This is a genomic window from Streptomyces sp. NPDC052299 (assembly GCF_040679335.1).
GTDB lineage: Bacteria > Actinomycetota > Actinomycetes > Streptomycetales > Streptomycetaceae > Streptomyces.
In genome coordinates this window covers 1-41,927 of the sequence record NZ_JBFAUP010000033.1, presented here as the reverse complement: position 1 = coordinate 41,927, position 41,927 = coordinate 1, and the positions used below count along the sequence as shown (strand labels likewise).

Annotated in this window: 20 protein-coding genes, 7 pseudogenes and 1 CRISPR repeat array; of the genes and pseudogenes, 16 read left to right on the top strand and 11 right to left on the bottom strand. The window is 65.7% G+C overall.

Annotated elements, in window-relative coordinates:
• The first annotated feature begins 170 nt into the window (after window positions 1–170).
• A pseudogene (locus tag AB0L33_RS33625) lies at window positions 171–982 on the top strand (IS5 family transposase).
• Between the two features lie 131 nt (window positions 983–1,113).
• On the top strand, window positions 1,114–1,572 hold the full coding sequence (locus AB0L33_RS33620) for an SMI1/KNR4 family protein (RefSeq protein ID WP_365687388.1): 459 nt from the start codon (window positions 1,114–1,116) through the stop codon (window positions 1,570–1,572).
• 665 nt (window positions 1,573–2,237) lie between these two features.
• A CRISPR array of direct repeats spans window positions 2,238–3,546; the repeat unit is 28 nt; unit sequence GTGCTCTCCGCGCGAGCGGAGGTGAGCC.
• A gap of 241 nt (window positions 3,547–3,787) precedes the next feature.
• Here the strand turns inward: AB0L33_RS33620 and AB0L33_RS33615 are convergent.
• The 5 genes and pseudogenes from AB0L33_RS33615 to AB0L33_RS33595 form a co-directional block, all read right to left on the bottom strand.
• Window positions 3,788–4,560 (bottom strand): annotated as a pseudogene (locus tag AB0L33_RS33615) (HNH endonuclease family protein).
• Between the two features lie 759 nt (window positions 4,561–5,319).
• Window positions 5,320–5,853: a TerD family protein gene (locus tag AB0L33_RS33610; RefSeq protein ID WP_365687386.1), complete on the bottom strand. Its 534-nt coding sequence runs from the start codon at window positions 5,851–5,853 to the stop codon at window positions 5,320–5,322.
• Between the two features lie 205 nt (window positions 5,854–6,058).
• Window positions 6,059–6,199 (bottom strand): annotated as a pseudogene (locus AB0L33_RS33605) (twin-arginine translocase TatA/TatE family subunit); the annotation flags it as partial.
• A 1-nt stretch (window position 6,200) separates the two neighbouring features.
• Window positions 6,201–6,710, bottom strand: a pseudogene (locus AB0L33_RS33600) (sporulation protein); the annotation flags it as partial.
• A gap of 445 nt (window positions 6,711–7,155) precedes the next feature.
• Window positions 7,156–7,911 carry a hypothetical protein gene (locus AB0L33_RS33595; protein WP_365687384.1) on the bottom strand — a complete coding sequence of 252 codons (756 nt, stop codon included), beginning with the start codon at window positions 7,909–7,911 and terminating at the stop codon, window positions 7,156–7,158.
• 1,443 nt (window positions 7,912–9,354) lie between these two features.
• Between AB0L33_RS33595 and AB0L33_RS33590 the strand changes: the two genes are divergently transcribed.
• Complete coding sequence (locus AB0L33_RS33590) at window positions 9,355–9,543, top strand: hypothetical protein (RefSeq protein WP_365687382.1); 189 nt, start codon at window positions 9,355–9,357, stop codon at window positions 9,541–9,543.
• 514 nt (window positions 9,544–10,057) lie between these two features.
• Here AB0L33_RS33590 and AB0L33_RS33585 read toward each other — a convergent pair.
• Both AB0L33_RS33585 and AB0L33_RS33580 read right to left on the bottom strand, forming a co-directional pair.
• Window positions 10,058–10,471: pseudogene (locus tag AB0L33_RS33585) on the bottom strand (ATP-binding protein); the annotation flags it as partial.
• Window positions 10,353–11,081, bottom strand: coding sequence for a Scr1 family TA system antitoxin-like transcriptional regulator (locus AB0L33_RS33580; protein ID WP_365687381.1), 729 nt, complete (start codon window positions 11,079–11,081; stop codon window positions 10,353–10,355). The gene AB0L33_RS33580 and the pseudogene AB0L33_RS33585, both read right to left, overlap by 119 nt.
• A 301-nt stretch (window positions 11,082–11,382) precedes the next feature.
• Between AB0L33_RS33580 and AB0L33_RS33575 the strand changes: the two are divergent.
• Window positions 11,383–12,189: pseudogene (locus tag AB0L33_RS33575) on the top strand (IS5 family transposase); the annotation flags it as partial.
• A 39-nt stretch (window positions 12,190–12,228) separates the two neighbouring features.
• Here the strand turns inward: AB0L33_RS33575 and AB0L33_RS33570 are convergent.
• Together AB0L33_RS33570 and AB0L33_RS33565 are read right to left on the bottom strand one after the other, a co-directional pair.
• Window positions 12,229–14,154: a non-ribosomal peptide synthetase gene (locus AB0L33_RS33570; protein WP_365687379.1), complete on the bottom strand. Its 1,926-nt coding sequence runs from the start codon at window positions 14,152–14,154 to the stop codon at window positions 12,229–12,231.
• Between the two features lie 93 nt (window positions 14,155–14,247).
• Complete coding sequence (locus tag AB0L33_RS33565) at window positions 14,248–15,921, bottom strand: carbamoyltransferase N-terminal domain-containing protein (RefSeq protein WP_365687377.1); 1,674 nt, start codon at window positions 15,919–15,921, stop codon at window positions 14,248–14,250.
• 875 nt (window positions 15,922–16,796) lie between these two features.
• On the opposite strand from AB0L33_RS33565, the gene AB0L33_RS33560 reads away from it, so the two are divergent.
• From AB0L33_RS33560 to AB0L33_RS33510, 11 genes are all read left to right on the top strand, one after another.
• Complete coding sequence (locus tag AB0L33_RS33560; protein ID WP_365687375.1) at window positions 16,797–17,744, top strand: TauD/TfdA family dioxygenase; 948 nt, start codon at window positions 16,797–16,799, stop codon at window positions 17,742–17,744.
• 80 nt (window positions 17,745–17,824) lie between these two features.
• Window positions 17,825–18,940 (top strand): glycine amidinotransferase, encoded by a 1,116-nt coding sequence (locus AB0L33_RS33555; RefSeq protein WP_365687373.1) that lies wholly within the window; start codon window positions 17,825–17,827, stop codon window positions 18,938–18,940.
• Between the two features lie 44 nt (window positions 18,941–18,984).
• Window positions 18,985–28,893 carry an amino acid adenylation domain-containing protein gene (locus AB0L33_RS33550; RefSeq protein ID WP_365687372.1) on the top strand — a complete coding sequence of 3,303 codons (9,909 nt, stop codon included), beginning with the start codon at window positions 18,985–18,987 and terminating at the stop codon, window positions 28,891–28,893.
• Between the two features lie 87 nt (window positions 28,894–28,980).
• A complete protein-coding gene (locus tag AB0L33_RS33545; RefSeq protein ID WP_365687370.1) occupies window positions 28,981–30,057 on the top strand; it encodes a branched-chain amino acid aminotransferase in 1,077 nt (358 codons plus the stop codon).
• A gap of 235 nt (window positions 30,058–30,292) precedes the next feature.
• Window positions 30,293–31,936 (top strand): ABC transporter ATP-binding protein, encoded by a 1,644-nt coding sequence (locus AB0L33_RS33540; RefSeq protein WP_365687368.1) that lies wholly within the window; start codon window positions 30,293–30,295, stop codon window positions 31,934–31,936.
• Window positions 31,933–33,696 carry an ABC transporter ATP-binding protein gene (locus tag AB0L33_RS33535; protein WP_365687366.1) on the top strand — a complete coding sequence of 588 codons (1,764 nt, stop codon included), beginning with the start codon at window positions 31,933–31,935 and terminating at the stop codon, window positions 33,694–33,696. The genes AB0L33_RS33540 and AB0L33_RS33535 overlap by 4 nt, the downstream gene beginning before the upstream one ends.
• 154 nt (window positions 33,697–33,850) lie before the next feature.
• A complete protein-coding gene (locus AB0L33_RS33530; protein ID WP_365687365.1) occupies window positions 33,851–34,606 on the top strand; it encodes an SDR family oxidoreductase in 756 nt (251 codons plus the stop codon).
• Between the two features lie 41 nt (window positions 34,607–34,647).
• Complete coding sequence (locus AB0L33_RS33525; RefSeq protein WP_365687364.1) at window positions 34,648–36,045, top strand: condensation domain-containing protein; 1,398 nt, start codon at window positions 34,648–34,650, stop codon at window positions 36,043–36,045.
• A 63-nt stretch (window positions 36,046–36,108) separates the two neighbouring features.
• Window positions 36,109–36,411, top strand: a complete 303-nt coding sequence (locus AB0L33_RS33520) for a Dabb family protein (protein ID WP_365687363.1) — start codon at window positions 36,109–36,111, stop codon at window positions 36,409–36,411.
• 115 nt (window positions 36,412–36,526) lie between these two features.
• Complete coding sequence (locus tag AB0L33_RS33515; protein WP_365687362.1) at window positions 36,527–37,153, top strand: prephenate dehydratase domain-containing protein; 627 nt, start codon at window positions 36,527–36,529, stop codon at window positions 37,151–37,153.
• 85 nt (window positions 37,154–37,238) lie between these two features.
• A complete protein-coding gene (locus AB0L33_RS33510; protein ID WP_365687361.1) occupies window positions 37,239–38,306 on the top strand; it encodes a protein kinase family protein in 1,068 nt (355 codons plus the stop codon).
• Window positions 38,307–38,312: 6 nt separating this feature from the next.
• Here AB0L33_RS33510 and AB0L33_RS33505 read toward each other — a convergent pair whose 3' ends face one another.
• The gene (locus tag AB0L33_RS33505) at window positions 38,313–39,629 is read right to left on the bottom strand and encodes a hypothetical protein (protein WP_365687360.1); all 1,317 of its coding nucleotides are present in this window, start codon (window positions 39,627–39,629) and stop codon (window positions 38,313–38,315) included.
• A 50-nt stretch (window positions 39,630–39,679) separates the two neighbouring features.
• On the bottom strand, window positions 39,680–39,919 hold the full coding sequence (locus AB0L33_RS33500; protein ID WP_365687359.1) for a phosphopantetheine-binding protein: 240 nt from the start codon (window positions 39,917–39,919) through the stop codon (window positions 39,680–39,682).
• Window positions 39,920–40,399: 480 nt separating this feature from the next.
• On the opposite strand from AB0L33_RS33500, the pseudogene AB0L33_RS33495 reads away from it, so the two are divergent.
• Window positions 40,400–40,876: pseudogene (locus AB0L33_RS33495) on the top strand (ATP-binding protein); the annotation flags it as partial.
• Window positions 40,877–41,927: the final 1,051 nt, after the last annotated feature.

Genomic DNA, 41,927 nt, shown 5'->3' with positions numbered 1-41,927 from the left:
CGACCGCCCGCTTCCGCACACCGACTGACATCGCGAGGTTCCTCGACCTCGACAACAACAAGATCAAACCGACGTGTTGATTCCCGGCAAGCCCTTACAACGGCTATCACAATGACGTGGATCGGTCCTGTTGACCGTGTCCGCGTCAGGAGTTCAGCGTTGTGCCGGGTATGGGGGCTTCGCCGTGGATCGTGTCGGATGACCTGTGGGAGCGGATCGAGCCGCTGCTGCCACGCAAGGAACGCCGGTTCAGACACCCTGGCCGCAGGCCGTTACCGGACCGGCAGGTGCTGTGCGGCATCCTCTTTGTCCTGCACACCGGCATCCAGTGGGAGTACCTGCCCAAGGAGCTGGGCTTCGGCTCGGGCATGACCTGCTGGCGGCGACTGCGAGACTGGAACGAGGCTGGCGTCTGGCAGCAGCTGCACGAAGTGCTGCTGGCCGAGCTCAACGCGGCGGCCCGCCTCGACTGGTCGCGTGCGGTGGTCGACTCCAGCCACGTGCGAGCCATAAAAGGGGGGACCGGACGGGACCGAGTCCGGTCGATCGTGGCCGAGCCGGATCGAAACACCACCTAATCACCGATGGACACGGCACCCCACTCGCCGTGATCCTGACCGGCGGCAACCGCAATGACGTCACCCAACTCATGCCGCTGATCGACGCCATCCCACCCATCAGAGGCCGGGTCGGGCACCCACGGCGCAAGCCGGACTCACTCTTCGCCGACCGCGGGTACGACCACGACATCTACCGCGACCAGGTACGACAACGCCGCATCGTGCCGGCCATCGCCCGCCGCGGCACCCTCCACGGCACAGGGCTGGGCACCTACCGCTGGGTCGTCGAACGCAGCTTCGCCTGGCTCCACGGCTTCAAACGCCTCCGCATCCGCTGGGAGCGACGAGCAGACATCCACGACGCCTTCCTCAAACTCGCCTGCTGCCTCATCACCCACCGACAGCTCAGGGTTCTGCGCTGACCCCGAACAGCGGGTTGGTAAACCATGGATGTCTGCGGCGCATGTCATGCTCCGCTCTCATGAGTGACCGTTCACTTTCACACGCCTGGCTGGCTTCGTGGATGAGCAGGGTCTCCGAGACCCTCAAGGCAATGACCGACGACTTCGAGCAACGGCACGGCTACCCTCCGGGCGCCAATGAGATCCGGCCGACCGACCACGACGATCAGGCCGCGGTTCGTCGGCTTACCCAAGTGAGTCTCGCTAATGACGACCTGGTCACGTTCTACGACAGCATCGGTGAGGTCACGTGGGCGGACGTCGGTAACGGCTACTTCATCGCCGCGGCAGAGGATGTCCTTCTGCAGCTTGGGGAGTACGGCCCGGTCGATATGGGCGCAGATCAGAAGGCACGCGGCCTGGTCATCGGCTCGAACGGAGGAGGCCAGTCCTACGTCGTCGGCCCTGGCGGTGCGGTCTACCGGACGCGAACAGCATCGCAGGACGAGCCTGAGCTCGACTGCGTAGTCGATGGCCTGCGGCAGTTTCTGGAGCAGCTGGAGCAGGTCCTAACCCGGTTCGTCGAGACCGGCGAACCGGGACACCTCTAGGGACGGACCTCAGCGCGTCATTGTGTTAGCCGTTGTTAGAGAGAGCCAAGTGCGGTCCGGTTCGGGGGAATCGGAGGGATGACTCAGCACCGCGGAACTAGTGCTCGTGCGGCCGGTGCAGCGCCAGCCTCTATTCGATCGACTGGCAGGAAGTCGCCGCTGAGGGCCCTGATTGGTACGACTCCAGCGGGCCGCGAGCCGACTGGAAGCAGCACACGACGGACGTTGAGTGGGATGGGAATCATCGGCTCGTACTGGACCGAGGTCCGCCTGTTGGTCTCCGGTTGGTGGAGCACGCAGTGTTGGGGCGGCGCCCAGGCCGACACGTCTGCACCACACCCCAAGGCAGTTGATGGTGCTGACGTTCACGAGCGCTGCGTCCTCAGCGGCCGTGCGACGGACGGCACCCGGACTGCTGTGCTACTACACACGGTCTTCGTGGCTATCCTTCGCCCGCTCATCATCGAGGACAGCTGAAGGCCGGCGGCCGCTTTTCTCCTGCGAGAGGGGTAGTCTCCTCGCCAGCTTCGCCTACCGACGAGCCTGGGGCAGGCCCATGCGGCTGCCCTGCCCGAGCATGAGTATGTCGACGAGGGAGAGCATGATGCGCCGTCACCCCTGGCAAAGGAACGGCAAAGGGCTTCTGTAGGTGCAGGTGGCGAAGGGTGCTCTCCGCGCGAGCGGAGGTGAGCCGCTGCCCTCCGACTCCCAGTTCTCGACCGGGTCGTGCTCTCCGCGCGAGCGGAGGTGAGCCGGCGAGGGTGGTGCGCAGGGTGGGCAGCCGGCCGTGCTCTCCGCGCGAGCGGAGGTGAGCCGTTGCGGTCGATCTCGTCGGTGCCGTCGAGCTTGTGCTCTCCGCGCGAGCGGAGGTGAGCCCCAGGCGATCTGCCGGATCGGCGTGTGCTCCCAGTGCTCTCCGCGCGAGCGGAGGTGAGCCGCTCACCAACGCCTACCCCCGCACCGGGCCCGAGTGCTCTCCGCGCGAGCGGAGGTGAGCCGTCCGGAGGCCCGTCGGCCTTGGCGTCGGCGGCGTGCTCTCCGCGCGAGCGGAGGTGAGCCGTCGGAGGAGTCCTGGAAGGGCACGTACGTCTCGTGCTCTCCGCGCGAGCGGAGGTGAGCCGAGTTCTGACGCCCGCCACAGAACGCCCGCCCCGTGCTCTCCGCGCGAGCGGAGGTGAGCCGCAGGGCAGCATCTGGGTCGCGCTCGCGGCCGTGTGCTCTCCGCGCGAGCGGAGGTGAGCCGGTCTCGGGCAGTGGTTCGCCGAGCCGGTGGGCGTGCTCTCCGCGCGAGCGGAGGTGAGTCGGCGACGGGGGCGCTGCTCAAGGGCAAGCCGAAGTGCTCTCCGCGCGAGCGGAGGTGAGCCGGCAGCGCGAACAACGCGGCTACGGCCTGCGCAGTGCTCTCCGCGCGAGCGGAGGTGAGCCGACGCCCGACGTCGCGCCGCTGGAGCCCCCGGCGTGCTCTCCGCGCGAGCGGAGGTGAGCCGTACACGTGGGATCTCGGCTCCACCAACTGACAGTGCTCTCCGCGCGAGCGGAGGTGAGCCGCGGATTCGGTCATGGGATGACCGTCCGCCGATGTGCTCTCCGCGCGAGCGGAGGTGAGCCGCTGTCCTGGCGCACGATCGCCAAGGCCGTCCAGTGCTCTCCGCGCGAGCGGAGGTGAGCCGAGGAGCGGCCGGCCACGGCCCTGACGGGCGGTGTGCTCTCCGCGCGAGCGGAGGTGAGCCGTCGATCACGAAGAAGCCGATCGAGTTCGTGATGTGCTCTCCGCGCGAGCGGAGGTGAGCCGTGGCGGGATGAGATTGCCCCCGAACGGGTGACGTGCTCTCCGCGCGAGCGGAGGTGAGCCACGATCATGACCGGTCAGCGTGGGGGACGTGCCGTGCTCTCCGCGCGAGCGGAGGTGAGCCGGCGCAGTAACTGGGTGGGCGGTGGCGGCCCGGGTGCTCTCCGCGCAGCGGAGGTGGGCCGCAGGGAACGGCCAAGCCGTGCGAGAGGCGCATGCTCGCCCCGCATAGCGCAGGCGTTTTGGCATAAGGACGTCGGTTACTCCAGCTCCTCACACGGCACACGGCTATCTCAGCCCGGCCTCGTCGAGGGTGCGAACTGCCGCCAAGGTGAGGACGATCCTGCATGTCGACCACGCCCGCCGTACGGGCCGGGCATCGCCGTCCTGTACCTGGCACTCGGATCGTGGCCGGAACACCAATGTCTACGGGGCGACTTCGTACGTCACGACGGTGTCTGGGTATGCCTTGGCGAGTTCGGTGAGGGCGGCCTTCTCCTTGCTGTCCGCGGTGAGCTTCCAGCGGAGCTTCGTCGAGGTCCAGTCGGCGGCGTAGGTGCACTTCGCGGATTCGGCGGGGGTAGCCACTGCGCGGGGTCCTTGTCGGCCTTTGACCTGTTCGTCTTCGCGGTGACGGCGACGAGCGAGGGTTCGGCACCCAGGTCGTTGGCGTACTGTTCGCGGCGCTTCGCATCCCAGGCGGATGCCCCTGAGTCCCAGGCTTCGGCGAGCGGCACCATGTGGTCAATGTCGAGCTTGCGCGCCTCGGTGACCGTTTCCTCGTCGTAGTACGAGCGCCACTCACCGCCGTCCAGCGCGCACCGGGCGCCCTGCCCGGGCTTGTTCGTCGCCTCATCCAGCAGGACCTCGTTGCGGGTGGAGCAGCCGTCCTGGTCCTCATCGATCCAGTGGTGGAAGCTGTCGCGCTCGTATCCTTCGCGTGCTTCGGTGCCGGTCGGGATCTTGGCAATGGCTTCGGTCAGGGAAAGGCCGTCGCTGCCGCCGGCACGGGTGCCCGGCGCGGGGGAGGCTGGCGTGTTCGCGGAGTCTGAAAAGGAGGGCTTGGCATCGCCCTGCGAGGTCGTGCTGCTTGTACACGCGCTGAGCACGGTCGCCAGGAGCGCGGTCGCGATCAGGGCGGGGTGGCGTGATGTCACAGCACTACTCCAGCTGGATGGTGCGAACTGATGCCTCCTCATTGTTCCAGAGCGCAATCGTCGGTTACAGGCAGTCAAGTGTTCTGGCCGTCACCCTCACACCCCGGACCTCGGCGTGTTACGACTTGTCCCGGAAGAGACCAGCGAGCGCCGTGACCTGCTGTGATGGGCATGCGGTGGGCCGCTGACCTGCATGAATGGGCTTTCGGCTCTCTTATGCTCGTGCCGGTTTAGGGGGCTGGAAGTCCCAGAAAAGTCCCAGGGGACTCCCACACGGCTGACGGGCGCCCTTCGTGGCAGCCTCGGCCTTCGCGTCTGTTGCGCGGTATGGCGGTTCCCGGCTCCCGCCCGTTTGGTCAGCGCCAGGTGTACGTCTGGTCGGTGATCGGGGGAGTAGTACGTCGCTGGGCGGGTCGGTGGGCTCGGTCAGCTCAGTGAGCGCGGTGCCGATGGCGGGGTAGAGGTGGTGGCGGGTGGCCTGAGCGAGGGGAACCCAGACCACGCTGGTGACGTCTCGGCGTCTTGCTCGGTTGTGGGGAGGGCGGCCTGGACGTGGTGGGGGATGGCCAGAAGATGGATGAGGTGGAGCCGGCGGAACGTGCCGGTTCTGCCGGGGCGTGTTGTGATGTGGTTCTGAGCCCAGCGCAAGCGGGGCGGTCGGCGAGCACTGCATGACTCCGGCGCTGGGTAGGCAGGAGCCGGCCAGGGAACCTCACCGTTCGAAGCGAAGGTTCGTGGAATGGGCCAGTTCCTAGCCGAGAGCGCGTGGCGCACGGTGGTGACCGGCGCTGTGGCTGGGCTTCAGGCGTCTGTGTTCTTGCCCATCTCGTACGGGAAGGACGTGGGATCGCTGTCGAAGCCCTGGACTCGCTCGTGCAGTTGCCACTGCCCGTCACGGTCGCGGACGAACTCGGCGACGGTCGCGGCTGTCGCGTCAGCGACCTGCGCGAAGTCGTCGGCCAGCAACTCGGTGTATCCGTCGACAATCACCACGCCCGCGTGGGTGATGTCACCGAAGATCCGCCGGCCTGCGGCCTGGTGGATCACAACGCCGACCACGATCCGGCCGTATGACGGATGCATCCGGTCCAGATCGAGTTGCATGATCTCGACGAAGCCGAGGCCGAGCCCCGTCTCGCTGTGCCGCAGCATGGTGATGGTGCCGTCCGGGGAACGGCTTTCGGTGTGCACGACGTTGGCCGGCGTGTCATGCGGCGTGTCCTGCGTGTAGGTCGCGGCGACGATGTCGAGGTGCCTGGCGGGCTCCGTCCAGGAGCTTGGGTCCCACTTCAGCTTCACCTCAGGCTTGCGCAGCCCCGTCCCGATGCCCGTCACCAGATGCCTCCTCACATCACGAGGCGAGGACCCGGAGACGGGCCCTCGCCTCTTTCAGTATTGCCGCTGGCCAGCGGCTTGATGCCTCCTTAACCGGCTTTCTGCTCATCGGCGTTGGGGTGCCCGGGTTCCCGACCGGAAGCGGGCTGGGGTGTGGATGACGTGACCGTCTCGCCGGGGACGACCCTGTGGGGGCGTCGTCCTACTGCTCCTTCATGGCCTTGGCCTCGGCCTTGAGGATGCGGGCCGATTTAGCCATGCTGCGGGTCAGATTGGGCAGTCTTTTCACCGCGAGCACGAGCGCGATCACGATGAGGACGACACCTATCTCGCTGATCCCGAACATGTCAGTCCTCGCCGCCTTCGTCCTCGTCGCCCTCGAAGAAGTCCCCGACCTCGTAAACGACTTCGGCGGCGACCATGCCTCCGACTACGCCGACGGCGAGCCCGGCGGCGCCGGCCGCGACGACGGTGCCGATGCCGGGGCCGGAGCGGTGGGGGCCGTCGTCGTGGTGTTGGCCGTAGCCGCCGTGCCCGTAGGCATCATGCCCGTACGCGTCGTGCGCGCCGTAAGAAGAGCGGCGCTCGAGCAGTTGGCGTACCCAGCCGTCGACGAGCGTGTCCCAGTCCTGGTGGTGCACGCCGTCGTGGCCGACCATGAAGCGGGTGACCGCGTCGTGGCCGCCGGAGAAGAGGCCGACGCGCTTGTCGGCCTCCAAGACGACCTCCATGCCGCCGGGAGTGGCGAGGAAGGTCACCTCGATTTCGTTGACGGCGTGCGCGTACTGCGGGGCCGGGGCCAGCTCGATCTCCTGGTAGAGGGGGAGCTGTTGGCCGGTGCGGCCGATCCGCCCGTGCCGCCAAAGCCGCCGCCGGCCGATCCCGCACCAGCCCCACAGTTCGGACCAGTCGCCTTCGTCGCCTTCGACACCGTTAGCGGGGCGTTGAAAACCATGGTCCACGACAGCCCCGCTGGTCGGTGACTTCCTGAAGTGGGCATCCGCCTTCGGTGCAGGAGCTGGAGGTCCTGGGTGTGCCTGTTTGTGGGAGGTGGTCAGCGGACGTTGTGTGATGATCAGTCCGGTGAGGACGGTGCAGCTGGCGGTGGCGGTGTCGTTCGCCGGGTTCGGGCCGGTGGGGAGAAAACGCAGTCTTCCAGGCGCTCGTCCCACGATCTCGTGGGACGTATGTGGGACCTGGCGACCCCTGGGGGCCGTGTGACATGGCTGCCTCTCGGGGGCCCGGGCCTAGCTTTTCGCTGCTCCCGGTCGTGCACCCTTCTCAGACCTGCGCCGTAGGAGTTCAGCCGACGGGCTGGTACGTGTCGCCCGTCACGGTCACCTTCCGGCCCGCACTCGTATCGGTCGACGTGCTGCTCAGACAACTGCCGGAGGCGGGGTCAGTGACGCTGGGCAGATCTCCGTTGTAGGAAGTTCCCCCCTCCCTTCCTATGGGCTGGCCGTAAGTGACGGTGACCTGTTGTGCGCAGCCTGCGGGTAGATACGGTTCGACGAAGCCCTGGTCCGAGGGCTTGAATCGGCCTGAGGTAACCGGTAGCCGGAAGCTGCCGATGTGGGCCAAGTGCGTGCCTGTCGCAGTGTCTACGACGTCGCCGTTCATCAGCTGGGTGGTGCCGTCGTCACTCACTCGATCCAGGACGATGCTGTACATCTTGCCTTTGGTGTACGGGAACTGGACGGCACAGCTGACCCCCGCGCCGCCGTCGGCGCCGTACCTGCAGTTGCTGTCGGCGGTGGTGGCCTTGGCGTTGAAGGAACTGAAGATGGCGAGCAGCATGGACTTTCCGTCTACGGCGGGCTTGGGCTGGAAGCCTGCGTAGGGGCGGGTGCCGCTCTCAAGGGTGGTGTAGTAGGCGAAGTAGATGCCGGACGCGTCAGGGGCAGCGTCGACCGACATCGGCAGTGTCAGTCCGGTGACCGGCCCGGGCGCGCCCGTTGTCCAGCGAACCGTTGGCGTCGAGGCCCAGCTCTGGCCAGCGCTACCCCATGTAAGCAGGGCGGCGGCGCCGAGGGCTGTGGCAATGCGTCGCAGTTTCATCGTGTCTCCTCGGTTTGTGCTGCAGGGGATTCCTCTTCGTCCTGCTGGACGTGTCGGCGTGCGTGTATCTGCGCGGGCGGGGCTGTTCATACCGTGACGATGCGGTGTTCCTTCCTGGTCACCGTTTCGTCGGCCGCTTCACGGCCCTTGTGTTGCAGGGGGGTAGGAGCACGTAGGTGGTGACCGTCCGCCGGGGCGACGGCTGCGGGCCGGATCCCGTCCTCGTGCTACCGGAGCAGGAGGAAGCTGGGGCGTCTGCCCGTGGGCCCGCCGATCGTGCATGGAGGGCAGAGATGCACGGCGCGCAGTCCGGTCTGGGCACCTCGAAGGCTTGCGCGGCGGTGGTGTGGGGCAGGGTTCGTGCTTGCCTTGCACGTGCAGGTCGCGGTGCGCGCGAGGGCCCCGTCGGGCAGGCAAGGTATGAAGTGACATCGGCGGGTGAGACCCCGCGGTCGTACAAGAGCGGCGGTTGTGTCGCGTGGTGCAGCCACCGCTGGTGGTGGGGCCGATCGCGAGATCGTTGGGCAGGCGTCAGGCCCTCGGCTCACACAAGGGCGTCCAGTGTGAACAGACTTCCTGTCGCCCGCAGTAGAGGTGGGCTCCACCCGCGATCCCGTCGAGCTCCGGCCGGAACGACGCCTCGCTGGTGCGGCGAAGTCCGAACGAGGGCATGCGGCCGTAGCGGAGTTGAAGGTGATGGCGAAGTTCAGGTCCGGGCGGCCGCCGTGGGTCTCGGTGACTGTGTTGATTCCCGGGTGCGGCGGGAGCGCGGGCGGCTCCTGCGAGATGGCATCGACGGTGTGCTTCGGAAGGGGGCGTCGGCGAGACGCAGGGCCTGTGGGTAGAGCGCATCGGTAACTCCTTTGGTCACGGCACCGAAGTGGTGGGTGAGCTGTTACGTCAGCATGTAAGCGATTGCTGTCGGATCACAAGAGGTCGTCGAAAGTTACTATCATTTACTATGGTCTCAGCTATTTGAAGATAGGTAAGCGCTCACACTCGGAGCGTGACAGAGCCCGGTGGGCGGCGCTTGCGTCGCCGCGTGGGAACCGGCCTTGGGCGTGGTGGAGGCGCCCGTTCGAGGACATGATCAGAGCCCCACGCTTTCCCAGATCCAGTAGCGCCTTGAACTCGTCCCGCAGTTGATGGGTCTCAGAACCGGGGAAAAGCTGCGGGAGCCGGAAGGCCTCCTCGTCTCCCCGAGCGGGGAACTCGACGTGCGGGGACAGGTCAACCAAGCCAGCTCACATCGCGTACCTCGATTCCGTATCGGCAGGCGGCGAAGGATGCCCACACCCGTGCACAGCGATGAGGCCCACGCCCTCGTCCAGGCCGCACACGACACCCTGGAGTGAATTTCTGCAAGTTTCTGCAACTTCCTTGAGGGCCTGCCTCGTTGCTGCGTAGCGTCGGACGCACCACCAGATGGAGAGGCGGCGCCGCATGCGCGGATCCACGGGCACCACTGTCCCGGCTCCCAAGGTGCGCGGCCTCCAGGCGCCTGCCTATGGCGCCCCCTCCCCGGATCTGCTCGCTCGCGCGGAACGCGGGCTCGCGCGGTTCCTCGCCCGGTATATCGAGGACCGGGCCGGTCGTGGCCGCGCCGACAGTGGCGAGGACTCCCTGCGTTGACCGCCGACGTGAGCGGTGCTGCAGCGAGAGGCGGGGGTCGCACAAGGCTTGGCGTAAGGAACCGCTGGCTGGTCCCCGCGACCGCCGTTCGGAAGAGGTGCATCGTCGGACGCGTTTCGATGCCTCCACCGCTACAACATCCGACGCCGACACTCACGCCTCGGCCAACAATCACCAATCGCCTTCGAGAACGCCCTCCAGCACACACCAACTACGCTGGTACAAGCCGCATAACCCGTGTCCAAGATTCGGGGCAAGGCCCGGCCTCCGTCCTCGGCATGCCGGTCAGCCGGATTACCCCGGCCTCAGCCATCACGCCAGGCAGGAGGCCCCGGCCACGACCGCATCGCTCTCCTGCTCCTCCGCCCAACCCGGACCGACGGCTGACCTGCGAGTCCACACCCCCGGTCATCCGTGGCCTCGGCGCCGCAGTCGGACTGCCCCGTGCATGGATACCGCCCCGCGCGGGTCGTTTGTGTCCCACGTTAGGCAGACAAGGCCGGCGGGTCAGTCGTCAGACAGCTCTATTCGGCCCCCGGTCTGAAGCGCTCTCATCGAGGGTGAGTTTCTGTTGGGTCCACAAGACCTTGCCGTCACGTCCGTGCCGGGTGCCCCAATGGGTCGCGAGCTGGGAGACGATGAACAGACCGCGGCCTCCCTCGTCGCTCGCACGAGCGTGACGCAAGTGGGGGGAAGCGGGGCTTGAGTCGTGGACCTCGCACGTAAGGGTCCGGTCGCGTAGGAGGCGGAGTTTGAGCGGAGGGGTGCCGTAGCGAACGGCGTTCGTGACCAGTTCGCTCGCGATCAGCTCAGTGCCCTCGATTGTCTCCTCGCTCGCCCCCCAGGCTCTGAGCTGTGTGCGGACCAGATCGCGAGCCGCGGCCGGTGTTGCCTGGTCTTGCGGGAGATCCCACGTCGCGACGTGATCGGGAGGGATGGTAGTCGGCGAACTGTATGAGCCGGGCGAGCTGGTCGCGCATCACGGCCGGCTCGGCGTAGCGGGTGTAGAGGACGTCTTCTTCCAGCACGATGCGGAAGGTCGCCCTCTTGAAGTACTTCTGCTTCGCGGCCCGGGTCAGCACGGCCTGGGCGAGGTCGTCGCCGCTGAGGCCGCGCCGGGTGCGGATCCCTTCGAGGACGGCTCGGGTGTAGTCCTCGGTCTGCAGGGGGCCGGGGATGTAGTCGATGGCGTACGCCTTGAACCGTTCGGTTTCGTCCCAGAGCGGGATCACGTGCTCCTGGGCCTTGGCCAGGCCCGCGCGCTCCATCTCGCGCCATTCGAGGTACATGTGCTGGATGCCCTCGGCGATCGCGATCAGTTCCGGTGCCGCCTCCGGCTGGCCGCACGCGGCGGTCCAAGCTCTGATTCCGGTTGCGGTGATGCCGCTGAATCCGGTCTCGATTCGGCTGATCTTGGAGGAGCTCCAGCCGCAGGCGGCACCTGGGGTCTCGCCGGTGACGCCCTGGCTGGTACGCAGCGCACGGAGCCTGGCGCCGAGGTCACGGCGTGCGCGCTGCACACTGTCGGAAGGTGGCATGTGCCACAGTGTGCCGTGCTACACCGCGCACCAACTAACCGTGCTCAGAGGGCGTTCACGTAGGGTTCGTCCGGTATGCGAGTCTTGGCCGTGCCCCGCTTTGGGCGCCTTCACCCGGTTAGCAGTCTTACGTTCTCCGTCATCCCGTGCACCCGGCTGTCCATCTCATGCGCTTCCATACTCGGAAACCCGTCTGATTTGAAAATGCCCTGGAACCGCCCGACTTCGAGCGGAACCGAGCCCTCCGCCATGCTCATGATCACGCTGTGCCGTGAGCGAGCGCAAGCCGTAGCCCAGTGACCTGTCCGACGCCCGATGGGCCCTGATCGAGCCGACGTTGACGGCCTGGCGAAACGCCCGACTCGCACGTCGGCCAACAGGAAAGCCGGCCAAAGTCGACTTGCGTGACGTGTTCGATGCACTCCTCTATCTGAACCGCACCGGAATCCCCTGGAAGTATCTCCCGCACGACTTCCCAGGCCACGGCACCGTCTACTTCTACTACGCCGCCTGGCGCGACGAAGGAATCCTCACCCAGCTCAACTACGATCTCGCCGGACTCGCCCGCGCAAAGGAAGGCCGCAAGCCCGAGCCGACCGCCTCCGTCATCGACACCCAGAGCGTCAAGACCTCCACCGACATACCCCTGACCGGCCAGGGTACCGATGCTGCGAAGAAGATCGTCGGCCGGAAGCGAGGCATCCTGACCGACACAATCGGCCTCATCCTCGCCGTGACCGTCGCCAGCGCCGCCCTCTCCGAGAACGCCATGGGAATACGCCTCCTCGACCAGGCAAAGGCGAAGTACCCAACCATCACCAAGAGCTGGGTCGACACCGGCTTCAAGAACGCCGTCGTCGAGCACGGCGCCCGTCTGGGAATCGACGTCGAAGTCGTCAACAGAAACCCGGAGAAGCGCGGATCTCACGTGGTGAAAAGGCGCTGGGTAGTAGAGCGGAGTATCGGGTGGATCATGATGCACCGCCGACTCGCCCGCGACTACGAGACCCTCACCAGCAGCTCCGAAGCCATGATCCACATCGCCTCGATCGACAACCTCACCAAGCGCATAACGGACGAGACCACGCCAACCTGGCGAGGAACCTACTGGGGCATACAGGGCAATACGCCTAGATCAAGTGCCCTCTCAGCTATCGGAAGAATCGAGACTCGCTACGAGCTCCTTGATCGTCGGGTAGGTGAACAGCGATGCGATGCTGACTTCGATCTGCAGATCATGTTCGAGTCGAGCGATCAGCTTCATGACCAGAATGCTGTTGAGGCCGAGGCGGAACAGGTCGTCCTCCATCCCGATGGTGTCCGGCTCGGCCTCAATGATCTCCGCAACGAGGGTCTGCAGCTGCTTCTCAAGCTCCGTCCGCGGGGCAAGGGCGGTGCCGCGTGAATCGGGCTGGAGATCGCGCAGCGCCTGGATGTCAAGCTTTCCGTTCACCGTCATGGGGAGCTCGCTGATCTGCACCAGCGCCTGGGGCACCATGTAGGAAGGCAGCCTGAGTCCCACATGCAGTGTCAACCCCGTGACATCCAGGGGGGATTCGGCGACGTAGTAGCCGATGAGGCTGTCGACGCTGCCGCCCTCTGCCTGACGATCACCGGAGGCACCGGGCAGTACCACGCTGTCCAGCACGCCCGGATACGAGCGAATGACTTCCTCGATCTCGGCCATCTCGACGCGGAAGCCTCTGACCTTTATTTGGGAGTCGTTGCGGCCGACGTAGTCCAGGACTCCGTCCGAGCGCCAACGCGCGAGGTCTCCGGTCCGGTAGAGGCGGTGATTTCGCCCATGGGGGCCATGGGCCGGATCGGCGATCTCCGCATCGGTCTGGAACGGGTTCGCGACGAACTTATCCGAGGTCAGCGCCGGCTGATTGAGATAGCCACGTGCCAGGCCCGGACCGGCGAGGCAGACCTCTCCGATGGCACCGACAGGGACCGGTCGCAACGCTTCGTCCAGCACCAGTACATGTGCGTTGTCATGGGGGCGGCCGATCGCCAGATCGAGTTCGCGCACGCGCTGCGAGACGGTTGAGATGGTGGCTTCCGTCGGCCCGTACTCATTGAAGACAGGCACCTTGTTCGCCCGTGTCATCTCGTGGAAGCACGCAACATCCAGTGCCTCGGCTCCGACCACCAGACGCTTCAGGCTGGGTACTTCGCCGAGGCCGACGTGTTTGAAGAGGGTCGGAGTGGCGTTGATGTGCGTGACCCCGTGCGTCCCGAGGTACTCGGTGAACCGTTCGCTCCGTGTCCACAACTCGCTGGGTGCCAGCAGCAACGTGTTTCCCGTGAGCAAGGCGAGGATCATGGGGTACACGCCGCCGTCGAACGCGTAGTTGAGGAGTTGCAGCACCACTTCGCTGCCCTGGCTCGTCATTCCGTAGCGGGTGCTGCTGACACACACCTGATTCACCACGGAACGCTGCTCGACCACGACACCCTTGGGGGTGCCGGTCGTCCCAGAGGTATAGATGACGTAAGCGGAATCAGCAGCACTGAGATCAGCGCACTGCGGAACCGGACGACCGCTGTCCTGCTGATGGCCATCCCGCGGATGATGGCGATCCCACGGACCATCGAGTGCTCTCACCGCCGTACTGCCTGATGGCGATACCAACCGCTCCATCCGTCCGCGGTGGTCCTCGCCGCACAGGACCACGGACGAGGCGCTGTCCTCAAGTATGTATCGCGCACGTTCGTCCGGTGTCTCCGGATCGATGGGGACGTATGCGCCGCCGGCCTTCCACACCGCGATGATGGCGACAGTCATCTCCATACTCGGGCTGAAGCACAGAGCGACGAGGCGTTCCGGTCCTACCCCGTGGCCCTCCATCAGTCCATGAGCCACCCTGTCCGACCATTCGTTCAGTTCCTGGTAGGTCAGCCGGTCCTCACCGAACACCACCGCCGGGACACCGGGAGAGGCCGCTGCCTGTTCCCGGAACACATCGGGGATCGTCTTCTCGAACGGAACCTCGTGTTCAGCACCCCTGCCCAGGGCAACGACCCGGTTCTGCTCTTCGCTCGACAAGAACTTCAGTTCGGAAATCTTCAAGGCAACCTCACAAATACTTCAGGGCGGAATGAGCATTTCTCGCACGCATAAAAAGTGCGAAGCGAACCAGTCGCTCTCCTGTGGCGAAGATTCCTACTCGCCGGTGCCGTGGCCGGTGTACAGGACACCGTCAGACCAGATGTATCGAGTTCCGCCCCATCGTGCCGCCGATTCGACGTCGGGGAAGAACCCCCGCCCTTCCAGATTTGCACTGGTGTTGCAGAGCACCGGCACCCCGCTTATCTCTGCGTATGCGGCGAGAATACGGGCGGTGGCCGAGTCCAGTGTCGGCGAGATGGTCTGAAGCCGGGCCGTACCGTCCAGATGTATGACAGCCGGAACGCGTTCGGCCCATTCTGGACGGAGACGGTGCTCGAACAGCATATAAGGATCGGGTGTGCCGGGCTCGAAGACCTCGGGAGCGCGGTCCTCCAGGCAAATGGGCGCGACGGGCCTATAGTCGGCCCGGTTCTTTATGGCATTGAGCCGGTTCTTCATCCGGGGGTCGGTCGCGGTCGCCAAGATGCTCCGATTGCCGAGCGCGCGCGGGCCCAGCTCCGCACGCCCGGAAAGAACCACCACAGGCTCACCTTCCGCGTGCAGAATGCCGGCCAGCTGCCGCTCATCGCACGGTTCGGCCCGCCACCCGGCAGGGAGTTCGCCCACGGCGATCGCCGGCCCGCTGAAGACCTCCCAATCCAGGTCGATGCGTCCGCGCCGGAACATTTCACAGGCAGCCGTACCGATAGCTGCTCCCGCATCGTTGGGGAAGGGCGGTATAAATACTTCCTGGAATACTCCGCTGCTACGAACAGCGGTGTTCCACTTGATATTGAGTGCGCAGCCACCGCTCAGTACAAGATTCCGGCCACCGCCAGGGAAGCGTCGTTCCACCACACTGATGAGTCGCTGGATAAGATTGCGACCCAGGTACGCCTGATACGTTGCGATGATATCCGCGTCGGACAGGCCGGGAATCAGCTCGTCGCGATTCGAGGAGAGTTTAGAACCCAGCACATCGGCGTTTTCGGTGGTAATGTCAGGGAACCTTACGATTATATCGTCGATGACCGCGAAGGCGGAAGTCTCGACATCCCCCAGGGCGGCGTATGCCATCGCCTTTCCGGCGATGGAGAGATGATGACGTATCTGCTGTTCCGGCGACATTCCACTGGTGTCACGGCGGAACGGGCCGAAGTGTGCGCTGAAATCCGCAAAGCTGTTTCCCGTGACGGGCATCAGTGCCGACACCAGGGAAACCTCGCGGGTGGCCGCCTGCACCCGGTACAGACGAGGCACGATCCTTCCGTCCCAGACCAGGACGAACGCGTCCTCCCTCCGTGCGGCAAACGGGCTTGAGCAGTAGGCCCCCAGGAGGTGGTGGGCCACATGGGTATAACTGGCATAGCCTCGCGCACCGCCGAAGGCTTCGTTGGTAAAGGTGTGGCGCTGCAGAACACCGGCATCGCCCGGTCCTTCGACGTACGGGGCGACTCGCAGCCGCACCTCACGATCGCCATCGCCGAGTTCTACTGCCGGAACGCCCTCGTCGCTCTGCGAATACCACCCGTCCACGACGAACTGATCCACATCGGCCAGCGAAAGTCCTTCGGTGGCCAGTACTTCGGCCACCCGGCCGACGTCCCCGAGGGAACTGTAGCGTTCTCCATTGTTCAGCTTTTCGGTTTCGACGCTGAAAAGGAGGCGACCGTCTTCGATGACTGCAACCCCGCCATCATGCGATGCTTTTACTCCACAAATAAGCATTGATCAGTCGCACCCTTCTGATCGCGTAGCGACCTGGTTTCCGGATGGAATGGTCTCGGACCCCCGCCGCGGTGAGCGTGTGAATGTCCCCGAATGAACGGTAGGCGTCCAGCATTGCTCCGGCCGCGACATCGGCAGCTGCCTTTTCCGGAGCCCGGTCCCCCTGGGAACAATCTTCCGGCCGCTCCTTGCGTTCCTTCGGCAGCCATCCCGCTTCGTCGGGATGCCCAGCCGAGGAACTTCATTAGAAGTCAAGCAATTCGGTCTTCCGGTTCGCCACTCTGTGCTCTTCGACCCGAAGCGACTTTGAGATTGGGAATCCGGGAACGCTTTGTGCGAGGCACCGCGTCCGCCGGCATGCGCTGTTCCATCAGGATTTACCGGACCCTTGGCGGTGATAGCGGCACCGAATCCACCAAGGCATACATGAGGCGAATGGCAGCAAGGTAAGCGGTTACCGACAGCACTGTCAATGACTCGGGTTCAGCTCCGGCTCACGGGAAAATTTGTCATGATACGAGCCGTTTACCTCTTTTGTCTATTTCATGAGCAAAGCTGATCTCTCATGCGGCTATAGCGCAAATTGAGCCCAGAATTCAGACTCGATCGCAGCCGCTATCCGGGCGTCGAAGCTCTCAAATCGGATAATTGATCAATGTGGTGGCGGAGCCGTTGACTCGGTCGATGGCAACCGCTTACCGTCGGCGGGTCCGCTTCACCGCTCCACGAAGGGCACACCGGATGTCTTCGCAGACACTTCGAAACGGCGAAGCCCGATTCCGATCCGGAGTACCGGCGGAGCTCGCCGTGCTCTTCGCCCGCGATATTCGACATCGATGTCTTCGCTGTGCTGACTGTGGATTTGGGGATTGAAGATGAAGCCCTCAGAGGATCTGAATCCCTCAGGGGATCGCGGTCCTGTACTGCTGCGGCCGCCCAGGGCGGGCGTGGACCCGTTCGAATGGCTTGAGGAAAACCGATCTGCAATCGACGATCTCGTCGTCACCTGCGGAGGTGTGATCCTGCGTGACCTCGGGTTGAACGCGGTTTCTGAATTCAACCGGGCAGTCCGGATATTTACTCCAGACCTTCTTGAATACGTCCATCGCTCCACTCCCAGGACCAAGGTGGGCGGGAAGCTCTACACCGCAACGGAATATCCGGCGGACAAGTCGATACCTCTGCACAACGAGAACTCCTACACGGACTCGTGGCCCAGCCGGATATATTTCTACTGCGCGGTGGCCGCCGGCCAGGGGGGAGAGACCCCTACCGCGGACAGTCGCCGCGTATACCAGCAGATCGACCCGGCGGTGCGGGAGAAGTTCGAACGCACGGGTGTCCGCTATGTCAGAAACTTCACCGACGGCATCGACCTGAGCTGGCAAGAAGTATTCCAGACTGCTGACCGGGCAGAAGTGGAAGCCTACTGCGAGGCGCACGGAATCGAATTCCAATGGCGGTCCGACGGCCCTGCCCTGAGCACTCGTCAGCACTGCCAGGCGTCCATGCGGCACCCCCGAACCGGAGACATGGTCTGGTTCAACCAGGCGCATCTCTTCCATATCTCCGCCCTGGCGGAGAGCGAGCGGGGATCGCTCGTCAGTGAGCTGGGGATCGAGAACGTACCTCGAAACGCGTTCTACGGGAATGGCGATCCGATTGAATCCGAGGTGCTGGCACATATTCGCGACGTGTACGAAAAGGAAAAGACGGTTGTCCCTTGGCGTCGGGGAGACATCATGATCCTGGACAACCTCCTGCTCGCGCACGGCCGCAACCCGTATCAAGGAGATCGTAAGACCGTCGTTGCCATGAGCTGATGCACCGGTGCCGGCCGGTGACTCGACCGAGAGTTCAGCTCTTTTTCAGTGTCCAGCGCACATCAACGAAGGGATCCAATATGTCTGCTGACAGCGTCGAAGGTTCCGCGCAGCCGGTGGTCAATTCGTACAACGGATGGGACCCGCTCGAAGAAGTGATCGTCGGAAGCGTCGCGAATTCGGCGAGCATGGGGTTCGAACCCGCTCTGCGCCCGTATTTCCCGAACCCGGCACAGCAGGAGTTCAAGGCGGCCCGACGCAGCGATGCGGAGATCGAGGCGGCAACCGCTCAACTCGACAATCTCGCCAAGGTGCTGGAGAGCGAGAACGTCATTGTGCGCCGGCCCACTCCGACGGATTTCATGACCGAGGTGAAGACGCCCTCGTTCCAGGTGAGCAGTCAGAACACGAGTGCGTGCCCGCGGGACGTTCTGCTTGTTGTCGGTGACGAGATCATCGAGGCGCCCATGGCCATGCGGAGCCGATTCTTCGAGTACCTGCCCTACCGGAAACTGGTCCGGGAATACTTCAGGCAGGGTGCCAGGTGGACGGCGGCCCCCAAGCCGAGCATGGCTGACGAGATGTACGTTCAGGACTTCTCGATCGCTGATGGCCCGTTCGACGCGGACGAACACCCGTCTCTGACCGGTCTGGAGCCCTCCTTCGACGCCGCAAGTTTCATCCGGATGGGGAAGGACATCTTCTACCAGCCGGACATCGTGACCAATGATTTTGGTGCACAGTGGCTCGCCAGGCATCTCGGTCCGGAATATCGCCTCCACCGGGTCCGTTTCCGTGACCCGCACCCTCAGCACATCGACGCGACGATGGTGCCGTTGCGTCCCGGTCTGATCATGTTCAACCCGGAACGCCCTCCGGTCGGCGAAACGATCGCGTTCTTCGAGGAGAACGGCTGGCGGGTGGTCGCCGCGGAGCCTTCGGTGCGGGGCAGCTTCTACCGAACCCCGGAGATCAGCAACTGGATCTCCATGAACGTCTTCAACGTGAACGAGGAGACGATCATCTGTGAGGAGCGGGAGAAGCCAATGATCGAGCTCTTCAAGTCGCTCGGGTTCCGCGTGATCGCCATTCCTTTCGCCAACGTCTATCACTTCGGTGGCAGCTTCCACTGCTGCACGGTCGATATTCGACGAGCGGGCGATCGCAAGTCGTATTTCCCAGCGCTCGATTCCTGACTCGTCCGCAGACCGTTGCCTCCCACCGTTGAGGAAATCTGTACATGCGCCCTTCGTACGATGAATCCGCCCGGACCGCAGGGACCACGGTGCACCACCTCTTCGAGGAGCAGGTGAGGGAACAGCCTGCGGCCGTCGCCATGACCTACGGCGATGTGGAACTGACCTATCAGGAGGTCGACGACCGGGCGAACGCACTGGCCCGCGTCCTGAGGCATGCACATGCGGTGGGTCCTGAGTCCTTGGTGATGCTGTGCCTGGACCGCAGCTCGTACGTCCTCGTCAGCATGCTCGCGGTCCTGAAGGCGGGCGGCGCCTACGTCCCGGTCTCCCCGGACAGCCCGAACGACCGGATCGCGCTCCTCATGACGGAGACCGCCTGCCCGGTGGTGCTGACGGACGGCATCCACCAGGCACGCCTGGCGGACGTCGTCCGGACCGCCGTCCCGGGCGATGTCCAGGTCCTCACCGTCGACGAGGAGATCCTCACCCGGCCGCCGCTTCCGTCGGACGGGCCGGCGCAGTGGGCCCCCGCCACGGCGGACCAACTCGCGTACGTCATCTTCACCTCGGGCACGAGCGGCCGGCCCAAGGGCGTGATGGTCGAGCATCGATCCGTCGTCAACTACGTCAGGAACGTCGGCGCACACCTGGGTCTGACCGCCGCCGACACCTGCGACTACTCGACCCCCATCAGCTTCGACCTGACGGTGACAACGACCCTTGCCTGTCTCGCGCTGGGCGGCCGGGTCGCCGTCCACGACAAGCCGGTCCAGGACATCGACGCCTACAAGGAGTTCCTGGTCGGCAACGACGTCACGTTCGTCAAACTCACACCCGGCTACTTCGCTCTGATCGCGGATGGGCTGCACAGGACCCGGGTCCGAACCGTCATCCTGGGCGGGGAGAAGCTGCAACCGGCGGTACTGGAGAGGATCCGCACCCGGCCGGGGCAGGACCTGACGGTGTACGACGAGTACGGCCCGACCGAGGCGACCGTGGGGACATGCGCGGGAGTGGTCCATCCCTTGCCGGCCGGCGAGGTTCCGAACATCGGCCGTCCTTACGACAACTGCCAGGGCCACGTGCTACGGCCCGACGGCCGGCCGGCGCGAGTCGGCGAGCTGGGGGAGCTGTTCATCGGTGGGGCCGGCGTGGCCCGGGGCTATCTGCACCAACCGGAACTCACCGCCGACCGGTTCCATGAGAACCCGCTCCCGGCACAGGACGATCACGACGTCCCCGCTGCCACCGGCCGCGGTGACCGGCTGTACCGGACGGGCGACCTCGTACGCCGACTTCCCGGCGGTGACTTCGAGTACGTCGGCCGCAATGACGACCAGGTCAAGATCCGGGGATTCCGTATAGAGCTCGGTGAGATCGAGCATGCGATCCAGGCCCACGGTGACGTGGAGCAGGCGGTCGTCGTCGCCTGCGCCGTCGGGGACGAACAGAGGTCGCGTGCGCTGGTCGCCTACGTGGTGGCCGGTGAGTTCGGATGTTCGGAGCAGGAACTGGCGCAGTACCTCAAGGGCATACTGCCGCCCTACATGGTGCCTGCCGCGTATGTGCTTCTCGACGCCCTTCCGCTGACTTCGCACGGCAAGGTGGACCGCAACGCCCTGCCCGAACCGGAGCAGTTCAGTCGGGAGACATGGGTGAGCCCGCGTACCGACCTCGAACGTGAGGTCTGCGGGATCTGGTCCGAGCTGCTCGGCCGCGACGGAGCACCGGTCGGGATCACCGACGACTTCTTCAAACTGGGCGGTGACAGCATCGTCGCCATCCAGCTGCTCAGCAGGCTGCGCCGAAGGTTCGGTGTCCACCTCCGGGTCAACGACGTACTCGGTCACACCACCGTCGAGTCCTTCTGCACACTCCTGGCACGCGAGTTGGGCGAGGGTGCCCGGACCGACGGCGAAGTGGTGAGCGAGCCGGCGGCGCCGGCGGGCGAGATACCGCTCCTGCCGATCCAGAAGTGGTTCTTCGACCGGGAGTTCGCGCGTCCGGACCACTGGAACCAGGCGTTCCTCGTGGCGACCCCGCGTCTGGCACCCGACCGGCTCCGACAGGCCGTGCACGAGCTCGGAAACCGGCATGGTGCCTTCCGCCTCAGATACCGGTACGGACCCGACGGCGAGCCCACGCAGCACCACACGGACAGCTTCCGGCCCACCGACCTGGTCCTGGCATCGGCCGCCGGGAACGAGGACCTCCAGGAGCTCCTCACCGCGTGGCAGAGCGACTTCGACCTGCGCAGCGGCCCGGTCTACCGCGTCGGCTACATCGACGGGTTCCCGGACGGCAGCGCCCGGGTGTTCGTCGCCTGCCATCATCTGATCGTCGACGCCGTGGGCTGGCGCGTCCTCGCCGACGAGCTGGAGGCGCTCTACCACGGCCGTGCTCTGCTTCCGCTCGGCAGCGGCTACGGGCAGTGGAGCGCGGCCGTCCAGCAGTACGCGGACGGGCAGGCAGCCGAACGGGAGTACTGGCAGCAGGCTGTCGAGGGGATCGGCCGGAAGGGCGACGAGGTCCTGCGCGGCCTTGTGATCAGCGAGGACACGCGGACGGTGTCCGAGCTGACGCTGGACCAGGACACCAGCCGTCGGCTGCTGCGAGAGAGCCACCACACCTTCCGCACCCAGATCAACGACCTTCTTCTCACCGCGTTCTCGCACGCCCTTCGCGATCTCACCGGCGAGGCGACCCACCACATTCTCCTGGAGGGGCACGGCCGCGAGGAGATCGGCCCACAGCTGGACGTGTCGCGCACGCTCGGCTGGTTCACCACGATGTTCCCCGTGCGGCTTTGCGCGGGGCCGGACCTCCTCGCCGACCTGCGCGACATCAAGGAGACGCTGCGCGCGATCCCGGCGAAGGGCATCGGATACGGCGCCCTGTACGGGTACGACGACAGCCGGCTGCCGCGTATCAACTTCAATTATCTCGGGCAGCTCGACAACGACGAGGCGACGAGCCCGGAGACTCGCTGGCGGATCACCCGCGAGCACGTGGGCGCCGCCGTGCACCCGGCCAACCACGACGGCAACATCATGACGATCAACGGCTGGGTCGTTGACGGCCGGCTCACCTTCTCCATCGTCAACAAGCTCGGGCAGGAGATGGGCGACCACTTCGCCGACCGGTTCGAGCAGTCACTGGTCGGGCTCGTCGAGGCGCTGTCGGGCGCGGGGCGGACGTACCTCACACCGTCCGACGTGAACCACGTCATCTCTTCGGAGTACCTCGACGCACTCCAGGCCGATCGCGAGATCGACGGAGTCTTCCTGGCCAACAGCCTGCAACAGGGCTTCATCTACCACGCCGTCACGCAGCACGGGACCGACGACGCCTACAACGTCCAGATGGTGTGGAGCTACGACACCGAGATCGATCCGCGGCTCCTGCACGAGGCGTGGCTGGGCGCACAGCGTAAGTACCCGAGCCTGCGGTTGCGCTTCGGATGGCAGGACGAACTGGTCCAGGTCATCGACGCGAAGGGTGCTGTGGACTGGCGCTACTACGACCTGAGCCGCGAGCCCCCCGACGGCCGGGCCGAGTCACTGCGTGGGATACGGGACGCGGACCGGGCCGAGCCCTACGCCCTCGACGGCGGCTCGCTGTTCCGGATCCACCTAGTGCGGCTCGGGGACGGGCGCTACAGCTGCCTGTTCAGCCATCACCACTCGATCCTGGACGGCTGGAGCATCACCGTCCTGCTGGGCTTCGTGCACGACAGCTACCAGGCGCTGCTCGCCGGAACCCCGGTGAACGCCACCCCCGATCGTGGCTACGGGGCGGCACAGCGGTACCTCCAGGAGCACCACCGGGACCACGTCGGGTACTGGCGTGAGTACCTCTCCGGCTACGAGGACCGGATGAATCTGTGGGGACTGCTGAACTCCGCGGCGCGGGCAGCCGGTGTGCGGACCGACGAAGTCCGGCGGGTCGAGGACAGGCGCGAGACCTCTCTCACCGTGTCCGGAGAACTGCTCGGCGAAGTACGCAGGCTGGCACAGGACGCGGGGATCACGTCGAACGCGCTCTTCCTCACTCTGTGGCACAAGGTGCTGGCCTGCTACGGAGGATCGCGGCAGACGATCACCGGCGTCGTCGTCTCCGGCCGGAACATCCCGGCCAACGACATCGACCGTACGGTTGGACTGCTGATCAACACCCTGCCGCTGGTGGTGACGGCCGGTGCTCCGGATGAGCTGATCGTCGACACCCTCCACGACGTGCAGAGCCGGATCAATGAGCTGAACGCCCGGAGCACGGTGAACCTGGCCGCGTTGCATGAGGGTTCCAACCGGCTGTTCGACTCGCTCTTCATCTACGAGAACTGGCCCAGGATCAGCCCCGACGGCTGGCAGAAGACGCTCCGGGTGCGCAAGGAGGGCGAGTACGAGAAATTCGACTACCCGCTCTCCGTGGTCGTCTCCGACACGCCCGACAGCATCGGGATCCGTCTGGTGTACGCCGCCGAGCTGTTCGACGCGGAAACCGGGGAGGGGATGCTGCGGATACTGGGCAACCTGCTGGACGGAGTGGTCGCGGACGCCCGCCGGCCCTGGCGGGAGATCCAGCTGCTGACCGGGGAAGAGCGCGCGGCGGTCACCAGCCTCCTCGACCCGCCGGCCGCGCAGCCCGCCGTCGCGGGTACCTTCCTCGACCGCTTCGAGACACAGGCCGCACTACGGGCCCGGCACACCGCCGTGAACTGCGAGGGCGAGAGTCTCACCTACCAGTGCCTCAACGAACGTGTCAACCGGCTCGCGCACCTGCTGGTCCGGACACACGGCCTGGAGCCGCAGGAGCCGGTCGTCGTCTGCATGAACAAGGGCATCGACCTCCTGGTCTCGATGCTCGCCGTGCTCAAGGCGCGTGGTGCGTACGTGCTGCTCGACCCGAGCTATCTGGACGAGCGGATCGCCTATGTCCTGAATGACACCAGGGCGAGGGTGGTCCTCACCACGCACCGCGACACGGCCCGCCTGGCCGGCCTCGGCGACCCGCACCGGACCCGGTCGGTTCTCGCGCTGGACACCCCCGGGACGGCCGCCGCGCTCGCGGCTTCGGAGCCCGCCGACCCCGTGGCGCGCGCCGCCGCCGACGACCTGATGTACATCCTCTACACCTCCGGCACCACAGGTGACCCCAAGGGAGTCATGGTCGAACACGGGTCGTTCGACCTGCTCGTCTCCCAGACGGGCGCGCAGTACTTCGCGGACAGAGAAACGGTCAGCACCTGCAGCCTCACCAATCACGTGTTCGACATCTTCGGTCTTGAATACGGTCTGCCGCTGAGCACCGGCGGCACCGTCGATCTCGCGGCCGGGATCCCGGACACCCTGAACTGCGCGCCCTACGACTTCGTACAGGTGACGCCCACGGTGTCCGATGTGCTGCTGGACCGCCTGACGCACACCGACGGCACGCTGCTGCTCGTGGGCGGCGAGAAGATGGACCCGGAACTCCTCGACCGGGTGATGGCGGCCTCGCTGGACCTCGTCCACGTCTACGGTCCGACGGAGACGACGATCTGGTCCACGTCCCGGTTCTACGGGCACGCGCAGCCGCGCGGCGGGCTGCCGGTCGACCTCGGCAGGCCGTTCGGCGGTGAGACCGTCCATGTCCTGGACGAATTCCGGCGGACGCTGCCCGTGGGTGCGATCGGTGAACTCCACATCGGCGGTGGCGGACTGGCCCGTGGCTACCTACGCAAGGACGACCTCACCGCCGAACGGTTCGTGACCGCGCCGTCGGCCACCGAGGGCGCGGGCGCCCCCTCAAGGCTCTACCGCACGGGAGACCTCGTGCGGCTCCTCCCGGACGGAGTGCTGGAGTTCGTCGGGCGCAACGACGCCCAGGTCAAGATCTACGGACACCGGATCGAGCTCGGCGAGATCGAGGCGGCCCTGCTCCGTCTTCCCGGGATCCGGCAGGCCGTTGTCGTCGTCAGGGACATCGGCCGCACGGTACTCGTCGGCTACTACGTCGCCGATCGTGCCCCGGACGCCGACGAGCTGACCGGCCACCTCCGGCGGACGCTGCCCGCGCACATGGTGCCGGCCGCGTGCATACGCATCGACGCCCTGCCGCGCACCATCAGCGGCAAGGTGGACCGCGCGGCCCTGCCCGAGCCGGATTTCGTCCCTCGGCGGGAGCCCGCACCGCCCCGCTCGCGGCTCGAAGCCGATCTGTGCCAGGCCATCGCCCGACTGCTCGGGCTGCACGCGGACGAGGTCGGCATCGACGACGACTTCTTCGAACTCGGCGGCAACAGCATCCTGTCCATCCAGCTCGTCTCGGCGCTGCGCCGCGAACTCGGCCTCCAGGTGTCCGTCGCGCACCTCCTGAAGAACCGTACGGTCAGGAGATTCGTCGCCGGTCTTGAGATCCGGCGCTCCCAGCCGGCCGAGGTCACGCCCACGGTGTTCGACCGGCCGGAGGACCAGCTGCTGTCCTTCGCGCAGGAGCGTCTCTGGTTCATCGAGAAGTTCGAGCGCGGCACCCATGCCTACAACGTGCCACTCGTCCTGGGCGTGGCCGACGACGTGGACCGCGACACCCTGCTGTCCGCCGTGCGCGCGGCGGTCGAACGCCACGAGACCCTGAGGACTCTCATCAAGGAGACCCCGGACGGCGTCGGGTACCAGCTCGTGCGGGACATGGACGATGTGCCGCCGGTCTCCGTCGTGCGTGTCCCCGACCACGAAGCCTTCCGCGAGAAGCTGAGGGAAGACGTACACCGGGTCTTCGACCTGGCGGACGAGGGTCCGCTGTACGTGCGGCTCTACGAGGTGGAGCGGCCCGCGGCCCGCTGTCTGACGTTCGTGATCCATCACATCGCGTTCGACGGCTGGTCGACCGATGTGCTCCTGGAGGACCTGACGTCGACGTACGCCCTGCTGGAACAGGTTCCGCCGGGGGCCGCTCCCACGGGCCCGCCGCCTGCCCCGGAGCTGAGCTACAAGGAATTCGCCGCCTGGCAGCGGCAGTACCTCACCGACGAACGGGTCGATGAACTCATCCGGTTCTGGGAGGGAAAGCTCCTCGACAGCACCGGCCTCGATCTTGTTCCGGACCACCCGCGACCGGACAGCATCGACTACCGAGGCGACGACATCTACTTCACCGTCGACGCGGACGTGTCGCGCGGGCTGCGAAAGCTGGCGCAGGAGCTGCACGTCAGCCTCTTCAGCCTGCTGATGGGCGCCCACCACCTGGCCCTTCGCTGCTTCAGCAACCAGAACGACATCGTCGTCGGTGTGCCGGTCGCGAACCGGGACCACCCCGAGCTGGAGAATCTCGTCGGCTTCTTCGTCAACACCTTGCCCCTGCGGGTGCGCATCGACCCGACAGCGACGGTCGTCGATCACATCGGGGCGACCTCGCGCGAAGTCATGGACCTGCTCCTGCACCAGGAACTGCCCTTCGAGCGACTTCTGACGGCGCTGGACATCCCGAGGGACACGAGCCGCCACCCGATCTTCCAAGTACTGTTCAGCGTGCAGAGTTTCGGACATCCCGGGCACGGGCGGGGCGTACGGCAGAGCCGGATCCTGCGGACGACGGCGGAGAGCCGAGACGTGTACAAGGTCGCGAAGTTCGATCTCAGTACCTACGTCGACGACTCGCGCGAAGAGCTTGAGGTCGATGTCAACTACGCCACGAGCCTGTTCGACCGGGTGACGGCCGAGAGTTTCGGCAAGACCTACGTGCACCTTCTGCGGCAGATCGCGGACCTCGCCGGGGACGAACCGGCGCGGCACCGGCTCTCGATCGCGAACCTGACGTATCTGGACCGGGCCGGGCGACGCGACGTGATGGAGAACTGGAGCTTTTCCGAGCCGCGGTACGACGACACCGCCGTCCGGCACGAGGCGTTCGGGAAACCTGTACGCCGGAACCCGGACGGGCCGGCCACGCAGCCGACGGCCGCCCCCGCGACCGGCGTCACGGCCGCCGGCCCGGCCTACGTGCTGGACAGCGAACTCCGGCTGCTCCCCGTCGGGGCCGTAGGCGAGCTGTACATCGGTGGTGCGGGTCCGACGTCCGGGTACCTGGACCAGCCGGGTCCGACCGAGGCACGGTTCATCGACCATCCCTTCCTCCCGGACGCCGACCCCGGCGACGCCCACCCGGACCGCTCCGGGAACAAGCGTCTCCACAAGACCGGCGAACTGGTGCGATGGAACCCGGACGGCAGCCTCCGGTACCTGGGCCCCGACGACCTCCGGGCCCGTGCGCGCGGGCAACGAGGTGAACTCGGCGAGATCGAAGACGCTCTGTCCGGCCATCCAGCGGTCTCCGAGCGCTGCGGGGACGGCAGGTTCATCGCTCCCCGCAACGACGCGGAGGCGGAGGCCCGGACCATCATGGCCGACGTCCTGGCCATGGCGCCCGACAGGATCAGCGTGCACGACGACTTCTTCGGACTGGGCGGAAACAGCCTGTTGTCGATCAAGCTGGCCGGCCGCCTGACCTCCGCATGGGACATCGACATCAGCATCGCCTCGGTCTTCCGGCACCGCTCGGTCGCCGGTCTGGTGGAGAGCCTCGCCACCACGGCCGCCAAGCCCGTGCCGATCGAGTCGATCCCGCGCTCGGACGAGTCGCGGCAGCCGCTCTCGTTCGCACAGGAACGGCTGTGGTTCATCGACCAGTACGAGCGGGGGACGGACGCGTACAACGTCCATCTTCGCTACGAGGTCCTGCCGGGCGTGGACGTGGAGCTGCTGGAACGCGGCTTCCGCGCCATCTACGAACGGCATGAGGTGCTCAGGACGGTCATCCGCAAGACCTCGGGGGCCGAGCCCCACCAGGTCGTACTGGACCACCACCAGGTTCCGCTCGTCATCCGGAACGTCGCCGTCACCGACGAGGACGAGCTGGCCGCCGGTTTCAGGGCGGAGGCCACCCACCATTTCGACCTCGGTGAGGAAGCGCCCTTCCGGATCACCTTCTACCGGCAGGGCGAGGGCAGCGCAGCACGGGTGTTCGTGAGCGTCCTGGTCCATCACATCGCTTTCGACGGCTGGTCGGCCGATCTCCTGCTCCAGGAACTGGCGGCGTTCCACCACTGCTACAGCCGGTTGGAAGCGGGCACGCAGGCCTCGCCTGACGTGCCGGAACTGACGGTTCAGTACCGTGATTTCGCGATCTGGGAGCGCCGCCGGCTCAGGGGCGACCGCCTCGAAGAACTGCTGGCCTACTGGCGGAGCCACCTGGCGGGAAGGGCGCCGCTGGAGCTGCCGACCGACCGGCCGCGGCCCGAGAAATGGGACTACCGCGGCGGGCAGGTCGTCATCGAGCTGGACGAGGAGACCACGCAGGCGCTGCGGCGGCTGGCGCGGGAGATGGGCGTGGGCCTGTTCAGCGTGCTGCTCGCCGCCTACTACCTGTTGCTCCAGGCGTTCGCGAACCGTGACGACCTCGTCGTCGGCATTCCGGCGTTCAACCGGAACCACTGGCAGACGCGCGACCTCATAGGCTACTTCGTCAATTCGCTCGCGCTCGACCTGGACATCGATCGCGAGGACGAGGTGGAGACGCTGATCAGGAAGGTCTCGGCTCGCCTGCTCGAAGCGCAGGAACACCAGGAACTGCCGATCGAGCAGTTGGTCGGTCATCTGAACCTGCCACCCGATCCCGGCCGCCACCCGCTGTTCCAGGTCTGGTTCGACGTGAACGCCTTCGGCGAGGTGGCCGCGGACCGGCCGCCGAACCGGGTTCTCCGGCGCACGGACGATCACCACGGACCCGAACTCGGCGCGGAGGCGGACCCGGCTTCCAAATTCGACCTCGGCCTGGTGGTCAATGACGGCGGGCAGAAGCTCGTCTGCACCTTCGGTTACGCCACGAGCATGTTCGAGCGGACCACCGTGAGCAGGCTCGCTGCCACGTACCGCTCCATCCTCGACCAATTCGCAGTCACAGAGAGGAACTGACGTGCCGCACCCGGCATGGCCCGAGACCACCACCATGGCCGGGCAGAGCGATCCGTCCAGCAGTACGTCCCCCGCGGGAGGAAGGCCATGAGCGCCGGATTCGCACTGTCCCGGACCGATCGTCCGGTGCCGGAGTCCGAGCGCGCCAGGATTCTCGCGGAACCCGTGTTCGGCTCGCACTTCACCGACCACATGGCATCGGCCGCATGGACCGCGCAGGACGGGTGGCACGACCACAGGATCCGCCCGCTCGAACCCTTCAGCCTTCACCCCGCGACCGCTGTCCTGCACTACGCGCAGGAGATCTTCGAAGGCCTGAAGGCGTACCGCCATGCCGACGGCAGCGTCTGGCTGTTCCGGCCGGAGGCCAACGCCCGCCGCTTCGCCCGCTCCGCCCGCCGCCTGGCACTGCCTGAGCTGCCGGCAGCGGACTTCCTCGCCGGTGTGGAGGGGCTGATCAGGGCGGACGAGTCCTGGGTTCCCTCGTCCGACGGCGAGCGGAGCCTGTATCTGCGCCCCTTCATGTTCGCCGCCGACCCGTTCCTCGGTCTCCGGCCCGCCACGCAGGTGGTGTACGCGGTGATCGCGACCCCGTCGGGCTCCTACTACTCCCATGGCATCACTCTGTGGGTGAGCGATCAGTACGCCCGAGCGGCCAGGGGCGGGACCGGTGCGGCCAAGTGCGGTGCCAACTACGCGGCGGGGCTGGCCGCGGAGATCGATGCCCGGGAGCACGGCTGCGACCAGGTCCTGTACCTGGACAGCGCGGGGGAGGGGACGCTGGAGGAATCAGGCACGATGAACCTGTGCCTGGTCACCTCCGACGGAGAGCTGATCACACCCGCGTCGGGCACGATCCTCGACGGAGTGACCCGCGACAGTGTTCTCACCCTAGCCGCCGGCTTCGGCCTGGCCCCGGTGGAACGGACGGTCACGCTGGACGAGCTGCGCCGCGGAGCCGCGGCTGGCACCATCACCGAGGTGTTCGCCGTCGGGACGGCCGTGGTGGTCACACCGGTCGTCGCCTTCAAGGCAGACGGCTACGAGTTTGTCATCGGCGACGGCACCCCCGGGAAACAGACGATGGCCATGCGAAAGCACCTGCTGGACATCCAGCACGGCCGGGCGGAGGACGGCTTCGGCTGGATGAGACGAGTGCTGTGAGGAGGGTCGTGTCCGGGCGCCGCGCGGGCGCAGAAGCGGTGAGTCCGACGCGTGAGCCGACGGGAGCAATATGAACAGCCCTGCATCAGAGGCATCCATCACTGATGTCCAGGCCGACGCACGGCCCGAACGCCGTGCGAAGGCGACGACTCGTCCTGCGCCGGAGCGGACGGAACCGGTCCCCGGTTCCGCTTCGCGGCTGCTGCTCCGGGGGATCCGTCGCAACGGATCCGGCGTGGCACGTTCCTTCGTCCTGCTGGCCGCTTGGCAGCTGTCCGAGGCGATGGTGTCCGTGGTGGTGGGCCTGAGCATCGACCACGCGGTGGCGGGCGGTGGCGTCGTCGACCTTGCCGGGGCGGCCGGTGCGCTGGCCCTCGTCTTCGCCTCGCTGATGTTCACGTACCGCTACGGTGCCGCCGAGGCGTTCCGGATCGACCAGGGGGAGAGCCACCGGCTCCGGGGCGAGATCGCACACCACGTCCTTCGGCCCCTCGGCGCACGGACCGGCACCCTGCCCGGCGCCACCCTCTCCCTGGCCACCGCCGACGCGACGAGCGTCGGAGGGTTCACCCGGTCCGTGGGCTATACGTTCGCCTCGGCGGTCGCGGTGCTGGTGAGCGCGGTCATTCTGCTGCGCATCGACATCGCGATCGGGCTCGTCGTACTGCTCGGTGTGCCGATCGTGCTGGCCGTCATCCAGTTCGTCACGCCCGTACTGTCCCGTCGCAACCTCGACCAGAAGACCGAGATCGCCAAGACCAGCGGCGCGGCGGCGGACCTGGTGCGCGGCCTGCGCGTCATCAAGGGCATCAGCGCGGAGGACGAGGCCGCCGCACGCTACCGGGTACGAAGCCAGACCGCCAAGGCCGCGGGCATCCGGCTCGCCGGCTCCTCCGGGGTCCTGGAGGGCATGTCCACCGGGCTCAGCGGAGTCTTCCTGGCCGGTGTCACCCTGCTCGCGGGCCACCGGGCACTGGACGGAGCCATCACGGTCGGGCAACTGGTCGCCATCGTCGGCCTCGCCCAGTTCCTCGCGGTGCCCGTCCAGGCGCTCGGCCGGGTCGGCGCGCAGGTGGCGTCCGCGTACGCCTCCGCCTCCCGCATCGTCGAGTTCCTGCACAAGCCACCGCTGCTGGCCGATGGCGTCGCGGAACCGCCGGGCGGCTCGGCACCGGTGATCTCACTCAAGGACGTGACCACCGGCGCGCTGAACGGATTCACCCTCACCTCCCGGCCCGGCGAACTCCTCTGCCTCGTCGTGGACGATCCGGCCGTCGTCGCCACTCTGACGGGCGTGCTGGCCGGAGAGACACGTGGCGAGGAAATGACCGGCGAAGTCCTCCTCGACGGGGTCGCGTCAAGCGACCTCAGCATCCGAGCCCGCGCCGAGCGCCGCCTGGTGAACCCCCATCACACCGAAATTCTGGAAGGCACGTTGCGCAGCAATCTCGATCCGGACGGCCGGTACGGCGACACCGGTCTGGCGGACATCATCGGCGCGGCGGCGGCACAGGACATCGTCGCCCTCGACGAGCTGGGCCTGGACCAGCCGGTGACCCCCTCCGGTGCGACCTACTCCGGTGGCCAGCGGCAGCGCATCGCGTTGGCCCGTGCCCTGGCGGCCGACCCCCCGATCCTGCTTCTCGACAACCCGACGACCGCGGTGGACGTGGTCACCGAACAGGACATCGCGCTCGGCATCCGGGCCCTGAGACACGGCGCCATGAGCACCCGCACCACCTGGATCATCACCACGAGTCCCGCCCTGCTGGCCCAGGCCGAGCGCGTGGTGCTCGTGGAAGGCGGTCGGGTCGTGGCGGAGGCCACGCATCGGGAACTGCTCGGCCGGCCCGGGTACCGGGAGCTGGTGCTGCGATGAGCCAGGACCTGCTGCCGATCGCGACCCACCGGGAGACCTTCGCTTTCCTGGGCCGCATGGCCCGGGCGAACCGCTGGGCGACTGCGGCCGCGGCCCTCACCATCGTTCTGGCGAGCGCCGCCGGCGTCGTGTCGCCCTGGGTGCTGGGCAGCGTGGTCAATGACATCCGTGCAGGGCGCGACACCATCCTCTCCTCGGCGCTGATCATCGCTCTCGCGACAGTGGCGGCCGCGGTGCTGGGAGGCCTGTCGGCGGTTGCGCTGGCGCGGGCGGGCGAGCCGGCCCTGGCCGAACTGCGCGAGCGCGTACTCGTCCGGGCGTTGCGGCTTCCTGCGGACCGGATCGAGCGGGCCTCCACCGGAGACCTGCTCTCGCGGCTCTCCGACGACGTGCGGACCGTGTCGGAAGGGCTGAAGGGCGTCATTCCCATCGTCCTGGGCTCGGCCGTCACGGTGGTGTTCACCTCCGCGGGCGTGCTGGCCCTGGACTGGCGACTGGGCCTGGCCATGCTCGCGTCGGCGCCGCTCTATGTGCTCGGGCTGAGGTGGTTCCTGCCACGCTCCGGGCGCTTGTACCGCGAGCAGCGGATCGTGCAGGGAGAGCGCGCCGAGGCACTCCTCGTGGGAGTCGACGCCGCTCCGACGGCGCGGGCCTTCGGGACGGGTGACGCACTGCGCCGGCGGATCGAGGTCACCTCCGGCCGGGCCGCGGACGTCTCCGTCTCCGTGTACCGGCTCACGCTCCGTTTCCTGAACCGGAACAACCTGGCGGAGTTTCTCGGGCTGGCGGCGGTCCTCGGTCTCGGGTTCGTCCTGGTGCGGCACGGCCTCACCAGCGTCGGCGCGGTGACCGCGGCGGCGCTCTATTTCCTCCGTCTCTTCACCCCCATAGGAGGACTGCTCTTCACTTTCGACCAGTTCCAGGCGGTCGGCTCGGCGCTGGCCAGGCTGGTGGGCATCGCCACGATGCCGGCGGAGTCGGATCCCGCCCCGGCGGTCGGCCCGGGAGAGGTCGTTCTCTCGGGGATCACCCATCAGTACGCGCCGGGCAGACCGGTCCTGCGCGATGTCGACCTGCGGATCGCGGCCGGTGAGCGGATTGCCCTGGTCGGCGCCACCGGAGCCGGCAAGACGACGCTGGGCGCGATCGCCGCCGGCGTGCTCCGGCCGACCCATGGCACGGTGACGGCGGGCGGGCTTCCGTACGGCCCCGAGCGGGCCGGTTCCGGCTCAGGTGTCTTCCTGGTGACCCAGGACATCCATGTCTTCGCCGGCAGCGTACGGGAATCGCTCACGCTGGTGCGGCCGACGGCCTCGGACGAAGAGATCCGCGACGCACTGGCGATGACGTCGGCGGACCGGTGGGTCGCGGCGCTCCCCGACGGCCTGGAGACGGTCATCGGCGATCACGGGCATCAACTGACGCCGGATCAGGTACAGCAACTCGCCCTGACCCGCATTGTGTTGAGGAATCCCTGGTTCGTCGTCCTGGACGAGGCGACCGCGGAGGCCGGTTCGGCGGGCGCACACCTGTTGGACAGAGCCGCCGAGGCGGCGATGGAGGGCCGGACCGCATTGGTCGTGGCGCACCGGCTCTCCCAGGTGCGATCGGCCGACCGCATTCTCGTGATGCACAAGGGCGTCATCACCGAACAGGGAACTCACGACGACCTGCTCGCGATCGACGGTCGTTACGCGACGCTCTGGCGGGCCTGGTCCGATCACCGTTCGCCGGCCGATCGGCCAGGTGGGCACGGCTGACACGCCTGACACGCCTGACACGGCTCGGGAGCGTCCTGGTGCCGGTGTACCGCAGGCAGGGGACGGCGTATCCCCGACCGTCCCACATATTCGTACTCGGAGAAGGGGCAGAACGCCGGGGCCCGGCCCACCGGGGCCACGGCGGAGTATCGCCATGAATCTTGAACTGAAGGACAAGGCGTTCGTGGTCACCGGAGGGTCGCGGGGCCTGGGGCTGGCCGCGGCCGGAGAGCTGGTCGCCGAAGGCGCGCGAGTCGTCATCGCGGGGCGCGACGGCGAGCGGGCCGCGGAATCGGCTGCCCGGCTCGGCAGCAGTGCCGTCGGAGTCGCCGCGGACACCGCCGATCCCGCCACGCCCGAGCGGCTGATAGCAACGGCACGTTCCCATTTCGGGCGCTTCGACGGGATGTTGATCAGTACCGGAGGGCCACTGCCGGGAGCTGCTGCCGTCATCACCGAAGCCCAATGGCGGGAGGCGATCGATTCGGTCTTCCTCGGCTCGGTACGGCTTGCCCGGGCGGCGGTGGACCAGCTCCCCGAGGGGGGTGTGATCGCCCTCGTTCTCTCCAGTTCGGTGTACGAGCCGATTCCGGGCCTCGCCATATCGAATGCTCTCCGCCCCGGCCTGGCGGGTTTCGCCAAGTCCCTGGCGAACGAGGTCGGCCCACATGGGATCCGGGTCGTGGGCCTTCTTCCGTACCGTATCTACACCGAAAGGGCCCGCGAAATAGATACGTTGACCGGAGATGCCCCGGAAATCCGCGAGCGCAACTCCGCAGAGATTCCGCTGCGTCGATACGGCACTCCGGATGAGTTCGGCAAGGTGGCGGCGTTCCTGATGTCTCCCGCAGCGTCCTACCTCACAGGCGTCATGGTTCCGGTGGACGGAGGTGGCCTGCGCGGGTTCTGACTACTGAGCCCTCCACCATTCCGAACAGAGAGGAGCAAGACGTGTACTCGACCGACCGGACACGTTTCCTGAATATTCCATTTAGTGGAAACAGATCAGGAACCTTCGTACTCACTTGGGGGCAGCGCTGGATATGGAACTCCGTCTCTTCGCGCGCTCCGTACTACGCAGACCTGAACGACAGCCACATCATCCAGACTCCTGAGCAGTGCGACCTGGACACGATATCTCGTTCCCTCGGTGTACTCCTCAATCGCTATGAAACCTTTCGCAGCAGATTCTCCGTATCGCTCGATGAGCAGCCGTACCAAATGGTTCTGGACAGCGGAAACCTGCGAGTCGAGGTACGTGATGTCGCCGAGGAGGACGCGCGATCGACAGCCGGCATCATCGAGGCGGAGTTCAACAGCATCCCGTTCACGGCGCCCGAAATTTCCTTCCGCGCCGCGGTCGTGACTTCAGGCGGCGTTCCAAAATTTATCGTTCTCTGTGCTTTCCATATGGCCATGGACTGTCATGGGATGGTACTCGCTCTGGAAGATTTTCGATCCTTGGTGGGTGATCACCCGGTCGACGCGGAAGGAGCGGCGGCCGATGACATGGCACATCCGGTGGACCGTGTACGCATGGAAGGGGAACCGAGATCACTCCGGCGTTCGGCCCAAGGAATCAGACTCTGGGAGGAAGAGCTTGCCAAGTTCCCGGACAGCTCGTTCCCGGAACCCGTTCAACAGCCGGAGAGCCCTCGCTACAAGACGTTCGCGATGCACTCCGTCGCCGTGCGTGCGGCATCGCTCGAATTGTCTCTGGAATTGGGCGTCAGTACCGCATCGGTCATTCACGCCATGGCAGCCGCGCTGGTGGCGAAGAGAACACAGAATTGCATGACCGGGTTCATCATGGCCGCGAGTCACAGATACGATCCTGCATCGATGCGCTATCCAGGAACCCTGGTCCAGGGTGTTCCGGTGGCCATCGACGTGTCCCGAAGGACCCCTCGCGAGCTCATTGCCCATACGCATCGCGCGGCGATGCTGGCCGCTCTCGGAGGGCAGTGCGACCCCGTTCACCTGGCCGAATCCATGAGTAAAGCGTATGGACCCGAGGGGATCCGGGCGAGACTGGCATGCACGGTGAACCTCAGCCTGCCCGCTGCCACGCATGCCGCAGATCCCCTTCCTCCGACCGACACAAGGGGACTCACCAGGTCTCAGGCGGCGTGTCTCCTGCACGAGTCCCGGTACGAGTACGTCGAGGGAACCCCCGTGGAGAACGACCGGTTCCATCTCGCCGCGCACGGTTCACCGTCGGACTTCCACATAACTCTCCGAGCCGATACGGCGACACTCACATCGAACGGCATCGTAGATTTTCTCCGAGAATTGGAGCGCTCCGTCATTGATTGTCTTCCGGAAACCAAAACTGAGAGCCGACCGTAGAGCTCGATCGCTGTCCGGTACTCCCATTCAAATGACCCGAAACGATCAAGGGGCGAAAAATAAATGATCCGGCATGTTGTGCTCTTCAAATTTCACAACGGTGTGGACTACGACGATCCGCGCTTCCTCCATGCGGAGGCAGAAATTCATGATCTTCCGAATCATGTTCCTGAAATACTTCAATGGGAGTGCGGACGGAATGTCGCCGAACGGAATATAGCGTATGACTACGCGGCCATCGGAGGCTTCAAGGACAGGAATGCTGTGGAAGCGTACCGCTACCACCCCGTTCACGTGCGCGGCGTCGACAGCTGGCGTGAATTCTCCACCTGGGTGATAGCGGATTTCGAGACCCCATCGCAATGACTGCCGACCTGTCTGCGTGAGAATCGAACGGTGCCATGAAGAATGGTGCGGCAGCTTCCACACCAGTGGACTCCGCACGCGTCCATCCCCCTCCGTTACCATCTCCTCGGGATCGGTGAAGCAATTGCATACCAGAATGCACATGCCGGACGTTCCGGAACCCGCCTTCCGTGGTGAGACGAACCGTGCCGGGCATTACAGGTCCGCGGCTACACTGGCCGATGACCCGGCCGGTCTGACCTGCAGTGTCGACGCGGGAATGAAGTGGGCCGGCGAAGGACGGGCGAGTGCTCTGATCGGATATCCGACATTCGAATCGGCTGCGGAGAGCGTGAAAGCTGGCAGGCACGACGCCTTTTTGGTGGCCGGAGCCTATCCGGAGATCCGGTCCTTCTTCTTCGACCCTGAACTCAAGGCGGTCGAGGCGTTCATAGCCACCCTTCCGGACATGGTCCTCGCGGCTCCCGACCAGAACGCAAATGGTGCTACGGAGTTCTCCAGGATCTATCATCATCCGGCCACTGTCCCGCTGCTGGCGACAATCAACCGTTCCAGCCTCGCCCAGACGGAGCAGGTCACCTCGAACAGTCTTGCCTGTCGTCGGGCCATGGCTGAAACGGGCAAGGCCGCGGCGGCAATAACCAACGCCATATGTGCGGAGCACTACGGACTGAGCGTCATTGATGTCCTTTCGGCCGGAACGCCCATGAGCTTCGTGGTGTTCGAAAGATCGGAAGGCTGAGGGCTGTCGAAGCCAAGAGATACGCGGGGTTCACCGATGAATCGACGGCGGAACCCAGGCGGAGGTAGTAGTGAGATTCCCGGGCATGTCACATGACGCTCGGCTCACCACTCACAGAATGGTCTCCACCTCGCTGGCTCTGTGCGGTGAGCGCGGGTTGCGCGAGCTCGTGGACGCCGCTGCGCCGATCGGCTTCGGCCACGGCGGGAAGTCGGCTCTGCTGAACGTCGCCGGAACCACGGTCTTCGTGAAGCGTGTCCCGCTCACCGACCTGGAGCTGCGGCCGGAGAACGACCGGTCCACAGCGAACCTGTTCGGGCTACCGGTCTTCTGCCAGTACGGCATCGGCGGGCCGGGTTTCGGGGCCTGGCGGGAGCTCGCTGTGCACACCATGACGACGGACTGGGTGGTCAAGGGGGTGCACGAGGGATTCCCACTCCTGTACCACTGGCGGGTCTTGCCCGACTCGACGCCCTTGCCCGAGCAACTGGCCGACATCGAAAGGGCAGTTGCCTACTGGGGCGGCGGGGAGCAGGTACGTCGCCGGATCGAGGCGCTGCGGCAGTCGTCGGCGAGCATCGCGTTGTTCCTGGAGTACGTCCCGCAGAACCTGCACCAGTGGCTGCGCGGGCAGGTCGAATCGGGCGACGAGGCCACCTGCCGGGCCCTCGCCATGGTGGAGAAGGGCCTGATGGAGGGGACCGGGTTCATGAACAGCCGCGGTCTCCTCCACTTCGACGCCCACTTCGAGAACATCCTGACCGACGGCCGTCGCCTCTACTTCACGGACTACGGCCTTGCCGTCTCCTCCCGGTTCGAGCTGTCGCAGGGCGAGACCGGCTTCTTCGACCGGCATCAGACCTACGACCGCTGTTACACCGCCACGTATCTGGTGAACTGGCTGGTCACCGCTCTGTACGGATATCAGCGGGAGGACCGGGAGGGCCGCAGCGCGCTGGTGCGTGCTTTCGCGGAGGGCAAGCGCCCCACGGGAGTGCCCGAGGCGGCCGCAGCGATCCTTGCCCGGTACGCGCCGATCGCCACAGTGATGTCGGACTTCGACCGCAGGCTTCGGTACGAGAGCAGGAGCACCCCCTACCCGCTGGAGGAGATCCGCCGGATCGGACGTGTGTACAGCCCGCCCGCCGACTGACAGAAGTCAGCCGCACGTCAGCGTGGCGAGATCCCGTTCCAGCAGCGTCAGGAAATCTTGTATTTCCGTCGACGTGAAGCACGATGGGTTGGCGAACATCGAGATCTGTACGTCCGACTGTGTTTCAAGAAATTGAATCCAGAAATGAAGATTGCTTCTGCTCACCGGAGGATCTTCCTCCAGTTCTGCGGAACTGTGGCGACGGCCGTTCGCGGGAAGGCGGCTCATCGCATCCAGTTCCCGCGGCTCGCTCAGAAAGTTCGCATGATAAAGGAAGTCATCCGCATCGTGCCCCCGGAGCGAGCCGATCGATTTCTCGACCGAGTTGCGCTCGACCGGGTCGTATGCCCCGTTCTGGAGCGAGCGGAGAATTTCCCGATTCGCGGACCTGCTGCCCACGATTCCATCTTCTGATGTGGAGTCGAAGAGTGCGATGCTGCGCTGCGCCAATATTCCGGCGTAGTCGGCGGTCGAATTATTGTTCCTGTTGGACGACATTACTGGGAGTATGCATTGTGGTACATCGAAGCGTGAGCAGAGGCGTCGGGCCAGCACGCCATAGTATATTGCCGACCTGAGGCTTCTGGTCTGTACCGCAAAACGATCGACGGAGGACAGTACGGCTTGGGACCTGAGTGTGAAATGAGGGAGCGAGTCCTTCGATCCGCCCTTACTGGAAGGTGGTATCAGGGGAGACGAAAGGCCCGACAAGCGATTTTTCCAGTGAGCTATTCCGTTGGAATTTGCGTCACGTCCTTCTTGCGAGGATTCGTAAACCACGCGCTCAAGGGGCTGCGCAGCTGCCGGAATCGACGGGCGCTGCGACAGGTTATGCAGATATCGCGCTCTCAGCACAGCGCCTCCCGCCGCATCCGCCACGAGGGGGCTGGCCACGATGTGAACGCTGTGGAGCGCCCTGTTCTGGGCGAAGAAGGCCACTTGGACAGGTGGGGTCGAACTGTAGTCCATCCGTTTTGCGAGCATTTCTTCGGTCACTTCATGCACTCCATCACCAGGAGGCATGTCATGGATCGCGATTTGTGTCGAATAGTCGGATATGACTGTCTGGGTCGGCTGGTCACCGGTGTCGCAGTAAGTGGTTCTGAGTGTTTCGCAGTCCTCGATCAGCTGAATCAGAGCCCTCACCCCCTCCGGTACCCCCGCCTCTGGCGGAATCGGAATGGTGAGGAGAGTGTTCAGCCGTGCTTGATCATTCCTCAAACTCTGCAGGGTGTCCCACATGGCCCTCTGTGCCCAGGTGAGTGACGACGAGACATTGCCGCGTGCCCCTGGGATGTAAATTTCTTCGATCTGCACCGACATGAGAAATCAGCCTTTCGGGCGGACCGGGGTGGGCGCCGAGGGCATGTGTTTCAGTCTTTCCCGGTTCTTCCTCCGTCGATTGTTTCTGTGAATTCTTTGAAGTTCTCCGCGGCGAGGAGGTCGAGTATGTCGACTTCCCTCCGAAGGGATTCTTCGAGTCGGGTGGCCATCTGCACGGCAAGGAGTGAGTTTCCGCCAAGGTTGAAGAAACTGTCGGAAGCGCTGACCTGTGTGTCGAATATTTCGCTCGCTATATTGATCACTACGGTCAGATCTTCTGTGGACCCCATGTTTCTTCCCTTCTTGGCGAGAATTGTCCGGAATTTAAGTGGAATTTAGCCGGATTGATGGGAAGCGCTTTCTGCGAAGCTATCACAGGGGTGGGTTCATGTCACTGCCGTGTTGGTGATCGTAAGCATTCAGAAGGCCGGTCGAGCGTCGCTGTCATGACGATGTGACAGGCGGTGGGTGGGTGCGGCAGGATCCGTGGTCATGTCGTCGGGGTTGGAGTCTGCGTCGCGTGAGGATCTCCTCGCGGTGATCGGGCTGCTCCAGCGGCAGGTTGAGGCCGCGGAGGCGCGAGCCGGAGCCGCGGAGGCACAGGCCGCTGAACTTGCCGCGGTGAATGAGCGGTTGACTGTGCGGGTGGCGGAGTTGGAGCGGCGTCTGGGCGTCCAGGCACCGCCCCTGCCAGGGGAGCGACCCCACCAGTGCTTGCCGAGCTGGCCACAGCAATGCAGGGTGCAGTCGATGACGCGAACGCCGCCGGAATGAAGAAGAGCCAGTCACTCTGCCTGATCGGCGACTCCGGAACCGGCAAGTCCCACATGCTCATCGCCTTGGGCACCGAGGCTGCGATGAAGGGCTACCGCGTCCGCTACACGCTCGCCACGAAGCTGGTGAACGAGCTGGTCGAGGCCGCTGACGAGAAGCAGCTCAACAAGACCATCGCCCGCTACGGCCGCGTTGATCTTTTGTGCATCGACGAGCTCGGCTACATGGAACTCGACCGCCACGGAGCCGAACTTCTCTTCCAGGTCCTGACCGAGCGCGAGGAGAAGAACAGCGTCGCCATCGCCTCCAACGAATCCTTCGGCGGCTGGACCAAGACCTTCACCGACCCCCATCTCTGCGCGGCCATCGTCGACCGCCTCACGTTCAACGGCACGATCATCGAGACCGGCACCGATTCCTACCGCCTTGCCAGCACTCGCGCACGAACGGAGGAGGCGGCCAAGGCCAGCTGACTTCCCGTGAGCGTGGGGGCCGTGTCACCGTTGATCTCCGGCAGGCTTCAGCCCTCACGCTCTGCCGGTCGTGGCTCTTCTGGATCTCACCTGTCCGTGCCAGCCTGAGGCAGTCTGGGGGACTTGGTGGGGTGGCAGATGGGGGCAGGGTGAGGGACATTGCGGTGCAGGTACATAGCGACTTCGAGGGCCGGTTGAAATGGCGCTCTCGCTATCTGATCCACAGAGCCCGCCGCCGAGGCCGGACCGGGCTGCTGTTGCAGGTGGAGCTGCGTGACCCGCCCCGCAGCATGTCACTCAAGTGGTGCCTGGTGTCGGTTACCGAAGGTGGGCGCCAGCTCTGCAGCGTCGATCGGACCAGTATGAGAAAGGTCCGTTTCATCCCCTTGCCCCCAGGTCCGCACCCACTGCACCTTGAGGTCACGCGGCATCGCAAAGGTCGCTGCACACAGGCCAAGCAGAACGTTGTGCTCGGTCAGGGAGACATTCTCCTGGTGACGTGCGACCCGGTGCAGCCGAACGTCTTCTACCGGTGCAGTCCCGTGGTGGACACCTGGAGTGCGCAGATCCTTCAAGCGGATCTGAACGCCTGATCAGCTGGGGCTCGCCAGGGGCCAGCCCGAGTTTCGCTTCTGCCACCACGTGTTTCGGCGGCCAGCGGCCCTTGCGGGCGGCTGGCCGTCAGGCGCCCGCAGTCGCTCCGGTGCCGTCATTTCTGCTCGACAATTACGGGCCTGTTGATCTCCAACTGACTCCGAAACCGGTCGACAAACGCTGTCCTCAGCAATCGACGAAGCCAAAAGTCAGACCGCGTGCATGCGTCTGCTTCTTCACTTCTGAGCGCATGCTGGCGGTCAGTCATGGTCCTTCCCAGCCTCGTCGGCAGAACCACGCTGCGCTGGTGGCGGCGTCGCTGTCTCGTGCGGGGCGGACGCACATGTGAAGTCGTCCGGCCAGCCCTAGGTGTTCTGTCCCGGGAGGTTGTGGACGGGTGATGCACGTCTCGACTGAGGGATCTTGAATGGGTGAGGGCCTTCCGGGTTCGGTGTGG

What these genes read in the sequence shown, in the direction of transcription:
- AB0L33_RS33560 (WP_365687375.1), top strand. Translation starts at nt 16,797, where the DNA reads ATGAAGCCCTCAGAGGATCTGAATCCCTCAGGGGATCGCGGTCCTGTA.
- AB0L33_RS33545 (WP_365687370.1), top strand. Translation starts at nt 28,981, where the DNA reads ATGAGCGCCGGATTCGCACTGTCCCGGACCGATCGTCCGGTGCCGGAG.
- AB0L33_RS33555 (WP_365687373.1), top strand. Translation starts at nt 17,825, where the DNA reads ATGTCTGCTGACAGCGTCGAAGGTTCCGCGCAGCCGGTGGTCAATTCG.
- AB0L33_RS33505 (WP_365687360.1), bottom strand. Translation starts at nt 39,629, where the DNA reads ATGTCGGTGCAGATCGAAGAAATTTACATCCCAGGGGCACGCGGCAAT.
- AB0L33_RS33550 (WP_365687372.1), top strand. Translation starts at nt 18,985, where the DNA reads ATGCGCCCTTCGTACGATGAATCCGCCCGGACCGCAGGGACCACGGTG.
- AB0L33_RS33595 (WP_365687384.1), bottom strand. Translation starts at nt 7,911, where the DNA reads ATGAAACTGCGACGCATTGCCACAGCCCTCGGCGCCGCCGCCCTGCTT.
- AB0L33_RS33535 (WP_365687366.1), top strand. Translation starts at nt 31,933, where the DNA reads ATGAGCCAGGACCTGCTGCCGATCGCGACCCACCGGGAGACCTTCGCT.
- AB0L33_RS33500 (WP_365687359.1), bottom strand. Translation starts at nt 39,919, where the DNA reads ATGGGGTCCACAGAAGATCTGACCGTAGTGATCAATATAGCGAGCGAA.
- AB0L33_RS33565 (WP_365687377.1), bottom strand. Translation starts at nt 15,921, where the DNA reads ATGCTTATTTGTGGAGTAAAAGCATCGCATGATGGCGGGGTTGCAGTC.
- AB0L33_RS33620 (WP_365687388.1), top strand. Translation starts at nt 1,114, where the DNA reads ATGACCGACGACTTCGAGCAACGGCACGGCTACCCTCCGGGCGCCAAT.
- AB0L33_RS33510 (WP_365687361.1), top strand. Translation starts at nt 37,239, where the DNA reads ATGTCACATGACGCTCGGCTCACCACTCACAGAATGGTCTCCACCTCG.
- AB0L33_RS33590 (WP_365687382.1), top strand. Translation starts at nt 9,355, where the DNA reads ATGCGCGGATCCACGGGCACCACTGTCCCGGCTCCCAAGGTGCGCGGC.
- AB0L33_RS33520 (WP_365687363.1), top strand. Translation starts at nt 36,109, where the DNA reads ATGATCCGGCATGTTGTGCTCTTCAAATTTCACAACGGTGTGGACTAC.
- AB0L33_RS33530 (WP_365687365.1), top strand. Translation starts at nt 33,851, where the DNA reads ATGAATCTTGAACTGAAGGACAAGGCGTTCGTGGTCACCGGAGGGTCG.
- AB0L33_RS33580 (WP_365687381.1), bottom strand. Translation starts at nt 11,081, where the DNA reads ATGCCACCTTCCGACAGTGTGCAGCGCGCACGCCGTGACCTCGGCGCC.